Origin of the sequence: Klebsiella sp. (assembly GCF_027492335.1) — a bacterium.
Lineage (GTDB): Bacteria > Pseudomonadota > Gammaproteobacteria > Enterobacterales > Enterobacteriaceae > Klebsiella > Klebsiella huaxiensis.
In genome coordinates this window covers 1-56,212 of sequence record NZ_JAPUEW010000027.1, presented here as the reverse complement: position 1 = coordinate 56,212, position 56,212 = coordinate 1, and the positions used below count along the sequence as shown (strand labels likewise).

At 52.3% G+C, this 56,212-nt stretch carries 58 protein-coding genes, 1 tRNA gene and 6 pseudogenes (1 of these 65 cut by a window edge); 30 read left to right on the top strand and 35 right to left on the bottom strand.

All coding sequences use genetic code 11. The annotated features are described in order from the left end of the window. The 7 genes from QVF11_RS08845 to QVF11_RS08815 form a co-directional block, all read right to left on the bottom strand. Positions 1-651, bottom strand: the 5' end (the start) of a protein-coding gene (locus tag QVF11_RS08845; protein WP_142514377.1) for a TRAP transporter large permease. 657 nt of this gene lie to the left of the window's left edge; the window shows 651 of its 1,308 coding nt (coding positions 1-651); the start codon lies at positions 649-651; the stop codon falls past the left edge of the window. 10 nt (positions 652-661) lie between these two features. Beyond that, positions 662-1,144 (bottom strand): TRAP transporter small permease, encoded by a 483-nt coding sequence (locus QVF11_RS08840; protein WP_112213720.1) that lies wholly within the window; start codon positions 1,142-1,144, stop codon positions 662-664. A 40-nt stretch (positions 1,145-1,184) separates the two neighbouring features. Beyond that, positions 1,185-2,168, bottom strand: coding sequence for a TRAP transporter substrate-binding protein (locus tag QVF11_RS08835; RefSeq protein WP_112213721.1), 984 nt, complete (start codon positions 2,166-2,168; stop codon positions 1,185-1,187). A gap of 70 nt (positions 2,169-2,238) precedes the next feature. Beyond that, positions 2,239-3,249, bottom strand: coding sequence for an Ldh family oxidoreductase (locus QVF11_RS08830; RefSeq protein ID WP_112213722.1), 1,011 nt, complete (start codon positions 3,247-3,249; stop codon positions 2,239-2,241). Positions 3,250-3,259: 10 nt separating this feature from the next. Further along, a complete protein-coding gene (locus QVF11_RS08825) occupies positions 3,260-4,276 on the bottom strand; it encodes a zinc-binding alcohol dehydrogenase family protein (RefSeq protein WP_287856389.1) in 1,017 nt (338 codons plus the stop codon). Then, complete coding sequence (locus QVF11_RS08820; RefSeq protein ID WP_112213724.1) at positions 4,276-5,745, bottom strand: mannitol dehydrogenase family protein; 1,470 nt, start codon at positions 5,743-5,745, stop codon at positions 4,276-4,278. Before QVF11_RS08820 ends, QVF11_RS08825 begins: the two co-directional genes overlap by 1 nt. Positions 5,746-6,104: 359 nt before the next feature. Beyond that, complete coding sequence (locus tag QVF11_RS08815) at positions 6,105-6,854, bottom strand: FCD domain-containing protein (RefSeq protein WP_112213725.1); 750 nt, start codon at positions 6,852-6,854, stop codon at positions 6,105-6,107. Positions 6,855-7,166: 312 nt separating this feature from the next. Between QVF11_RS08815 and QVF11_RS08810 the strand changes: the two genes are divergently transcribed. After that, positions 7,167-9,329: a YgiQ family radical SAM protein gene (locus tag QVF11_RS08810; protein WP_287856386.1), complete on the top strand. Its 2,163-nt coding sequence runs from the start codon at positions 7,167-7,169 to the stop codon at positions 9,327-9,329. 55 nt (positions 9,330-9,384) lie between these two features. Here the strand turns inward: QVF11_RS08810 and QVF11_RS08805 are convergent, their stop codons facing one another. From QVF11_RS08805 to QVF11_RS08785, 5 genes and pseudogenes are all read right to left on the bottom strand, one after another. Further along, complete coding sequence (locus QVF11_RS08805; RefSeq protein ID WP_287856384.1) at positions 9,385-9,690, bottom strand: LPP leucine zipper domain-containing protein; 306 nt, start codon at positions 9,688-9,690, stop codon at positions 9,385-9,387. Continuing rightward, positions 9,641-10,103, bottom strand: a pseudogene (locus QVF11_RS08800) (HIT family protein). Before QVF11_RS08800 ends, QVF11_RS08805 begins: the two are co-directional and overlap by 50 nt. Before the next feature lie 102 nt (positions 10,104-10,205). Then, complete coding sequence (gene dkgA / locus QVF11_RS08795; protein ID WP_287856382.1) at positions 10,206-11,033, bottom strand: 2,5-didehydrogluconate reductase DkgA; 828 nt, start codon at positions 11,031-11,033, stop codon at positions 10,206-10,208. Positions 11,034-11,165: 132 nt separating this feature from the next. Beyond that, positions 11,166-12,329, bottom strand: a complete 1,164-nt coding sequence (yqhD, locus tag QVF11_RS08790) for an alcohol dehydrogenase (protein WP_112213730.1) — start codon at positions 12,327-12,329, stop codon at positions 11,166-11,168. Next, complete coding sequence (locus QVF11_RS08785; protein ID WP_287856380.1) at positions 12,322-12,447, bottom strand: hypothetical protein; 126 nt, start codon at positions 12,445-12,447, stop codon at positions 12,322-12,324. Before QVF11_RS08785 ends, yqhD begins: the two co-directional genes overlap by 8 nt. Before the next feature lie 77 nt (positions 12,448-12,524). Here QVF11_RS08785 and QVF11_RS08780 point away from each other — a divergent pair, with 77 nt between their 5' ends. Then, positions 12,525-13,424 carry an AraC family transcriptional regulator gene (locus tag QVF11_RS08780; protein WP_287856378.1) on the top strand — a complete coding sequence of 300 codons (900 nt, stop codon included), beginning with the start codon at positions 12,525-12,527 and terminating at the stop codon, positions 13,422-13,424. 43 nt (positions 13,425-13,467) lie between these two features. On the opposite strand, the gene yghB is transcribed toward QVF11_RS08780, so the two are convergent. Continuing rightward, on the bottom strand, positions 13,468-14,127 hold the full coding sequence (gene yghB, locus QVF11_RS08775; RefSeq protein ID WP_112213732.1) for a DedA family general envelope maintenance protein YghB: 660 nt from the start codon (positions 14,125-14,127) through the stop codon (positions 13,468-13,470). A 132-nt stretch (positions 14,128-14,259) separates the two neighbouring features. After that, positions 14,260-15,447, bottom strand: coding sequence for a cystathionine beta-lyase (gene metC / locus QVF11_RS08770; protein ID WP_142514382.1), 1,188 nt, complete (start codon positions 15,445-15,447; stop codon positions 14,260-14,262). A gap of 251 nt (positions 15,448-15,698) precedes the next feature. Here metC and exbB point away from each other — a divergent pair, with 251 nt between their 5' ends. The 5 genes from exbB to QVF11_RS08745 all read left to right on the top strand — a co-directional run bounded on the left by exbB (position 15,699) and on the right by QVF11_RS08745 (position 18,934). Next, positions 15,699-16,430 (top strand): tol-pal system-associated acyl-CoA thioesterase, encoded by a 732-nt coding sequence (gene exbB / locus QVF11_RS08765; protein WP_112213735.1) that lies wholly within the window; start codon positions 15,699-15,701, stop codon positions 16,428-16,430. 6 nt (positions 16,431-16,436) lie between these two features. After that, on the top strand, positions 16,437-16,862 hold the full coding sequence (gene exbD, locus QVF11_RS08760) for a TonB system transport protein ExbD (RefSeq protein WP_112213736.1): 426 nt from the start codon (positions 16,437-16,439) through the stop codon (positions 16,860-16,862). Positions 16,863-17,010: 148 nt separating this feature from the next. After that, complete coding sequence (locus QVF11_RS08755; protein WP_004105804.1) at positions 17,011-17,505, top strand: TIGR00645 family protein; 495 nt, start codon at positions 17,011-17,013, stop codon at positions 17,503-17,505. Positions 17,506-17,679: 174 nt separating this feature from the next. Then, positions 17,680-18,567: a YghX family hydrolase gene (yghX, locus tag QVF11_RS08750; protein ID WP_287856371.1), complete on the top strand. Its 888-nt coding sequence runs from the start codon at positions 17,680-17,682 to the stop codon at positions 18,565-18,567. A gap of 79 nt (positions 18,568-18,646) precedes the next feature. Beyond that, the gene (locus QVF11_RS08745) at positions 18,647-18,934 is read left to right on the top strand and encodes a DUF2623 domain-containing protein (protein ID WP_110273054.1); all 288 of its coding nucleotides are present in this window, start codon (positions 18,647-18,649) and stop codon (positions 18,932-18,934) included. A 35-nt stretch (positions 18,935-18,969) separates the two neighbouring features. Here the strand turns inward: QVF11_RS08745 and yghU are convergent, their stop codons facing one another. After that, complete coding sequence (gene yghU, locus QVF11_RS08740; RefSeq protein ID WP_112213738.1) at positions 18,970-19,836, bottom strand: glutathione-dependent disulfide-bond oxidoreductase; 867 nt, start codon at positions 19,834-19,836, stop codon at positions 18,970-18,972. Between the two features lie 72 nt (positions 19,837-19,908). Continuing rightward, complete coding sequence (locus QVF11_RS08735) at positions 19,909-20,469, bottom strand: DsbA family protein (protein WP_112213739.1); 561 nt, start codon at positions 20,467-20,469, stop codon at positions 19,909-19,911. 13 nt (positions 20,470-20,482) lie between these two features. Between QVF11_RS08735 and QVF11_RS28625 the strand changes: the two genes are divergently transcribed. The 4 genes from QVF11_RS28625 (at position 20,483) to QVF11_RS08720 (ending at position 24,654) form a co-directional block, all read left to right on the top strand. Continuing rightward, positions 20,483-20,599 carry a hypothetical protein gene (locus tag QVF11_RS28625; RefSeq protein WP_312845678.1) on the top strand — a complete coding sequence of 39 codons (117 nt, stop codon included), beginning with the start codon at positions 20,483-20,485 and terminating at the stop codon, positions 20,597-20,599. Between the two features lie 76 nt (positions 20,600-20,675). Then, positions 20,676-22,547, top strand: coding sequence for a bifunctional glutathionylspermidine amidase/synthase (gene gss, locus QVF11_RS08730; protein WP_110273057.1), 1,872 nt, complete (start codon positions 20,676-20,678; stop codon positions 22,545-22,547). Between the two features lie 146 nt (positions 22,548-22,693). Next, complete coding sequence (locus QVF11_RS08725) at positions 22,694-23,875, top strand: aminotransferase-like domain-containing protein (RefSeq protein WP_110273058.1); 1,182 nt, start codon at positions 22,694-22,696, stop codon at positions 23,873-23,875. Between the two features lie 77 nt (positions 23,876-23,952). Further along, positions 23,953-24,654 carry an alpha/beta fold hydrolase gene (locus QVF11_RS08720; RefSeq protein WP_287856366.1) on the top strand — a complete coding sequence of 234 codons (702 nt, stop codon included), beginning with the start codon at positions 23,953-23,955 and terminating at the stop codon, positions 24,652-24,654. 202 nt (positions 24,655-24,856) lie between these two features. Here the strand turns inward: QVF11_RS08720 and QVF11_RS08715 are convergent, their stop codons facing one another. From QVF11_RS08715 to QVF11_RS08705, 3 genes are all read right to left on the bottom strand, one after another. Beyond that, entirely contained in the window at positions 24,857-25,045 is a 189-nt protein-coding gene (locus QVF11_RS08715; RefSeq protein WP_110273060.1) for a hypothetical protein, read from the bottom strand. A gap of 272 nt (positions 25,046-25,317) precedes the next feature. Beyond that, complete coding sequence (locus QVF11_RS08710) at positions 25,318-27,141, bottom strand: tyrosine-protein phosphatase (protein WP_287856364.1); 1,824 nt, start codon at positions 27,139-27,141, stop codon at positions 25,318-25,320. A 352-nt stretch (positions 27,142-27,493) separates the two neighbouring features. Beyond that, positions 27,494-28,096: a short chain dehydrogenase gene (locus QVF11_RS08705; RefSeq protein ID WP_287856362.1), complete on the bottom strand. Its 603-nt coding sequence runs from the start codon at positions 28,094-28,096 to the stop codon at positions 27,494-27,496. 246 nt (positions 28,097-28,342) lie between these two features. Between QVF11_RS08705 and QVF11_RS08700 the strand changes: the two genes are divergently transcribed. Then, positions 28,343-29,224, top strand: a complete 882-nt coding sequence (locus QVF11_RS08700) for a LysR family transcriptional regulator (protein WP_287856360.1) — start codon at positions 28,343-28,345, stop codon at positions 29,222-29,224. A gap of 33 nt (positions 29,225-29,257) precedes the next feature. On the opposite strand, the gene QVF11_RS08695 is transcribed toward QVF11_RS08700, so the two are convergent. Further along, positions 29,258-30,403: a trans-sulfuration enzyme family protein gene (locus tag QVF11_RS08695; protein WP_287856358.1), complete on the bottom strand. Its 1,146-nt coding sequence runs from the start codon at positions 30,401-30,403 to the stop codon at positions 29,258-29,260. Between the two features lie 10 nt (positions 30,404-30,413). Continuing rightward, a complete protein-coding gene (locus QVF11_RS08690) occupies positions 30,414-31,784 on the bottom strand; it encodes a pyridoxal-phosphate dependent enzyme (protein ID WP_287856356.1) in 1,371 nt (456 codons plus the stop codon). Between the two features lie 448 nt (positions 31,785-32,232). Between QVF11_RS08690 and QVF11_RS08685 the strand changes: the two genes are divergently transcribed. The 13 genes and pseudogenes from QVF11_RS08685 to QVF11_RS08625 all read left to right on the top strand — a co-directional run bounded on the left by QVF11_RS08685 (position 32,233) and on the right by QVF11_RS08625 (position 39,663). Then, positions 32,233-32,889 carry an amino acid ABC transporter permease gene (locus QVF11_RS08685; RefSeq protein ID WP_376767763.1) on the top strand — a complete coding sequence of 219 codons (657 nt, stop codon included), beginning with the start codon at positions 32,233-32,235 and terminating at the stop codon, positions 32,887-32,889. Further along, positions 32,867-33,217 (top strand): annotated as a pseudogene (locus QVF11_RS08680) (ATP-binding cassette domain-containing protein); the annotation flags it as partial. The gene QVF11_RS08685 and the pseudogene QVF11_RS08680, both read left to right, overlap by 23 nt. Further along, positions 33,213-34,940 (top strand): annotated as a pseudogene (traD, locus tag QVF11_RS08675) (type IV conjugative transfer system coupling protein TraD); the annotation flags it as partial. The pseudogenes QVF11_RS08680 and traD, both read left to right, overlap by 5 nt. A 10-nt stretch (positions 34,941-34,950) precedes the next feature. Then, a complete protein-coding gene (locus QVF11_RS08670) occupies positions 34,951-35,223 on the top strand; it encodes a hypothetical protein (RefSeq protein WP_287856352.1) in 273 nt (90 codons plus the stop codon). A gap of 9 nt (positions 35,224-35,232) precedes the next feature. Further along, positions 35,233-35,997: a TIGR03747 family integrating conjugative element membrane protein gene (locus QVF11_RS08665; protein WP_287856350.1), complete on the top strand. Its 765-nt coding sequence runs from the start codon at positions 35,233-35,235 to the stop codon at positions 35,995-35,997. A gap of 55 nt (positions 35,998-36,052) precedes the next feature. Next, positions 36,053-36,622 (top strand): hypothetical protein, encoded by a 570-nt coding sequence (locus QVF11_RS08660; RefSeq protein ID WP_287856348.1) that lies wholly within the window; start codon positions 36,053-36,055, stop codon positions 36,620-36,622. A 51-nt stretch (positions 36,623-36,673) separates the two neighbouring features. After that, a complete protein-coding gene (locus QVF11_RS08655; protein ID WP_287856346.1) occupies positions 36,674-36,949 on the top strand; it encodes a hypothetical protein in 276 nt (91 codons plus the stop codon). Between the two features lie 62 nt (positions 36,950-37,011). Further along, positions 37,012-37,341 carry a hypothetical protein gene (locus tag QVF11_RS08650; RefSeq protein WP_287856344.1) on the top strand — a complete coding sequence of 110 codons (330 nt, stop codon included), beginning with the start codon at positions 37,012-37,014 and terminating at the stop codon, positions 37,339-37,341. A 241-nt stretch (positions 37,342-37,582) separates the two neighbouring features. Then, positions 37,583-37,894, top strand: a complete 312-nt coding sequence (locus tag QVF11_RS08645; RefSeq protein ID WP_287856342.1) for an integrative conjugative element protein, RAQPRD family — start codon at positions 37,583-37,585, stop codon at positions 37,892-37,894. Continuing rightward, positions 37,891-38,127: a TIGR03758 family integrating conjugative element protein gene (locus QVF11_RS08640; RefSeq protein ID WP_287856340.1), complete on the top strand. Its 237-nt coding sequence runs from the start codon at positions 37,891-37,893 to the stop codon at positions 38,125-38,127. Before QVF11_RS08645 ends, QVF11_RS08640 begins: the two co-directional genes overlap by 4 nt. 28 nt (positions 38,128-38,155) lie before the next feature. Next, positions 38,156-38,350: pseudogene (locus QVF11_RS08635) on the top strand (TIGR03745 family integrating conjugative element membrane protein); the annotation flags it as partial. Between the two features lie 17 nt (positions 38,351-38,367). Then, positions 38,368-38,601, top strand: a pseudogene (locus tag QVF11_RS08630) (hypothetical protein); the annotation flags it as partial. A 99-nt stretch (positions 38,602-38,700) separates the two neighbouring features. After that, positions 38,701-39,663, top strand: coding sequence for a tyrosine-type recombinase/integrase (locus QVF11_RS08625; protein ID WP_287856338.1), 963 nt, complete (start codon positions 38,701-38,703; stop codon positions 39,661-39,663). A 221-nt stretch (positions 39,664-39,884) separates the two neighbouring features. Here the strand turns inward: QVF11_RS08625 and QVF11_RS08620 are convergent. Further along, a tRNA-Phe gene (locus QVF11_RS08620) sits at positions 39,885-39,960 on the bottom strand. 105 nt (positions 39,961-40,065) lie between these two features. Beyond that, positions 40,066-40,782 (bottom strand): DUF554 domain-containing protein, encoded by a 717-nt coding sequence (locus QVF11_RS08615; RefSeq protein ID WP_112217166.1) that lies wholly within the window; start codon positions 40,780-40,782, stop codon positions 40,066-40,068. A gap of 432 nt (positions 40,783-41,214) precedes the next feature. Between QVF11_RS08615 and QVF11_RS08610 the strand changes: the two genes are divergently transcribed. Continuing rightward, positions 41,215-43,353 (top strand): ornithine decarboxylase, encoded by a 2,139-nt coding sequence (locus QVF11_RS08610; RefSeq protein WP_287856336.1) that lies wholly within the window; start codon positions 41,215-41,217, stop codon positions 43,351-43,353. 111 nt (positions 43,354-43,464) lie between these two features. On the opposite strand, the gene QVF11_RS08605 is transcribed toward QVF11_RS08610, so the two are convergent. The 4 genes from QVF11_RS08605 to mutY form a co-directional block, all read right to left on the bottom strand. Next, positions 43,465-44,718: a nucleoside permease gene (locus tag QVF11_RS08605; protein WP_142514404.1), complete on the bottom strand. Its 1,254-nt coding sequence runs from the start codon at positions 44,716-44,718 to the stop codon at positions 43,465-43,467. Positions 44,719-44,910: 192 nt separating this feature from the next. Continuing rightward, complete coding sequence (gene mltC, locus QVF11_RS08600) at positions 44,911-45,996, bottom strand: membrane-bound lytic murein transglycosylase MltC (protein WP_167492723.1); 1,086 nt, start codon at positions 45,994-45,996, stop codon at positions 44,911-44,913. 57 nt (positions 45,997-46,053) lie between these two features. After that, on the bottom strand, positions 46,054-46,329 hold the full coding sequence (locus tag QVF11_RS08595) for an oxidative damage protection protein (RefSeq protein ID WP_004105744.1): 276 nt from the start codon (positions 46,327-46,329) through the stop codon (positions 46,054-46,056). A gap of 27 nt (positions 46,330-46,356) precedes the next feature. Next, positions 46,357-47,415 carry an A/G-specific adenine glycosylase gene (gene mutY / locus QVF11_RS08590; RefSeq protein WP_142514405.1) on the bottom strand — a complete coding sequence of 353 codons (1,059 nt, stop codon included), beginning with the start codon at positions 47,413-47,415 and terminating at the stop codon, positions 46,357-46,359. Between the two features lie 136 nt (positions 47,416-47,551). Between mutY and trmB the strand changes: the two genes are divergently transcribed. Genes trmB through QVF11_RS08575 form a run of 3 tightly spaced genes read left to right on the top strand, consistent with a single transcriptional unit; the run spans position 47,552 to position 49,367 of the window. After that, positions 47,552-48,271: a tRNA (guanosine(46)-N7)-methyltransferase TrmB gene (gene trmB / locus QVF11_RS08585; RefSeq protein ID WP_287856329.1), complete on the top strand. Its 720-nt coding sequence runs from the start codon at positions 47,552-47,554 to the stop codon at positions 48,269-48,271. Then, positions 48,271-48,597 (top strand): YggL family protein, encoded by a 327-nt coding sequence (locus QVF11_RS08580; protein WP_110273073.1) that lies wholly within the window; start codon positions 48,271-48,273, stop codon positions 48,595-48,597. Before trmB ends, QVF11_RS08580 begins: the two co-directional genes overlap by 1 nt. Before the next feature lie 50 nt (positions 48,598-48,647). Further along, the gene (locus QVF11_RS08575; RefSeq protein ID WP_112217171.1) at positions 48,648-49,367 is read left to right on the top strand and encodes a YggN family protein; all 720 of its coding nucleotides are present in this window, start codon (positions 48,648-48,650) and stop codon (positions 49,365-49,367) included. A gap of 47 nt (positions 49,368-49,414) precedes the next feature. Here the strand turns inward: QVF11_RS08575 and QVF11_RS08570 are convergent, their stop codons facing one another. From QVF11_RS08570 to QVF11_RS08535, 8 genes are all read right to left on the bottom strand, one after another. Continuing rightward, positions 49,415-50,716 carry a TRAP transporter large permease gene (locus QVF11_RS08570; RefSeq protein ID WP_142514406.1) on the bottom strand — a complete coding sequence of 434 codons (1,302 nt, stop codon included), beginning with the start codon at positions 50,714-50,716 and terminating at the stop codon, positions 49,415-49,417. Continuing rightward, positions 50,716-51,219: a TRAP transporter small permease gene (locus QVF11_RS08565; RefSeq protein ID WP_287856429.1), complete on the bottom strand. Its 504-nt coding sequence runs from the start codon at positions 51,217-51,219 to the stop codon at positions 50,716-50,718. The genes QVF11_RS08570 and QVF11_RS08565 overlap by 1 nt, the downstream gene beginning before the upstream one ends. A 47-nt stretch (positions 51,220-51,266) precedes the next feature. After that, entirely contained in the window at positions 51,267-52,253 is a 987-nt protein-coding gene (locus QVF11_RS08560; RefSeq protein WP_287856325.1) for a TRAP transporter substrate-binding protein, read from the bottom strand. 306 nt (positions 52,254-52,559) lie between these two features. Next, the gene (gene hemW / locus QVF11_RS08555) at positions 52,560-53,696 is read right to left on the bottom strand and encodes a radical SAM family heme chaperone HemW (protein WP_112217175.1); all 1,137 of its coding nucleotides are present in this window, start codon (positions 53,694-53,696) and stop codon (positions 52,560-52,562) included. After that, positions 53,689-54,282, bottom strand: coding sequence for an XTP/dITP diphosphatase (locus tag QVF11_RS08550; protein ID WP_112217176.1), 594 nt, complete (start codon positions 54,280-54,282; stop codon positions 53,689-53,691). Before QVF11_RS08550 ends, hemW begins: the two co-directional genes overlap by 8 nt. A 12-nt stretch (positions 54,283-54,294) precedes the next feature. Continuing rightward, positions 54,295-54,585 carry a DUF167 family protein YggU gene (gene yggU, locus QVF11_RS08545; protein ID WP_112217177.1) on the bottom strand — a complete coding sequence of 97 codons (291 nt, stop codon included), beginning with the start codon at positions 54,583-54,585 and terminating at the stop codon, positions 54,295-54,297. Beyond that, positions 54,582-55,148, bottom strand: coding sequence for a YggT family protein (locus tag QVF11_RS08540; RefSeq protein ID WP_112217178.1), 567 nt, complete (start codon positions 55,146-55,148; stop codon positions 54,582-54,584). Before QVF11_RS08540 ends, yggU begins: the two co-directional genes overlap by 4 nt. A 17-nt stretch (positions 55,149-55,165) precedes the next feature. Beyond that, positions 55,166-55,870 (bottom strand): YggS family pyridoxal phosphate-dependent enzyme, encoded by a 705-nt coding sequence (locus QVF11_RS08535; protein WP_112217179.1) that lies wholly within the window; start codon positions 55,868-55,870, stop codon positions 55,166-55,168. Between the two features lie 16 nt (positions 55,871-55,886). On the opposite strand from QVF11_RS08535, the pseudogene QVF11_RS08530 reads away from it, so the two are divergent. Continuing rightward, positions 55,887-56,212, top strand: a pseudogene (locus tag QVF11_RS08530) (twitching motility protein PilT); the annotation flags it as partial.

Genomic DNA, 56,212 nt, shown 5'->3' with positions numbered 1-56,212 from the left:
CTGGTGTCGGTTAATCCTTTCGGCAACAGGATAATGATGGCGACGCGCGTGTAGTGCAGCCACCGCCATCAATGCCAGTGCGGTAAGAATGCCAGGAATATAACCTGCCAGAAATAAAGCAGCAACTGAGGTGCCGCCGCTCGCCAGAGAGTAAACAATGAGTACGTTACTAGGTGGGATCATCAGGCCTATTGGGGCTGAGGCGACATTAACCGCTGCAGAGAAAGCCGGGTCATAGCCTTCTTTTTCCTGTAGAGGCGACATGATACCCCCTACCGCCGCAGCTGAGGCGACTGCCGAACCGGATATAGCACCGAATAATGTATTAGCCAGGATATTACAATGGGCCAGCGAGCCGGGAAGACGACCAACAAGAGCCTGTGCCAGGTTAACCAGCCGTCTGGCTATTCCCCCGGTATTCATAATATTCCCAGCTAATACAAAGAATGGAATTGCCAATAACGTAAAACCATCAAGGCCCACGGTCATTTTCTGTGAAATGACGGAAATTGCAGCATCAGGAGGTAAAGAAATAATGATTGAAAACAATGAAGAAAGGCCAATGGCAAATGTAATAGGCACTCCAATGGCCAACATTGCGACAAAACTACCAAATAAAACAATTATGGGGTAAATATATTCGAAGTCCATGCTTCCCTCATCAATGAGAATGCCGGTTATGATAATTTTCTACGATATTTGAAATAGTATAATAGAGCAGGATTACGCCGCTGATCGGCATGACCCAATACACCTTATCCATAGGCCATTTTAATACTGGCGATATCTGATTGACGTGAGATGCCTTTTCTACAACGATATTTCCACCGTAAATCATGAACGTAATGGCAAAAATCGCGATAACCATCTGGATGAAGCTATCAAGCCGTCGTGCAGTTGCTGGTGATACTTTCTGAGCCAATAAATCAATTGATAAATGCTTTTTAATACCCGCGGTATACACACCTCCAAGTAATATTATCCACATAAAAAGGATTTGAGTGATTTCATCGATCACCGTACTTGGCGAGTTAAATATAAATCGCGCGACGACTTGCCATGAGACACAGGCAACCATGATGGCTAAAATAGTACAGCAGCATCCAGCAAGTATTCTATTAAGGGAATTAGTTAGCGTTTGCATATAACATCCTGTAAAGGGCAGAAATAATCTGCCCATAGATTTACATATTTTCTACCTGATCCAGATCTTTGGCTGATTGTGCATCTTTAGCACGGAATTCATCGAAGAGTGGCTTAACGCGCTGTTTAAATTCTGACTTATCGACATCGACCACCGTGGCGTTCATTGCTTTTATTTTCTCGTAAGCTTCTTTTTCTGCTGCCGGCCAAATAACATCTTTCATTTGCAGCATCGACTCATCTGCCGCTTTGTATAAGGCTTCACGATTTTTATCACTCAATGTGCTGAGTACCTGGGTACTCACGACTAAAACATCAGGTACCATGGTGTGCTCATCCCGTGAATAAACTTTCGCGACTTCAGCGTGGCGCATATCGGCATATACGACGGTGCTATTTTCGCCACCATCAACCACACCTTGCTGGAGCGCGGTGTATAATTCACCCTGTGCCATTGGTGTCGCAACACCACCCAATGCCTTAACCATTGCAATCGCGCTTGGACTGGATTGAACGCGGATTTTCATGCCAGCCAGGTCAGCTGGTTTGGTGATGGGCTTGTTGGCGTAAAGGCTTCTGGCACCGCCATCATAATAGGTCAGGCCGATAAAACCTTTATTTTCAGACGATTTTAAAATTCTTTTCCCCAGATCGCTTTGCAGCACCCGATAGTAATGATCGCGATCTTTGAATAAAAAAGGAAGACTAAACAGACTATACTCAGAAGCAAAAGATTCCAGTGATGCAGCGTTGACTTTTACCATTTGCAGGGCGCCCGAGTTCATCAACTCAAGGGATTCTCTCTCATTACCGAGAGTTGCATTTGGGTAGATACGGATAACTAAATCACCATCGGAGTATTCTTTTGTTTTTTCTGCTAAATAGCTCATGGCCTTATGCACAGCATGACTTTTGTCCTGATTGTGGCTGAGTTTAAGCGTGGTTTTGGCCAATGCAGAGTTCGAGATTAATATACAGCTGACGAGTAGCATTACGGATTTTTTTAACAGGCCAGAGGTTTTCATATGATATCCTTATTAATATTTTTAATAAAAGCGATGGGGCACCATCGCTTTCTGCCGATATTTTCTCTTTTTAATTTCCAGACAAATATTGATAAATGCCGGACGCAACCGGGATCCCATTCTGCTGGCATTTTTCTTTATACATCATCTGCGGATCGTTAGGGGCTAAAACTTTTTCAACGCCAGGGACCGGTTTGACCCTGCGCAGTTCAGTAACCATCTGCGCCATTTTTTTAGCAAACTCATTATTGCCTAATGTTGCTGGGTCAATGACGATGATTAAACTGGCGAGTTTGCGCATTTTTTCATAATCACCGTACATTCGTACAATATGATTACCAAAGCTTGCGCCCATTAATATCCCGGTCAATGCATCTATCGCTAGTGCAATGCCTGAACCTTTATGTCCGCCAAAGGGGAGTAAATTTTCAATTTTATGCGGGTCGGTTGTAACGTTGCCGTCTTTATCAATGGCCAGGCCTTCAGCAATAGGCTTGCCCGTTTCTTTGGCATGTAAAATTTTACCAAAAGCCGTTGCGCTGGTGGCCATATCGACGATCATCGGATAGCTATTCTCGACCGGAAACCCGAATGCGATAGGGTTTGTGCCGATAAAGCGTTCCGCACCGCCATGAGGCGCGACGCAGGTATCCGTTTGAGTCATGATGATGGCAATCATTCCCTGCCTGGCCACTCTCTCGGCGAAGTAGGATAAGGCGCCACAATGAGAGGTATTTTTGACGCCGACAAAACCCAGCCCGTGATTTTTCGCAAGCTGAATGGCATGATCGGTTGCGCCAATCAACGCGGAATGCCCCATACCGTCGTCTGAATTGAGAATAGCCACTGAGGGGGAAATTTGCTCAATGCTAAACTGCGCTTTTTTATTTAAACCACCTGCTTTTAACCGGGTGCAGTAATGCTCAACGCGCATGACGCCATGAGAATGCACACCTGTTATATCCGCATGCACCAATACATCTGTTACCTGCTGTGCGGTTGATTCATCAAGCCCGGCGGAAAATAGCTTAGCGTATACCAAAGATTTTAAATTCTCTTCTTTTACATATACTGTAGACATGTTAACCCCATTAAAAATTGATAACGCCTTTAACCATTTCTTTGTTTTCGACTACGTTTTTCTGGTAGTCATTACCTATGGTGAAAAAATCAAACTCGGTATTTTTCATCATGTCTTCATTGATTAATCCGGCACTCATTAATTGAATGACACATTCAAAATCTTCGCGTGTAGCGTTACGACTGCTGATTAGCGTGGTTTCTTTTTTATGGAAAGTGGGGTCATCCATAATAAGCTCGCCGATATATAGTCCAATAAATACGACCTTGCCACCGTGGCGAATGAGATTAATATCGTTGCTCATCGAGGATTTGTTACCCGTGGCGTCAAGTACCGTACAGGCAAGTTCACCGTTAAACAGGCGACGTAGTTCACTAATAAAATCCTCTGCCGTTGGGTCTAATGATTCGATGCCAATATTCTGGCTGACCAGCTGTCGGCGCTTGGCATCAATATCGGCAACGACGACCTTTGCGCCTTTGGCTTTAGCAATCGCTGAGGTGGCTAAACCAATGGGGCCAGCGCCGATGACCAGGATATTTTGTGCGGGCTGTATCTCTGCGCGACGAACGGCATGAGCCCCAATCGCGAAGCATTCCACCAGCGCGCCTGCGCTATCGCTTAACTGTTCGGGAAGTTCTACCAGGTTTTTCTCATGAACGGCCAGGTATTCGCTGAAACCGCCATCCTGGTGTACGCCATAAAGCGATACGTGTTCGCAGCAGTTGGTTTTTCCTTCTTTACATGCTGCGCATTGGTTGCACGGGATGCAGGGGATAACGGAATAGCGTTGACCGCTCTTTATGGTGGAGCACTCTTTTCCTGTCGAAATGGCTTCGCCGCAGATCTCATGCCCAAGTACTCTGGGATAGGAGAAAAAAGGCTGGCGTCCGGCGAAGGCATGAATATCGGTGCCGCATATCCCGACAGCTTTAATCTTTAATAACACTTCGTCGTTTTCTGGTACTGGTACTGGTCGTTCAATATATTCGATGCTACCAGGATTATGGCAAATTAAGGTTTTCATTAAGATTTTCCAGATAATAAATGTGCAATTGTTTCTTCGATACCCAATGAATCAATACGCGTAAAGGTGTTTTTAATTTCTTCGACAAAATCCGTATCGTTATTTAACTTGCCAAATATAGATTCGATTTGCAGCAAGGATAGCGCCTGCTGCCATGCCGAGTGCTGGCCGGATATGGCTTCTATAAACTGCGGTAATAGCGGGTCGCTAATATTCTGGTTGTCGTCAATGTTTTTTATTACATAGTGCAGCCAACCAGCAATTAATATTGAAAGCGCATGTGAATTTTTATTTTGTTGATGCAAAATTTTCCACGGCGTAAGGGCTCGCTGAGGAAGCTTTTGTGAGCCATCCATCGCTATTTGCGCTGTACGATGCTTCACATTGCGGTTGCTAAACCGTTCAATAAGCAAATCGGCATAGTTATCAAGAGAAATATTTAGCTGTGGATTTAATGTTTGCGCCTGCTCATCAATCATAAGCAGGCGGGTGGCGGCACGAAATTGCGGATCCTCCATGCATTGATAGATAAATTCGTAGCCCGCCAGGCTACCGTTGTAGGCCAGAAATGAGTGGCTGCCATTTAGCATCCGGAGTTTCATTTCTTCATAGGGTTGAACATCTGCAACAAACATTGCGCCCGCTTTATCCCAGTCAGGACGACCGCGAACAAAGTTGTCTTCAATGACCCATTGACGGAAATCCTCACAAACAATTCCGCAAGGGTCTGCATAGCCTGTTTTTTCTTGCAGCATGGCGAATTGTTGTTCGGTCATTGCCGGCACAATGCGATCTACCATGGTTCCTGGAAACGTCACCTTTTCTTCAATCCACTTTCCCAATTCGGCACTGAGGCGAGTGGCAAAGCCCGTTATCGCATTGCGGGTGAGATGCCCGTTGTCAGGAATGTTGTCGCAGGAGAGTACGCTGAAAGGAGGTAAACCGAGATCTTTACGCCGCTGCAGGGCGCAGACGATCAGTGCAATCGCTGATGTTGGCTGCTGTGGGTTCTCAAGATCCTTGATGATCAAGGGATTGGAGAAATCTAATGCCCGTGTCTGCGGATCGATGCAGTAACCTTTTTCCGTAATCGTCAGGGAGACGATTTTAACCTGCGGTTCAAGGAGTTTTTCTATTGCCGCTTCAATTCCGCTCGCCGGGGTATGGATCCCGCCAATCACAGAACGGACCAGGCGCGAAGTGTTTGCGGATGATGAGGTTTCCAGCACGCTAAACAGGCCTTCCTGATGGTTTAGTGTGTTGACCAAATCAGCAGTGCCAAAAAGATTTATTTCAAATATTCCCCACGCTTTTTCTGAAACCTGGTTGGTGAGATCGCTATAAATGGCCTGGTGACCCCGATGAAATGCCCCGAAGCCAATATGGATGATATCGGCCTGAAGATCTTCGCGTGGGTAGCTTGTCGCGGCATCGTACCGAGCTGTTGTTATATTTTCCTTTCCTGACATCGTGGTATCACTCTTGTGGTTGTCATTAAATTGCGTAGACCAATTTATGACAATCACTAGACCAAAAAAAGTGATTGAAGTCGCATAAATAGACAAGGGTAAGAATTAAGGGAAATATTAATATCACGAATTGTTGTAATTGAATGATTTTTATGAATTTATAACTAAGGGATTATTTTTGCAGTGACGAGAAGAGTATGAAATTTTTGATGTGTATGGCAGGTGGCTATACCAATATCTTCTAGATAATAGACCAATGATGAAGGTTGTAGACCAGGTTAGCTGGGGGAAAAAAGAGAGAAGTGCAGAGCAACAGGGAATGATCGGTGCAATGGTGATGCTCTGCAGGTAAGGTGATGCTAGGTGGCAAAGAAGAAATCATCAAAATCGCTAATAGAAGAGTCTTGCTTAAAGATTTTTATTAACTCGTTTTTACTGTTTTCCAGATGCTTCCAGGAAGCTTGCCTGGCCAGCTCAGCATCCTTTTGCTGAAGGGCAAGGAAAATGGCTCGATGATCCTCCAGCCACTGCATGCGCAGATGCTTTTCATGCAGGTACTTATAGTTAAGTTTTTTCCAGCGCGGGTTTTCGGTTCTTACCGCCCGCCACAGCTCTGCCGCTTGTTTAATTAACACTCTGTTCTGCGTCGATTCGGCAATAATGCTGTGGAACTGGTGATCTAAATCCTCAAACGTATCGCTTTCACCAGCGATTGCTTTTTCTTGTAACGCAATGATTTTCTTTAATTCAAGTAGTTCGTTGAAGCGAATTTGTGTGGCGGCAAAACCGGTAATGTTGCTCTCTATCACCTGGCGAGCCTGCAAAAGTTCGAAGGGGCCGATTTCAGAATAGGGCATCAATGATTTCTGATTTAACGCGTTTGAGTTATCAACAAAAAAGATCCCGGACCCCTGTTTGACTTCCAGCACGCCTTTAAGCTCCAGCATGATAATCGCATCACGGATGGTGGTGCGGCTGGTGTTGAATCGCTCGCTAAGCTCACGTTCAGAAGGCAAGCGTTCGCCGGATTTAAATACGCCGGAATAGAGTAATTCTTCGATCTGTAGACCAATATCGTAATAGCGGCGTTTTGTAATAACTTGTTCCATACTAAGCCTTATATGTAGTGCTCCTGGAGGACCAACCGCGCAGTCTGCGGCGGATATCCGACCGGGGGTACTCCTGTTCCCGTATGAGGTATGCCTGGTGTCTGGCATGAATAGTAGCGGCACTTGTTGGGAAACTGCCAGCTTTAAACCAACAACAATGACAAAATTTTATGTTTGACCTGGAGCGGAGATAAGCAATAGAAGCGAGAGACTTTTGTCCATCAATCTTCGACGCCCCTTCATTCTCCCATCGTTACGGCTTATAATCGCCGCCCTTTTGATTATTTTTTTATCATTTTCCCCGGAAGCAATATGAGCGCAATATCCCTGATCCAACCGGATCGTGACCTTTTCTCCTGGCCGCAGTACTGGGCTGCCTGTTTTGGCCCCGCGCCGTTTCTGCCGATGTCGCGAGAAGAGATGGACCAACTTGGCTGGGATAGCTGCGATATCATTCTCGTGACTGGTGACGCCTATGTCGATCATCCGAGCTTTGGGATGGCGATTTGTGGACGCATGCTGGAAGCGCAGGGCTTTAGGGTGGGGATTATTTCCCAGCCGGAGTGGAACAATAAAGATGACTTTATGCGTCTGGGTAAACCGAATCTGTTCTTCGGCGTAACCGCTGGCAACATGGACTCAATGATCAACCGCTATACCGCCGACCGTAAGCTGCGCCATGATGACGCCTATACGGCGGGCAACGTTGCTGGTAAGCGACCCGATCGCGCGACGCTGGTCTATACCCAACGCTGTAAAGAAGCCTGGAAGGATGTGCCGGTGATCCTCGGCGGGATTGAAGCCAGCCTGCGCCGCACTGCGCATTACGACTATTGGTCTGACACCGTGCGTCGTTCGGTTCTGGTGGATTCGAAAGCCGATATGCTGATGTTCGGCAACGGCGAGCGTCCGCTGGTGGAAGTGGCGCACCGCCTGGCGGCGGGCGAGCCTATCGGGCATATCCGCGATGTGCGTAATACCGCCATCATGGTAAAAGAAGCGCTGCCGGGCTGGAGTGGGGTGGATTCCACGCGCCTGGATACGCCGGGCAAAATCGACCCGATTCCGCATCCTTACGGTGAAGACCTGCCGTGCGCCGATAACAAAACCGTCGCGCCGCCAAAACAGGAAGCGAAGCGCGTTACCGTCCAGCCACCGCGTCCAAAGCCGTGGGAGAAAACCTACGTCCTTCTGCCGTCCTTCGAGAAAGTCAAAGGCGACAAAGTTCTCTACGCGCATGCCTCACGTATTCTGCATCATGAGACCAACCCAGGCTGCGCCCGCGCGCTGATGCAGAAACACGGCGAGCGCTATATCTGGATTAACCCGCCCGCCATTCCGCTCTCAACCGAAGAGATGGATAGTGTTTTTGCTCTGCCGTATAAGCGTATTCCGCATCCGGCATACGGCGATGCGCGCATCCCGGCCTACGAGATGATCCGCTTCTCGATTAACATTATGCGCGGCTGCTTTGGCGGCTGTTCATTCTGCTCCATTACCGAGCACGAAGGGCGCATTATTCAGAGCCGTTCCGAAGATTCGATCATTAATGAAATCGAAGCTATTCGCGACACAGTTCCTGGTTTTACTGGCATTATCTCTGATCTTGGTGGCCCGACGGCCAACATGTATATGCTGCGCTGCAAGTCACCGCGCGCGGAGCAGACCTGTCGCCGCCTGTCCTGTGTGTATCCCGATATTTGCCCACATATGGATACCAACCACGAGCCGACAATTAACCTTTATCGTCGCGCCCGCGATCTTAAGGGTATCAAAAAGATCCTTATCGCTTCCGGCGTGCGTTATGACATCGCCGTTGAAGACCCGCGTTATATCAAAGAGCTGGCGACCCACCACGTTGGTGGCTATCTGAAGATTGCTCCGGAACACACTGAAGAAGGGCCTCTGTCGAAGATGATGAAGCCGGGTATGGGTAGCTACGACCGCTTCAAAGAGCTGTTTGATACCTATTCGAAGCAGGCGGGCAAAGAGCAGTATCTGATTCCGTACTTTATCTCTGCGCACCCTGGTACGCGTGATGAAGATATGGTGAACCTGGCGCTGTGGCTGAAGCAGCATCGTTTCCGTCTGGATCAGGTGCAGAACTTCTATCCGTCGCCGCTGGCGAACTCGACCACCATGTATTACACCGGCAAGAACCCGCTGGGTAAGATTGGCTATAAGAGTGAAGACGTGGTGGTGCCGAAAGGCGACAAACAGCGTCGTCTGCATAAGGCATTGCTGCGCTATCACGATCCGGCTAACTGGCCGCTGATCCGTCAGGCGCTGGAAGCCATGGGCAAGAAGCACCTGATTGGCAGCCGCCGCGATTGCCTGGTGCCTGCGCCGACGCTGGACGAGATGCGTGAAGCACGTCGCCAGAATCGCAATACCCGCCCGGCGCTGACCAAGCATACGCCGGTGGCGCATCAGCGTCAGACGCCTGCAAGTCATAAAAAGCGCGTGAAGGGATAATCTCCATACTCAGTAGTGCAAATGTACTGCTGGGTTTTTCCGGATTAATCGATGGCTAGCGTGGCGGGTGGGATAAAATCCCATCCGGCCAGCGCACTGCATCATTGAGACGTACAGCCACCTTTTCCACTTCAACCTTCGCGGCTGAAATTTCAGGGTGTAGGGCATTGATATCCTGTTGTAGCTGAGCGATTTTGCCGTTCAACGTTTGAATATCAGCGGTAAGCTGATCGAGTTTTTCAGTATTGGTGCACCCTGTCAGCAGAGTCATCGGCAGTATAAAAAACAACTTCCTGTTCATGCCGTTGATTCTATTCTGCTGTCTGGCGAATTTTGGTCGCCAGCGCTGACAGCTTTTCATCGTCCGCTCGTTCATGATCGTGGGAAGAGAGATAGCCTTCATATTGCTCAAAGAACTTGGTTTGACGCGACTCTATCGGCTGCCACTGAGTCATATCGCCAGTGCCATGCATTGGGCTGAGCTTACTGTGAATATGATCAACGCCAAATCCTTCAAAAAACATCCCGGTACGGCCCACGTCATCGAAGGTTTTATCCAGCAGCTTTGCTACTTTCTGAGTTGCCAGTACTAAATCGGCCAGCGCCTGCGGCGGCATATCGAAAGCGTAGCTGGGGTAATGTTTCTTCGGAATGACTACTGTAAAACCGTCGGTGTTGGGGAAAATAGAGAGAAAGGCGAGGTGGTGTTCATCTTCCCAGACTTTATGGCAGGGGGGCTTTACCCTCGGCAATTTGACAGAAAACACAATTCATCAGCACGACTCCATTTGTTTTGCAATGAGCATTGAATGTACGTGCTTTTCACCGTGGAACAAAGAACTGATGCTCCGCCAGGGTATGGCGGAGCAGGATTGATTACCCACCGAACTGATCCGGGTCTGGACCCAGACGTTTGTTCTGATCCAGTTTAGTGATTTCACTCAATTCATCTTTATCCAGACGGAAATCCCAGACGTTGAAGTTCTCGGCGATGCGCGACGGCGTCACCGATTTTGGAATCACCACCAGGCCGCTATCGAGGTGCCAGCGAATGACAATCTGCGCCGGTGTTTTGCCGTATTTATCTGCCAACTGGTGGATAATTTTCTGATTGAATACGCCTTCTCCGCCTTGAGCTAGCGGGCTCCAGGACTCGGTCTGGATTTTGTGCGTCGCATTCCAGGCGTGAAGCTGGCGCTGTTGCAACAAAGGGTGAAGTTCAATCTGGTTAATTACCGGTGCGACGCCGGTTTCATCAATCAGCTTTTGCAGATGATGAACCTGGAAATTACAGACGCCGATGCTTTTTGCCAGCCCCTGCTGCTGCAGTTCAATTAGGCTTTTCCAGGCGTCGACGAAGTGGTTGGTTGCCGGAACCGGCCAGTGAATTAAATATAAATCGACGTAGTCGAGTTTGAGTTTTTTAAGGCTTTCCTGCAGCGCTTGATGGGGCTGCTTTTGATCGTCATTCCACAGCTTGGTGGTGACGAACAGCTCATCTCTGTCGACGCCTGCGCTGCTTAACGCATTGCCTACGCCGGTTTCATTCTGGTACACGGCGGCGGTGTCAAACGAGCGATAACCGACTTCCAGCGCCTTATGAATGGCGGAGACGACTTCCTCGTTGCCTGCTTTCCACACGCCGAGTCCCAGCTGCGGCATCAGGTTGCCGTCGTGTAGTTTTATAACGGTTGGATGTGTCATGCCTTCCTCCTGTTAATGAACTCAGCGGAATAAATTCCGCTGAGGGGTAGCATTAAGTCTGGACGAAATAGCTAAAAACGGTAGTTAAACTCCTCTCCTTTGCGTGAGTTTACGCGCTGGAGAGGACGTTGATTAGCGTGCAGCCTCGTAAATACGGCGACTGACGTCCAGAGTAATATCCTGGTTTTCACCCAGTTGAGTCATACCGTGTTCTTCGAGTTTCGCCAGCAGCGCCGGGATGGAGCTGCCATCCAGACCGTAGTCGGAAAGGTGAGTCGGTACACCCATCTGTTCGAAGAAATTACGCGTTGCAGCGATGGCTGCATCGATACGCTGCTCTTCAGAACCTTCGGTGATATTCCAGACGCGAGCGGCGTACTGCAGCAGTTTGGCGCGTTTAGCATCGCGTTTTTCATTCCACAGGGCTGGCAGAACGATAGCCAGCGTTTGGGCGTGATCGAGCCCGTGCATCGCGGTCAGTTCGTGGCCCAGCATATGGGTCGCCCAGTCCTGCGGCACGCCAGCGCCGATCAGGCCGTTCAGTGCCTGGGTAGCGGCCCACATTATGTTGGCGCGTACGTCGTAGTTTTCCGGCTCTTTCAACGCTTTCGGACCATCTTCTACCAGCGTCAGCAGAATGCCTTCGGCGAAACGGTCCTGAATTTTACCATCAACCGGGTAAGTCACGTACTGCTCAACGGTATGGACAAATGCGTCAACCACGCCGTTGGCAACCTGGCGCGGCGGTAGAGTGTAGGTGTAAACCGGGTCAAGGATGGCGAATACCGGCTGAACGTGAGAAGACATAAATGCGCGTTTGTCACCAGTGGTTTTACGTGAAATCACCGCGCCTTTATTGGATTCGGAACCGGTCGCTGGCAGCGTCAGCACAGAGCCCATCGGGATGGCGCTGGCAACTTTGCTGCCGTAGGTTTCGAGGATTTCCCACGGATCGATGCTGGTATCATAGTGCGCTGCCGCAGCGATGAATTTGGTCCCGTCGAGAACGGAACCGCCGCCGACCGCCAGCAGGAAAGTGATCTTTTCATCACGCGCGATTTTCACCGCGTTCATCAGCGTTTCGTAGGATGGGTTTGGCTCGATACCGCCAAATTCCAGGACGTCAATGCCGCTTAGCGCGCTCAGAACCTGATCAAGCACGCCGGTTTTCTTCACGCTACCGCCGCCGTAGGTGACAAGCACGCGTGCATCCGCCGGGATTTGATCGCGCAGGTTTTCAATCGCGCCTTTGCCGAACAGAATGCGGGTTGGGGTATGTAGGTCGAAATTATTCATGGCTGGTGCCCTCAAATAGATAAACCGCCAGCAGAGACGATACCTCTGCCAGATGACGGATATTGTGGTCCCGTCGCCCGCTCCCCTCAATGCACATTCCTGCCGTTGTCTTGCCCATTTCTCCTTGGGGCTGGAGAAATGCTCCACAAGTGCGCACAATGCGGAAGTAGAAAATCGTTCGGAGAAGCACGAAAAATGAACCGCGCTGAGATATGTCAGCTATTAACGAGTAAGGTTAATCAGCTGAAATATAAAGAAGAAATGCTCATCGAGCTACTGCCAGATATTAGTTTGCTGTACGGCACGCAGCCGGGTGCGCGCACGCCGGTTATGTATCAACCGGGGATCGTATTTCTCTTTTCCGGGCATAAAATTGGCTACATTAATGAGCGCACTTTCCGCTATGACACCAACGAATATCTGCTGTTAACGGTACCGCTACCGTTCGAATGCGAAACCTTCGCTACCCCGGAGGTCCCGCTGGCGGGGATTCGACTTAATGTCGATATTCTTCAACTACAGGAGCTGCTGATGGATATCGGTGAAGATGAGCAGTTTCAGCCGTCAATGGCATCAAGCGGGATCAACTCGGCGGTGCTGTCCGAAGAGATTCTGTGCGCGGCGGAGCGCCTGCTGGACGTGATGGAGCGCCCGCTGGACGCGCGAATTCTGGGCAAACAGATTATCCGTGAAATCCTCTACCACGTGCTGACAGGCCCCTGTGGCGGAGCGCTGCTGGCGCTGGTCAGCCGGCAGACTCACTTTAGTCTGATTAGCCGCGTGCTGAAGCGTATTGAAAGCCAGTACACCGAAAACCTGAGTGTTGATCAGCTGGCGGCGGAAGCCAATATGAGCGTCTCGGCGTTCCACCATAACTTCAAATCGGTCACCAGCACCTCTCCGCTACAGTACCTGAAAACCTACCGCCTGCATAAAGCGCGCATGTTAATGATCCACGACGGCATGAAAGCCAGCGCAGCGGCGATGCGGGTAGGATATGAAAGCGCATCGCAATTCAGCCGCGAGTTTAAGCGTTACTTCGGTATTACGCCGGGGGAAGATGCGGCGCGAATCAGGACGATTCAGGGGATGTAATGAGGAGCTACAGGGCGGCAAAAAGGCCGCCCTGTATTGGGCATCAGGCGCTGCAGTATTTCTTTTTGATAACGACGATAACCGTTCCGAGCAGACCGGCAATCAGCAGCACAATAGGCAGGATCATCAGGCAGGTCATTACCTGATCTTCATGACGCTTAACGAAAGGAATCATGCTCAGCGCGTAGCCCAGACCGGTAACCACGCCAACCCACAGCAGCGCGCTCAGCCAGTTAAAGAACTGGAAGCGGCGGCTTGGTAGCCCGGAAATCCCCGCCATGGTGGGCAGCAGGGTGCGAACAAACGCCAGGAAACGCCCGGCAAGCAGCGCCAGCAGACCGTGCTTATCGAACATACAGGTCGCTCGCTGATGGTACTTGTGCGGCAGATGCCCAAGCCAGCGTTTAACCGTTACGGTATTACCCAACCAGCGCCCCTGAATATAGCTTAACCAGCAGCCGAGGCTGGCTGCCGTTGTCAAAATGGCAAGAGTTGGCACAAAGCCCATTACGCCTTTGGCAATCAGCGCACCTGCGAGCAGCAACAGGCTATCGCCCGGTAAGAATGAGGCGGGTAGCAGACCGTTTTCCAGAAACAGGGTTGCGAACATGACCAGATATACAACGCCCACAACGTGGGGGTTTGCCAATGCGGCAAAATCATGCTGCCACAGCGCGGCGACAATTTCTTGAATGACAACCATGGACTTTCCTAAGTGGTACCGTATTTTTTGTCTAGTGTACTCCTGAAGAGACCCGAGCACCTTGATCCCGGGCGCAACTAAAGCGGCCGCTTCTCTTAAAAACGTCCGCTATTGTTGCCACTCACTGTCACTTTACACGATACGCGCGAAGCCCGCCGCTAAATCATCCAGCAGATCGGTAACATTTTCTAACCCGATGTGCACACGGATCAGGGTACCGCTGAAATCGACTTCAGCATCCGGACGAATTTCGGCAATTTGCTCCGGCTGATTGGCTAAAATCAGCGATTCAAAGCCACCCCAGGAGTAGGCCATGCTGAACAAGCTGAAGTGGTCCAGATAGGCGGACAGCTCGGCGTCGGTCAGGCGCTTATTGAGGACAAAAGAGAACAGTCCGCTGCTACCGGTGAAATCGCGTTTCCAGAACTCATGGCCTTTACTGCCGGGCAGAGCTGGGTGATTGACGCGCGCCACCTGCGGGTGCTGAGCCAGCCATTCGGCAATCTGCAGGCTACTTTCATGATGCTGACGTAGACGTACGGCCAGGGTACGCAGACCGCGGCTGGTCATATAGGCGGTATCGGCATCCACCATTTGTCCCATCAGATAGGCATTTTCGCGAAGCTGCGCCCAACAGCGCTCATTGGCCACCGCGGTGCCGACCATTCCGTCGGAATGACCAATCAGGTATTTGGTTGCAGCCTGAATGGAGATATCGATGCCGAAGTCCAGCGCTTTAAACAGCACGCCCGCCGCCCAGGTGTTGTCGATCATAATAATCGCTTCGGGCGCGACGCTGCGTACCGCCGCGACGATAGCCGGAACATCATGGACTTCCATGGTGATGGAGCCTGGAGATTCCAGAAATACCACGCGGGTGTTGGGCTGCACCAGACAAGCAATATCTCCGCCGATCAATGGGTCGAACCAGCTGGTGGTGACGCCGAGTTTGGCGAGGATTTTAGTACAAAAATCCTGGGTCGGTTCGTACGCGGTGTTGGTCATCAGAACATGGTCGCCTTGCTCGACAAATGCCAGAATGGTATTGGCGACCGCCGCTGCGCCGCAGGGGAAGAGGGCGCAGCCGGCGCCGCCTTCCAGTTCGCACATGGCTTCCTGCAGAGAAAAGTGGGTCAGGGTACCGCGGCGGCCGTAGAACAGCTCGCCTTTGGCTCGGTTGCGGGTGGCGTGTTTTTTCGCTTCGACGGTGTCGAAAACCAGCGATGACGCGCGCTGAATCACGCTGTTTACCGAGCCTTGCGTGTATTTTTTGCTGCGGCCAGCGTGAACCAGCGCAGTATCAAGATGTTTATCAGCCATGTTCAGATAACCTATTTTTATACGTCTGGACGTCTAAACTAACATGAATACCCGTTTATGTACCGGGTCGTGGCGGATACAGGTAAAAATTTTATCAATGACGGGGTCAGCAACTTTTTTACTGCGTAAGCGCAAGGAAAATAAACGTGATTTGCTGCACAGTGTAAATACTAATGAGAACCACTATCAATTCGATGACGTTTTGATATTATTGTGCGCAGATTTTGTGATTTACGTCCTGGAGATACAGTGTGGGTAATAATTTGATGCAGGCGGATCTCTCCGTTTGGGGTATGTATCATCACGCCGATATTGTCGTTAAGGTGGTGATGATCGGCCTGATTCTGGCGTCGGTCGTGACATGGGCTATCTTTTTTGGCAAAGGTGCTGAGATCCTGTCCAGCAAGCGCCGCCTCAAGCGCGAGCAGCAGCTGGTTGCCGAAGCACGCTCTCTCGACCAGGCCAGCGATATTGCTAACGCTTTCCATGCTAAAAGCTTGACCTCGCAGCTGATCAACGAAGCGCAGAACGAGCTGGAGCTTTCCGCAGGCGTGGAAGATAACGAAGGCATTAAAGAACGTACCGGCTTCCGCCTTGAGCGTCGCGTAGCGCAGGTCGGTCGCTATATGGGACGTGGTAATGGCTATCTGGCGACTATCGGCGCAATCTCCCCGTTCGTCGGCCTGTTTGGCACCGTCTGGGGCATCATGAACAGCTTTATCGGTATTGCCCAGACGCAAACCACTAACCTGGCGGTTGTTGCTCCAGGCATCGCAGAAGCGCTGCTGGCGACGGCAATCGGCCTCTTCGCCGCGATTCCAGCTGTTGTCATCTACAACATTTTCGCCCGTATGATTGCCAGCTACAAAGCTTCCCTTGGCGATGTTGCAGCCCAGATATTGCTGCTGCAAAGCCGTGACCTCGACCTGAGCGCCAGCGGCGTTAAGTCGGTCCGTACCGCACAGAAATTACGCGTAGGTTGATGCTTTATGGCAATGCATTTTAACGAAAACCTCGATGATAACGGCGAAATGCATGACATCAACGTGACGCCGTTTATCGACGTCATGCTGGTGCTGCTGATCATCTTTATGGTGGCGGCTCCGCTCGCTACCGTAGACGTGAAGGTTAATCTCCCGGCGTCTTCCAGCCAGCCGCAGCCGCGTCCTGAAAAGCCTATTTATCTGTCGGTGAAAGCGGATAAAACCATGTTCCTCGGTAATGACCCGATCACTGAAGAGAGCATGATTACGTCGCTGGATGTTCTGACTGAAGGCAAGAAAGATACGACGGTCTTCTTCCGCGCGGATAAGACCGTGGATTACGAGACGATGATGAAAGTTATGGATACTTTGCATCAGGCGGGCTATCTGAAGATTGGTCTGGTGGGCGAAGAAACCGTAAAAGCGAAGTAACCCCCCTCTCTCCAACGCATCTCTCCAGGCTGGCCTTGTGCCAGCCTTTTTTACGCCCATCTGATAGTTGCTCTGTTGGTAAGCTGTTGCTATAACGTTGCTTTGTTGCGATATAATACCGTTCGTTTTTGTTAACTTACGGGATCTTATGGAACGCTTTCTGGAAAACGCTATGTATGCCTCGCGCTGGCTGCTGGCACCGGTTTATTTTGGCCTTTCGCTTGGGCTGATTGCGCTGACGATCAAATTTTTTCAGGAGATCTTCCACATACTGCCGCACATATTCAGCGTCAGTGAGTCGGATATGATTCTGACCCTGCTGTCGCTGGTGGATATGACTCTGGTGGGCGGTCTGCTGGTGATGGTAATGTTCTCCGGCTATGAAAATTTTGTCTCGCAACTAGATATCAACGAGGGCAAGGAGAAGCTCAGCTGGTTGGGTAAAATGGACGCGACCTCGCTGAAAAATAAGGTTGCAGCCTCCATTGTGGCTATCTCTTCCATTCACCTGCTGCGGGTGTTTATGGATGCGAAAAACGTCCCCGATAATAAGCTAATGTGGTACGTCATTATCCACCTGACGTTCGTGCTGTCGGCCTTTGTAATGGGCTATCTCGATCGTCTGACGAAAGTTAAACACTGAAGCTGACGGCATACCCGTTTTAGGCATTGTGCTTGCATTTCTGCCGGGTGGCGGCTTGCGCCTGACCCGGCCTACAAAATCTGTCGTTCCTTCTCTCTGTTTCTACTCTCCTCTACTGGCACATGGCAGAGCTTCTGCTTTGCTTAAAGGGCACTTAATAACGGAGGAAGGGTGATGACGCGACTGACGGCCAAAGATTTTCCCCAGCAGTTGCTGGAGTACTATGACTACTACGCCCATGGCAAAATCAGCAAACGCGAGTTTCTGCAGCTGGCGGGAAAATATGCCGTCGGCGGGATGACCGCGTTAGCGTTGTTTAATCTGCTGAAGCCAAACTACGCTCTGGCGGAGCAGGTGGCGTTTACCGACCCGGATATCCGTCCAGAATATATTCACTATCCCTCTCCTGATGGCCACGGCGAAGTACGGGCCTATCTGGTGATGCCGACGAAAATAGCTGACAAAGCGCCCGCAGTGGTAGTGGTGCATGAGAACCGAGGTCTGAATCCCTACATTGAAGATGTTGCCCGACGAGTGGCTAAAGCGGGCTATATTGCGCTGGCGCCGGATGGTCTGAGCTCCGTCGGCGGCTATCCCGGCAATGATGATGAAGGACGGGAGTTACAGCAGAAGGTCGATCCGGTGAAGCTGATGAACGATTTTTTCGCAGCGGTAGCGTTTATGGAGAAGCATCCTCAGGCAAAGGGAAAGGTCGGCATGACCGGTTTTTGCTACGGCGGCGGCGTCAGTAATGCGGCGGCGGTGGCGATCCCCGAGCTGGCCTGTGCGGTTCCCTTTTACGGTCGCCAGCCGCCGCTAAATGAGGTCGATAAAATTAAGGCCCCGCTGCTGCTGCACTATGCCGGTCTGGATAGCGGCATCAATGAAGGCTGGCCCGCCTATGAAAAGGCGCTAAAGGAACACAATAAGGTCTATGAGGCCTATATTTATCAGGGCGTTAACCACGGCTTTCATAATGACTCTACTCCGCGCTATGACCGGGCTGCCGCCGAGCTGGCCTGGCAGCGCACGCTGGCATGGTTCGAGAAGTATCTGCGCTAGCGAAATCGGCTGAAATAGCACTACCGCTCGCTCAAAAAATCGCTATATAATTTTATATATAACGATTGAGGGGAGTGCGATGGAAAACCATTTTGGTAAAGGCTTAATGGCGGGGCTTCAGGCATCCCATGCTGACACCGCCACGCATGCGGCAAATTTTTGCTCCGACTATAAACGCGGGTTTGTGCTCGGTTATTCACACCGCATGTTTGAAAAAACCGGCGACCGTCAGCTTAGCGCCTGGGAAGCGGGGATCCTTACCCGTCGCTATGGCCTGGACAGAGACATGGTGATGGACTTCTTCAAAGAGGGAAGTTCGTGCACGTCAATGCGCTACTTTATGGCGGGCTATCGGCTGGAAAGCTAAAAACCGGAGGCTGAAGCCCCCGGTGGGCAGGGGCGTTACGCCTGGCGTTTATCTTCAGTTTGCGTCTCGAAATCGCTGGCAGCATGGCGTTCGTGAAGCTGCTCATTGAGCGGGCCGAAGGTGCGGTTAACCATGCGTCCGCGCTGAACGGCGGGGCGATTGCCCACATCCTGCGCCCAGCGCAGTACGTTTTTATAGCTACCGGCATCAAGGAACTCGGCGGCGTTGTAAACATTCCCCAACACCACGTTGCCGTACCATGGCCAGATGGCCATATCGGCAATAGTGTACTCTTCCCCTGCAACAAAACGACCGCGGGCAAGCTGCTTGTCCAGCACATCAAGCTGGCGTTTAGCTTCCATCGTAAAGCGATCGATCGCGTATTCGATTTTTACCGGCGCATAGTTGAAGAAGTGGCCAAAGCCGCCCCCGAGGAACGGAGCCGCGCCCTGCAGCCAGAATAGCCAGTTAAGGGTTTCGGTGCGGCCTGCCGGATCTTTTGGCAGGAAGAAACCGAACTTCTCCGCCAGATAGAGCAGGATGCTGCCGGATTCAAAAACCCGGGTCGGCGGCGTGGTGGAGTGGTCGCTGAGCGCAGGGATTTTCGAGTTTGGGTTAACCTCGACAAAGCCGCTGGAGAACTGATCGCCTTCGCCGATGCGAATCAGCCAGGCGTCATACTCCGCGCCGCTGACGCCCAGCGCCAGCAGCTCTTCCAACATAATGGTCACCTTCTGACCGTTGGGCGTTCCCAGCGAATAGAGCTGAAGCGGATGCGCCCCCACCGGCAGCTCCTGGTCATGGGTTGCGCCGGAGACGGGACGGTTGATATTGGCGAATGCGCCGCCGTTGTTTTGCTTCCATTCCCACACTTTAGGTGGTTGGTAGTTATTCTCTGACATGCTGGCCTGCCTTTTTCATGAAGTGTTGAAATAGTGTAGCTGGCGCTGCAGCGCCGGAGCGTGAGAGCCTTACTAAGCCAGAATTCGCGCGGCCCATGCGCTGATATCATCGCCGCTGCCGAGATCCGCCTGCACCAGGCCGTTAACCATAAAGGTCGGCGACACGTGAATGCCGTTCTGGCGGGCGTATTTGCTATGCCATTTGATCTCGTTTTGCAGTTCCGGATGGGCAAAGGCGGCAGCCAGCGAGACGTGGCTATAGCGTTCGATTCGCTCAATAATTTGCTGCGGCGTGACGTTCATGTTTGGCCCGCTACAGTGGTCGGTAAACTCGAACTCCTCGCGGTGGTCAGCGACGGCTTTCAGCACCTTGTGCGCCTGCTCGCGACCGTGCGGCAGAGTGGATGCGGCGAGAATGCAGCGCACGATGACGCCGGAGAACAGATGCCACGGCTGAGACTGAAGACGAATTTTGATGGTGACGTTATCCGCGCCAACTTCATCCAGCAGGTCATCAAGTTTATTGAAGGCGCGCACCGAGTAAGGGCAGGTCGGTTCGAGGAAAACCTCAAAGGTGCGTGGGCCATGCCCCCAGACCAGCGGTTGGGCAGTCAGATGCGAAGGTGTGCTCATTGTCGACTCCTGATTGTTTTTTATCTCAAATAACGATATCACTTTTGCCTGGCGGCGCAGGCTTATTTTCCTTAAGGGCACGATTAGCGAATCGAATGAGTGGTATCATCATTTCACCTCTGTCTGGTAAGTGCCTGCGGCAGGATAAGAAGAGGGAGTTTTGTTTCGCCAACTGCCCGGGCTGCATTAATTTGAGGTCAGGCTAAATGAGCAAAGGTTCGACAAACAGTGACGCCCCGTTTGGTACACTTTTAGGCTACGCGCCGGGCGGCGTAGCGATTTATTCTTCTAATTACAGTAGCTTAAATCCGCAAGATTATCCGGATGACGCCACGTTCCGCAGTTATATCGGTAATGAGTATATGGGGCACAAATGGCAGTGCGTAGAGTTTGCGCGCCGCTTTCTGTTCCTCACCTACGGCTTTGTGTTCACCGATGTCGGCATGGCCTACGAAATCTTCTCTCTGCGTTTTCTGCGCGAAGTGGTCAACGACAATATTCTACCACTGCAGGCTTTTGCTAACGGCTCCCGCCGTCCGCCGATTGCCGGTTCTCTACTGATTTGGCAGAAGGGCGGCGAGTTTAAACACACCGGACACGTGGCGGTAATTACTCAACTGGTCGGGAATAAAGTCCGGATCGCCGAGCAAAACGTGATTCACGCGCCGCTGCCGCAGGGCCAGCAGTGGACCCGCGAGCTGACGCTGGAAGTGAAAAACGGCATCTACACGATTAAAGACACCTTTGCCGATACCGAAATCCTTGGCTGGATGATCCAAACCGCTGATACCGAGCACAGCCTGCCGCAGCCGGTTCTGCCGGGGGACGCGATGGCTATCAAAGGCGCGCGGTTGCCGAATAAAGGCCAGTTCCGCGGCAATTGGCTCAACGAGAAAGATTCGCTGCAAAAAGCCTACGTTGAAGCCAACGGCCACGTCATCAATAAAGACCCTTACCAGTATTTCACCATTAGCGAAAGCGCCGAGCAGGAGCTTATCAAGGCGACCAACGAGCTGCACCTGATGTACCTGCACGCCACTGATAAGGTGATGAAGGATGACAGCCTGTTGGCGCTATTCGATATTCCGAAAATCCTCTGGCCGCGCCTGCGCCTCTCGTGGCAACGCCGTCGGCATCATATGATCACTGGTCGTATGGATTTTTGTATGGATGAGCGCGGGCTGAAGGTCTATGAATACAACGCCGACTCCGCCTCCTGCCATACCGAAGGTGGCCTGATCCTCGAACAGTGGTTGAAACAGGGCTACTACGGCACCGGACACAACCCGGCGGAAAACCTGCTGGATGAGCTGGCCGGGGCGTGGAAGCACAGCCGGGCGCGCCCTTTCGTGCACATCATGCAGGACAAGGATTTGGAGGAGAACTATCACGCGCAGTTTATCCAGCGTTCGCTGACGCAGGCCGGTTTCGACAGCAAAATTCTGTACGGCCTTGATGAGCTGCACTGGGATGCCGCCGGGCAGCTTATTGATGCCGACGGTCGGCTGGTCAACTGCGTCTGGAAAACCTGGGCATGGGAAACTGCCATTGAGCAGGTGCGTGAAGTCAGCGCCGACGAGTATGCCGCCGTGCCGATTCGCACCGGGCACCCCAATAATGAAGTGCGTCTGATTGACGTTCTGCTGCGTCCTGAAGTCTTAGTGTTTGAACCGCTGTGGACGGTCATCCCCGGCAACAAGGCAATTCTGCCAGTGCTGTGGTCGCTGTTCCCGAACCATCGTTACCTGCTGGATACCGATTTTGTGGTCAACGAGCAGCTAGCGGAAACTGGCTATGCGGTTAAGCCAATCTCAGGGCGCTGTGGTAACAACATTGACTTGATTGGCCCGCAGGACGAAGTGCTGGATAAAACCAGCGGCCAGTTTTTCGACCGCAAGAATATTTACCAGCAACTGTGGTGCCTGCCGAAGGTGGATGGAAAATACATCCAGGTTTGCACCTTTACGGTCGGCGGTAACTATGGCGGTACCTGCCTGCGCGGCGATGATTCGCTGGTGGTGAAAAAAGAGAGCGATATTGAGCCGTTAATCGTGTTAAAAGACACAGACAGTCGTTAAATTTTATCCCGGATTGCGGCGCTGACCGCCTTATCCGGGCTACCAGGGTATGAATACTAAGCCCCCGGTGAGCGTAGCGCGGCTGGGGCATTATTGGTAAAAAATAGATAAAACATCACAACAACAAGACAGAAAAGGAAAATAGTATGCACGATCGGCGACTCGCCGCCCGCGCGGGTGAACTTAAACCCTCCGCCGTCCGCGAACTCCTCAAACACAGTAAACTGCCCGGCGTTATCTCTTTGGGCGGCGGCATTCCGGCCCCGGAGCTTTTCGATACCGAAGGCCTGAACCTGGCGGTACAGCAGGTGATGAATGGTCGCTTTAACGATGCGTTCCAGTACGGTTTGACTGAAGGCTACCCGCCGCTGCGTCAGGCAGTGAGCGAGCTGTGTCATGCGCGTGGCGTTGCCTGTCCGGCAAGCCATGTCTATATCACCTCCGGCTCACAACAGTCGCTGGATATGGTCGCTCGCACGTTACTCGATCCAGGCGATGCTGTCGTCGTTGAGCGCCCGACCTATCTGGCGGCGCTACAGGTCTTCCAGCTGGCGCAGGCCAATATTCTCAGCGTCGATACCGATGATGACGGCATGCTGGTTGAACAACTGGCTGACCTGCTGGAAACCACCCGCGTCAAAGCCGTTTACCTGGTGCCGACCTTCGGAAACCCCGGCGGGAAAACCCTGAGCGAAGCGCGCCGCCGCCGTGTGGTTGAACTGGCAAAGCAGCATGATTTCGTGATTATTGAAGACGATCCGTACGGTGAAATCAGCTTCACAGATGAAGTGTATCGCCCGCTGTATCAGTACGCGGTTGAGCTAGGCTGCGAAGATCAGGTGGTATATACCTCCACTTTCTCTAAGATCCTCGCGCCAGGTATGCGTATTGGCTGGATCGTGATGCCGGACTGGCTGGCCCAGCAGACGGTGATCGTCAAGCAAGCGGCGGATCTGCACACCAATATGCTGTCGCAGGTGATCACTACGGAATACCTGGGTATGAATCGTCTGGAAAATCAGATAGCCCTGATCCGCGAAGATTACCGCAAGAAGTGTGTGGCGCTGGCCGACGCGCTGGAATCACGTCTTGGAGAGCATCTTGAGTTCAGCCGACCAAAAGGCGGTATGTTCCTGTGGGCCCGCTTCCGCTATCCGTTCGATACCATGGAATGGATGAAGAAAACGCTGGAAAACGGCGTGGTCTATGTGCCTGGGGAAGCATTTTATAACGACAACCCGGATACCCGCACGCTGCGTCTGTCCTACTCTACGGTATCGGCAGACGGCCTGATGACCGCCGTTGAGCGTCTGGCGAAGTCACTGTAATCACCCAGCTTCGCGCCGCCTGGCGGCGCGGAGTTTCCTGCCTGATATTCCTCTTTTAAAAAACCGAGAGTAACTCAATGAATCGCGAAACATTACCCATTGTGTTGGTTCCTGGATTTATGCTGGATGAAACCCTGTGGGATGATTTTGTGGCTGCTTTTCCACAGGAGCGAACTTTTATTCGCGCCGGACTTAATCACGGCGACAGCATTAGTGTGATGGCGCGATACATCGTTGATGATCTACCCCCGCGTTTTATCCTCATTGGATTTTCGCTGGGTGGCTATGTCGCCCGCGCGATCGTCGAACAGTATCCGCAGGCGGTAGCCGGTCTGGTGCTGATAGCGACCTCGTTGCGTGAAGACAGCGCTGAGCAGCAAAAAATAAAACAGGCAGCCATTGCCGCGGTGTCGGCATCATCGTCGTTTAATGGAATCAGTCCTTCGGCGATTGCTGGAACCCTGCATCCGCAGCGGGCAGGAGATAAAACGCTGGTAGCAAAAATCAGGGCGATGGGTGCGAGACTCGGAGCGGAAGCTTTTCGCCATCAGGCTAGCCTTGTTCGTGGCCATCTCACCACGCAGCCCATTACCTGTCCAACGTTGGTGATTGCTGCCGCTCAGGATCCCTCTCGTTCATTGGATGAATTACAGGAATTACAGGCGAGTATTACAGGTGCTGAGCTTCAGATAATCGATGATTGTGGTCATATGCTGCCGCTGGAACAGCCTGCACAACTGGCGAAAGCGGTCAGTGAGTGGATCGAAGAGTGGGATTAACGATACTGTATTGAATCGCCCGCAGCAGATGACCACGGGCGAGAGAAACTCAGAGGAGGGATTCTGGCGGCTTATCGCCAGCCCTGGTTGTTAATCCTGGTCAGCAATGCGATCGTCAAGCCAGATCAGCATCAATGAGGAGAGAAAAGCAACAGCGACGGTACCAATAACTAACAACATAAGAAGAGCCTCAGGGGTTTTATTATTTTTGTGCTTTTACCGATGAGTGATTATTTCTGTCCGTGATGGTGACTTTAGTATCTTGTTGGGAGGTGGCGAGGGTGAAAAAATCATCAGCGTCAATGTCGAAATTTAGAACGATTTCCTTATATTTCCCACAGTTAATTAACTCTTTTGCTTCTTTCATACTACAGGCTGTAATTGTCGGCATCAGTTTCATCTCGTTTAAAAACTGAGAAGCAAAATAAGAGCTTGTCGATACCAGATCAACTACTTTTTATGGTAAGGGCAATCATAAGTCGGATTGATGATTGTAGCTGCCGATAGCCAATTGAAACATAATTTCTGTTTTACCTTTCCTGCCAGCGTTTCATTTTGCGGACGGCGTTCCAGCATGAGCCAATCTTCGGCGTCAAAAATTGACCTCTTTACAATTTTGTGGGGAATAGCAAGCCGCCAGAGACGACGGCTTGCTGTGGTTTTTTAAAAGGCGTACGCCACGCTTAAATTGCCGCTATAGCCGTGGCTGTCGCCGCCGCTGGCGACTTCGGCCTGGCCGCCCAGGTTCAGGCTCAGCGCGCCGCGCGTCACGCCAATGTTGGCACCTGCATTGAACATATCGCGGCTATTGAAGGCCGAGTTTTGTACCACCTCATATTGATAAACTTGCCCACGAGTGCGCACCGAGGGGCCGCTGAAACTGTGTTCATAGCCGACATTCACCGCAGGGGTAAAGGTCCAGTTGCCGCTGTTGTGTGGATTAAAGGCGAGGTTAATATTGGCAACGCCGCTGGCGTTATTTTCGCTGACGCGATCGACGTCGAGCGCCAGCTCGCTGCCGCTCTCGCGGAAGGCGTCCATTCGCAGATGGGTTAATCGGGTGCCGACTGAATACTCGACGCTGGCGAAATCGAGCGGGGTCACGTAGCCCAGGCGTAGCGTGCCGCCGAACAGTTGTCCGTGGGTATCGCCAGTGGCGGTACCCAATCCGCCGCTCATCTTACGGGTGCTGCTGTAGTCAATCCAACCGGCGTTAAGATCGGCTGCGGCAAAGAGACTGTGATTAAGATCCTCGAATGCATAGCGGCCACCGAAACCTAACAGTGTGGTATTAGCATCCGCGTCGGCGTTGGCGCTGCCCAGTGAACCCCAGCTATATCCCAGCGTGCCGTAGCCGCTAAACTGCGAGTTCACCCTCTGGGTATAGCCCAGCAGCGTACCAGTGGTGTGCTCATTGCTGCTGGCGGCGCGGGCGGAACCGTCGGTACCCAGATAACCGTTAAGTCCGGTTAACCACAGTTTTCCTTCGCCATCGCGCAGCTGGCGGCTGTCGATATTCGGTGTCAGCGCACGATCCAGACGTGAGCCGCTACGCAGCAGATAGCTGGCGGCATCCGCATGAATTTGTCCGCCAACCTGAGACTCCACTCCGCCAAGCGTTCCGGCATCAATGGCCGATTGCAGATAGTTGTTATAGTCGGTGTAACGGCCGGAAAGCTCACTGTTTTGTAGCGCGTTAAGCAGCGCTGCGCCCTGTGCCGCATTCCCCCGTAGCTCGCTCTGTCCCGGAAGCTGGCCATAATGGACCATTTTTCCGCGCAGCACGTAGAGAGTCTCCTGCGATAGCCCCAGCCCTTGCTTCAGATAGTTATCAACTGAACCATATTCACGGGTAATTTCGTCCAGCCCGGCCTGCAGATAGCTGGCATCAACGCCCAGCAGCGGCTCGTAAATTGCTGCCATGGCTGGCGGCATCATCGCCAGGGTTGCTTCAACACGCTGACGGGTATAATCGTTGGTGGCGAGGTAGTTTTCCATAATGGTTGCCTCGTCGACGCCGGCAATACTTAGCAGCATGGCGGCAGTCCAGCCGGTACGGTCTTTGCCTGCGGTGCAGTGGAACAGGGCGGCGCCGTCGGCGTTGGCCAGATCGTTAAACAGAGTGCTGAACTGCGCGCGCATCCCGGCATCGCTGACGAAGGAGACGTTGGTCTGCTGCATCATCGCTTTGGCTTCAGCGGCGCTGCTAAACGTTATCGAGGTAATGTTACTGCCTGAAGCGGCGTTGCCGATGATATCAATATTGGTATAGGTTGCCCCGTCGGGCATCACGTCCGGGCTGCTGGCGATTTCGCTGGCGGTACGTAAATCATAAACATCGCTGATGCCAAGCGTGCTGAGAGTAGCCTGGTCTGCGACGGATAACGCCAGCGCATTTGAACGATAAAAAACGCCTGTACGCATAGTACCGTCGTGGCTGGTGGTATAAATCGACGTGGTACCAGCAATATCACGAAAATTATCCATCGTGGCGAGCCTGGGAGTATTTATTGGTGCGGCGGATAAGACGCCGGAGACGGCAGCTGCGACCAGAGAGACAGTAACGGGAATATAGCGAATCAAAATAAGCCTCGATATTTATGGTTTGTAATTCGTTGTTTATTAAGGCTTGAGAATATAGGGTGAGATTGTGACGGAATTATTTCAAGATGGTTTTTTATGAGATAAACGAGGCGAAATTATATTAGGTTTATTTATGGAATATATTGTTTCTCTCACGTTAAGTCATATTAATCATTCGCCATATTAATCTTTAACATCCCGCTCGCGGCAGCAGGATGTTATTTTATTTTTTGCTCAGGCAGTCATTTTGCTCAGTTCAGTAGCCGACCTTATAGATTCGTCCGTTCTGAATGCCTTCCACGCTGCGGCGGTAGGCCTGAGCCACGCTGGCGGCAGGGACGCTCTCAAAACCGGGGAAGAAACCGTCGTAGGCTGCCGCCGATTCGGTCAATACGGTGGGGCTAATCAGGTTAATACGCATACCGCGCGGCAGTTCGCAGGCGGCGGCGCGAACGAACCCTTCCAGCCCGGCGTTCACGGTGGTGGCATTGACTCCCTGCGCGATGGGCTCGTGAGCGACTATCCCGCTAATCAGCGTAATGGAACCGCCGTCGTTGAGGTAATGCTGTCCGGTCAGCGCCAGACGAACCTGCCCCAATAACTTATCCTGCAAGCCCTGGTTGAAATCGTTATCGGTCATGGTTTCCAGAGGACCAAAGAACAGGTTGCCGGTGGCGGAAACAATCGCATCTATCCGGCCAATGTTTTCAAACAAACTCTGCACGCTCTCTTGCGAGGTGATATCAACCTGATAGTCGCCCTGAGTGCGGCCGACGCGAATAACTTCATGGCGCTGACTTAATTCTTGCGCAACGGCGCGGCCAACGGTACCGCTGGCACCAATAATGATGATTTTCATAGCAGACTCCTTAGAACCTATCTCATTAGGCTATTTTATTTGCTGGTTTGGCCCTGGGCAGTGCTCAAAATCCTCACGTACTACGTGTACGCTCCGGTTTTTCCGCGCTGTCCGTGTCCAAACCACCGGCAACAATTACGCCTACTGGGATAGGCTCTTTACTGTGGTGAGCCTCTATTCTTTAATAAAACAGATATCGGATAAACTGACGAAAAGTTAGATGATTGCTAACCAGGAGTTTGTAATATGGATAAGCTGCGGGCGATGGAGATCTTTATTGCGGTGGTGGAGTGCGGAAGCTTTACCGGCGCCGCATCGCACCTTGAGATGTCGGCGGTCATGGTGGGTAAATACATCGCGCTGACTGAGCGCCAGCTAAATACCCGTCTGCTGGAGCGCAACACTCGTCGTCAGAGCCTGACCGATGCCGGGCGAGTCTATTTTGAAGAGGCGAAACGCGTACTTGAGCAGGTTTCGATTGCCGAAAGCTCGGTGGAGAGGCTGCGGGTAGCACCAGCGGGCACGCTGCGGGTGAGCGCGCCGACGTCGTTTGGTGCCTGCGTTATCGCCCCGCTGACAGCCACCTTTCTACAAGCCTGGCCCGACGTGCGTGTAGAGTTGGATCTGACTAATCGCATGGTCGATCTGGTGGATGAGGGCGTCGATCTGGCGATCCGCATCGGTGAGATCCATAACGACGATCTGGTGGCAAAATATCTCGCGCCTTACCGGATGACGATCTGCGCCGCGCCCGACTATTTAGCCCGTCACGGTACGCCGAATACGCCTGCCGATCTGGCCTCTCATCTCTGTTTGTCGCATACGGTGTGGACCGCGCGCAACGAGTGGAAATTACCGGGAGCTGAGGAGGGGATCCGCTGGAAGCGCGACGCAATTCTGCGCTGCAATGATGGTTATGCCCTGCGAATGGCGGCGATTGCCGGAGCCGGGTTGCTGCTCCAGCCGGAAGTGTTGCTGGCCGACGCGCTGGAGTGCGGCAAGCTGGTTCGTGTGATGGAGGATTATACGCCGCAGCCAAGACCGATTCATTTACTCTGGCGGCAAGACTTGCGCCCGCTGCCGAAGCTAACGCGTTTTGTTGAGCATCTTCTGCAGGGGCAGCAGTAGAACAGCGGCCCGCCTTTGCGGCGGGCAATCTGTTTAATCGCGTAGCGCATAACGCCAGTCGGCGATCAGATCCTGCGGATCTTCAATTCCTACCGACAGACGAATCAGCTGCGGAGTAATGCCGTTGGCTAAGCGCTGCTCCAGCGGAATTGATGCATGCGTCATGCTGAACGGCTGGCTCACCAGGCTTTCCACGCCGCCGAGGCTCTCCGCGAGGGTAAACAGCTTCAGCTTGCGGATGATCCGTTCGGCATAGCCGTCGTCGCCTTTGACCACCACGGAGATCATCCCGCCGGGAAGCGCCATCTGCTTGCGCGCCAGTTGATGATGCGGATGCGAGGCCAGCCATGGGAACCACACCTTTTCGACCTGCGGCTGCTGCTCCAGCCACTCGGCGAGCAATAGCGCGTTGCTACTGTGGCGCTCCATACGCAGGGCCAGGGTACGAATACCCCGCAGCGTCAGGAAACTGCTGAACGGGTCAAGCACGCCGCCCACCGCGTTTTGCAGATAGCCCAGCTTTTCCGCCAGCGCGGAGTTATCACCGACGACCGCCAGCCCGGCGACCACATCAGAGTGGCCGTTAAGATATTTGGTCGCCGAGTGCACCACGATATCGAAGCCCAGCTCCAGCGGACGATGGATAACCGGTGAAGCAAAGGTGTTGTCGGTGACGCTGATAATATTGTGCCGCCGCGCAATGGCGGCAATGGCGCTGAGGTCGGCAAGCTTAAGCAGCGGATTAGTCGGCGTTTCGACCCAAATCATCCGCGTGTCGGGCTGAATGGCCGCTTCAATGCCCGCCAGATCGTCCGGCTTCACCCAGCTCACCCGCAGACCGGCACTACGGCGACGAACGTTTTCGATAAGACGATAAGTCCCGCCATAAACATCGTCAACGGCGACCAGGTGGCTGTCCTTATCGAGCAGTTCAAGTACGGTAGAGATTGCTGCGAGTCCGGATGCAAAGGCGAAGCCTCGCGTACCGCTTTCCAGGTCAGCAATGGCCGTCTCCAGCGCGTGGCGGGTCGGGTTACCGCTGCGCGAATATTCGTAACCGGTATGCTGGCCCGGCGCGGGCTGGGCAAAGGTGGAGGTGGCGTAGATGGGCGGCATCACCGCGCCGTGTTCATCGGTAAAGGAGCCGCTATGTACGCTCAGGGTATGCAAATTGGTCATTGTTAAATCCTTAATGTTCGAGTCGGTTACGCCAGGTGGTCAGCACATCGCTGCGGGTAATAAGGCCAAGAAAACGATCGTTGTCGGCGATAACGGCCACCAGGCCGCGATCGAAAATGGCTTTCAGCGCGCTTTCCGGCGCGTGTTTATCCAGGGTTTCCACGTTGCGGGTCATCGCTTCCCTGACCGGCAGGGAAAAGCGCTGGCTGTCGCCCTGAACATGGCTAATCAGATCCCATTCGTCGACGATGCCGACCACACGGCCGTTTTCCAGCACCGGCAACTGCGAGATATCGTAAAGGCGCATACGGGCGAGGATCGCGGCCAGCGTGTCGTCCGGCGCGGCGGTGACGGTGGCCCCTTCATCGTGGCGCAGGGCGATAAAGTCACTGAGATCGCCGCGCGAAGGGCGGCTTAAAAAGCCCTGCTGGCGCATCCAGTCATCGTTAAACATTTTTGATAGATATTTGTTGCCGCTGTCGCAGGCGAAGGTCACCACACGTTTGGCGGAAGTTTGCGCCTGACAGTAACGCAGGGCGGCATTAAGCAAAGTGCCGGTTGAAGAACCCGCCAGAATGCCTTCAACCTGCAACAGCTCGCGGGCGGTGGCGAACGCCTCGCTATCGGTGACGCGGTAAGCATTTTTGACTCCTTCAAGGTGGGCCAGCGGCGGAATAAAGTCTTCGCCGATCCCCTCAACCAGCCAGGATCCCGTTTCGCCGTAGCGCCCGGTTTCGACCTGGTCCGCCAGAATGGAACCCGTCGGATCCGCCAGGATAAATTCTGTTTTAGGCGAATGTTCAGCAAACCAGGCCTGTAGCCCGCCGAGAGTCCCGCCGGAGCCGACGCCAACGACGATAGCGTCAATATTGCCCTCCAGTTGCTGAAAGATTTCCGGGGCGGTGGTAGTGGTATGGGCCAGCGGATTGGCCTCGTTATTAAACTGGTCGATATAAAAAGCCCCGGGTGTTTCGCCAGCAAGGCGGCGGGCGTAGTCCTGATAGTAGGCTGGGTGGCCTTTGTTGACGTCTGAGCGGGTAAGCAATACTTGCGCCCCCAGAGCACGCAGGTGGAATATTTTCTCGCGGCTCATTTTGTCCGGCACCACCAGAATCAGGCGGTAATTTTTCTGCGCCGCAATCAGCGCCAGCCCCAGGCCGGTATTCCCGGCGGTGGCTTCAATAATCGTGCCGCCGGGTTTTAATTTCCCCAGTCGTTCGGCTTCATTGATCATCGACAGCGCCACGCGATCTTTAATTGACCCGCCGGGGTTTTGATTTTCCAGTTTTAAAAACAGGCTACAGGGGCCGCTATCCAATTTATGCAACTGGAGCAGGGGGGTGTGACCAATAAGGTCGCTAACAGAATGAAAAACTGACATAACATTTTACCCATTCGTATCGAGATGATTTGAATGGTAGGGCTGCAAAATTGGCATTTTAAAGAATTTTTGTCTGCTGCTAAGAGCAAAAAAGAATATAAGATGCTTTTTAGCCGTCCGGAGGGAAAGGCTGTTAGCCGCCTGGGCATGTCGATTTCCAGAATAGGGCTTTTTTGACGTTTTTTTCACCGAATTATGGTTTTTACCCGCTGCTTTATGTTTATTTCAGCAAAGTATAGCCGAAAATAATCGATGGTTTTTCTTGTTATTGTAAATAACGAATCTGGTTATGGATTGCCAGTATTGATATATGCCGATGGGGTTATACGCATGATAAGCTCCATTTATAAGCTGAACCCCATTAAGCGTTTGGCAATAAAGAAAGATGACAGATAAAAGGTGAGCTGTGCCGGAATTTATTTCACTCGCAATAAGCTCGTTTTGGCCGATGCTTTACGCCGGGCTGGTTTTTACTATCCCCATAACATTGATTTCATTTTCCCTCGGCCTGCTGCTGGGGTTTATCGTCGCGTTAATACGTTTATACGGGCCTGCGCCGCTAAAAAGCCTGGTACGATTCTATGTATGGATTATTCGCGGCACGCCGCTGCTGGTGCAGTTGTTTCTGATATTTTACGCACTGCCGAGCGTGGGGATTACCCTGGATGCGTTTCCGGCGGCGGTTATCGGCTTTACGCTGAACGTTGGGGCATTTACGTCTGAAGTCATTCGCGCAACCTTGCTTTCCGTTGCCAAAGGGCAGTGGGAAGCCGCCCATTCTATTGGTATGAGCTGGGCGCAGTCGCTGCGCTATATCATCCTGCCACAGGCCGCCAGGGTAGCTGTGCCGCCGTTGTCGAATACCTTCATCTCCCTCGTGAAAGATACCTCGCTGGCTTCCGTGATCACCGTACCGGAGCTTTTCCTGGCCGCACAGCGTATTGCTGCGGTGACTTACCAACCGTTAATTCTATATACCGAAGCGGCCATTCTCTATTTATTAATCAGTTCCGTTTTATCTTATCTGCAATCCCGACTGGAAATAAGGTTAGAGAGAAATACGGTAGTAAAGGATGAGTATCATGATAACGCTGTCCGCACTTGAGAAAAGTTTCGCTAACCAGAAAGTATTGCACGATATTTCGTTGACGATCCCTGAGGGTAGCGTCACGGCGCTAATTGGCCCATCGGGAAGTGGCAAGAGTACATTATTACGCTGCATTAACTTACTGGAAATTCCGCAGGCTGGAAAATTAACTATTGGTAATGAGGATATATCCTTTTCGCCCGACTCAGCGCCAAAAAGAAAAGATATCCGCCGTATTTGCCAGCAAACCGGGATGGTTTTTCAAAACTTCCAGTTATTTCCACATTTGTCGGTGCTGGAAAATATTATGCAGGGGCTGATTGTGGTGCAGAGATGGCCCGTTGAATCCCCCGGCGTTATACCAGGCAGCTCGTCGTTTTGAACAGCACTATGAACATCGTTTTCCCGCATTGTGCAAACTGCTGGCCCGTGATTCGGCGTTGAATCCCGTTCGGCCATTGCCACCGGTCGGCGGTCATCCGGCATTGCATGGCATCGAGCCGGATGAGGTCAATGTCTCGATGAGTCTGGGTGAGCGCGTCGGGCATATGTTGGTTCTCGGCACCACGCGCGTCGGCAAAACTCGCCTCGCCGAGCTGCTGATCACTCAGGATATTCGTCGCGGTAACGTCACCATTGTTTTCGACCCGAAAGGTGATGCCGATCTGCTGAAGCGAATGTATGCCGAATCACATCGCGCAGGCCGCGCCGGTGAATTTCATGTTTTCCATCTGGGATGGCCGGATATCAGCACCCGTTACAACGCGGTCGGACGCTTTGGTCGTATTTCGGAAGTCGCTTCTCGTGTGGCCGGACAGCTCAGTAGTGAAGGTAACAGTGCCGCGTTTAAAGAGTTCGCTTGGCGTTTCGTCAATATTATTGCACGGGCGCTGGTTGCGCTGGGGCAACGCCCGGATTTTGGCCTGATCCAGCGTTACGTGAACAATATCGGCGATCTGTTTGAGACCTATGCGGAGACCTGGATGGTAAAGCACACTCCGGCGCTGTGGCAACAGGTGGAGAATCTGGCGCAAATTCTGGATGAGCGCGATATCCCCCGGCATATGGAAGGTCGTTCGCTACGGGTGGTGGCGATTGAACAGGTGCTGAACAGCGACGAGGGGAAGAAAGTTTATGATCCGGTGCTCGATGGCCTGCGTTCGTCGGTACGCTACGACCAGAAGTATTACGACAAGATTGTCGCCAGTTTGCTGCCGTTACTGGAGAAACTGACCTCCGGTAAGACGGCGCAACTGATCTCACCTAACTACACCGATATGTCCGATCCCCGTCCTATCTTTGACTGGCAGCAGGTGATCCGTAAAAAGGGCGTGGTGTATATCGGCCTTGATGCGTTGTCCGATCCGGAAGTCGCGGCAGCGGTGGGTAACTCGATGTTTGCCGATCTGGTCTCTGTAGCGGGGCATATCTACAAGTTTGGTGTGAATGACGGCCTGCCCGGAGAGGAAGGTAAGAAAACACCCATTAGCCTGCACTGTGATGAATTTAACGAGCTGATGGGGGATGAGTTTATTCCGCTGATTAACAAAGGCGGCGGGGCGGGTATCGAAGTGACGGCCTATACCCAGACGCTGCCGGATATCGAAGCGCGGCTGGGCAATGCGGCGAAAGCGGCGCAGGTGGTGGGGAACTTTAACAGCCTGGTGATGCTGCGGGTACGGCATACAGAAACAGCGGAGCTGATGACTAAACAATTGCCTGAAGTGGAGGTCTATACCAAAACACTGGTTTCCGGCGTCACCGATATCTCGAACCCGGAAATGGGCAGTGATTTTACCTCGAATACCCAGGACAGAGTGAGTACGGTGCGTACCCCGCTGATTACTGCTGCAAACGTGATCAATCTGCCGAAAGGACAGGCGTTTGCTTTGCTGGAAGGTGGCAGGTTGTGGAAGATTCGGATGCCGCTGCCATCTGCTGGTGCGGATGCCCTGATGCCGGATAGTATTGGGCAAATTGCAGACTATATGCAGCGAAATTACCGGACCAGCGATGCCTGGTGGTCGGGTAGTGTGTTACCGGGGGATTACGATGCTGCCACTTTTTGAAAAGGAAATCATGATGAAAAAACGTTATCGGGTTGAGGCTGTTCTGGCTGCTTCAAGGGGAAATAAGCTGGAAGTCCCGCGTGATGTAATGGATGTCCTGGGCGAGCAGATTTGTTCGTCACTGGAGATCCCGGAAATTGTTGAGCGGTTAAATGAGCTGGGGTATCAGGCGTGGTATGAACCGTTGTCGCATGCTTCAAAGGAAATAGCCAGCCTCTGGATAACGATTGGCAAGGATGAAATGCTGCTGAACTGCCAGATGGAACCGCTGGCGGTGCATTAAGGAGACGTTATGTCGCAGATGAACACGTCTTCAGTCCCGGCGCAGCCGTCTACCCCGCCAAAGCCACATGGTTTTTTCACGGCGCTGTTGTGGGACACGCCGTGGCGTATTATCGGGATGTTGCTGGTATCGCTGTTGTTCAGCCTGATTGTGGAATATATCGGTATCGCGTTCTTCTGGCCGGATCAGGGGGCGGAACATAGTCGTGCCGTTATGCAGACGGAAAGTGGTTATTTTGCTGAAGGATTTACTCAAAGTTTGCTGCTGTCATCGCCGGTGGTGACGGTACAGAGCTGGATCGCGCTGGGTTATCAGTGGTTGTTTGTGAACAGCGGCTTTACTGGCTGGTTGCAGTCGATTCAGACGCCGACTGCCGGAAGCGGTAATGGCGTTACGGATGAGCTTAATGCCTGGAGTGTCTGGGCGGTACAGGTCGCATATGAATACCTGATGGCGACAATGTATGTGTCACTGGTCTTTCTGATGCGCGTCACCATTCTGGTGCTGTCAGTGCCGTTATTTATCCTGGTTGCCATTGTGGGGATCGCGGATGGGATGGTGCGACGCGATCTCCGTCGCTACGGTGCGGCGTATGAGTCGAGTTTTCTTTATCATCATGCCAAACGCGTGGTGAAGCCAGCGGCATATATACCGTGCGTGTTGTATTTGTCAGCACCATTCGCAATATATCCGAATTTGTTATTGTTACCGGCAGCATTATTGATGGGGCTGGCTATTTCAGTGACGATGGGAAGTTTTAAGAAGTATTTATAGGGTATAAAAATTGATTTATTTATAATGGCTTATTCTTGATGCGATGGAGTCGCGAATGCCTGAACCGACGATACGAGAATCTGGTGAAGTGGCAGTCGAGCAAACTAACGAATTATTCCGGTTGGCCGATAAACCTCTGCTTGCTTGCCTATTGAATGAACTGGATCTGGAATGGTGTATTGCCGCAGTGCGGAACATGCCTGAAGAAAGACAACTCCCCTGGGAGCAAATTGGCGCGATGCTTCGGGACGATAACGCCTTCAACTTTTGTTTTAAGTTGCTGGATGCCCGACATCGGCCCGCAGGAGCATGTATCTGTGAATATTGCCCAGGTGATGACATACTGAATGTTGAGATGTTGCAGAATTTTCAGATCCAGCCATCCATTCTTGATGGCAACATGCTGAAGTTTGCACTTTATGCCATTGCTTTGTTTCTTCTGGAAACTGAAGGCTCTGGTGTACGTTTAATGTTTCCCATTAATCAGGTTGTTGCTGCTTATTACGTTGACGAGCATGGTTTCCAGGATATTACTGACGATGGATCAAGAGATATCCTCTATCGCTCGGCGGCAGACCTGGTTGACTGGTTCAGACGTGACGCTGCTTTAGTTGATGGTGAGTGATTTATGAGCGATACTATAAGACAACATACGCGACGAACTAAGGAGTTAGGTATGGTGACGAGAAAGAGAAAATTAGTCGCGCCTGAATCCCCTTTTTTCCAGGTGCCAGAAACGACTCAGGTTCATGAGGACGGGAGCACTGAGAGCGTGGTTCGTGGCCGTAATGGCAAAAAAGTGACGTTCACTACCCCAAAAGGCCAGAAAATTAGCGCTTCAAAAGGCGAAGTTTTCAACGTGCTGTTGAATTCAGCAAAATCAACGCGCCAGCCACGACTGATCTCTGAAGGTATCTGCGACCTGACCAGATACGAACTTCTTTCCAAATAGTTTAAAGGCCGCGCTCGCGGCCTTTTTTAATTTTATTGATTATCTAATGGACGGATGTGAATGTGAAAAAGGCAATTCTTGTATTGATGGCATTGGCTTCATTTAGCGCAATCTCTGCAACAACTATGTCGATACCGACGGATTCGAAAGCTAAATATACAATTTTGGATCGAGAGTTGAATGGAAATATGGCAACCATTACAACTAAACGAGAGGGTCCATCAGGGGTATCGTACTCTAAGCGCTTGTATGATTGTTCTGCCTGGACTGTTAAATATCTTGGTGATGGAGATACCATCGAGCAGATGAATTCATCTGCTCCTGATGTAAATATGGCTTCCATTGTTGATAACTCAATTGCTTACTATATAGGCCAAAAAGCCTGTAAATAATTACAACCCGGATTAAAAGGCAGAATAGTAAGCCTGCGCATCTTTCTGGCTTTTAATCCGGGTCCTGCCGGGAGCGCAAGCCTGCTTGCGCCGGGGTGGCAAAGAACCCCGATGGCGCATTCTGCGCCACGCCTTACCCCTTCCATAATTTTCAAAATTCCACTTCTGTTTTCTTACTGCCCCCCAGGACGCTTTTCGCCACTCTCCTTCCCTACATGCAATCGCATTGAAGGAGGTTTATATGCGCATGACACAGCCCCGGGCATGGTGCCTGTTGGGTTTTTTGCTGGTTTCGGGCGTTCAGGCTGCTGAGTCTGACGAGCTGGCGCTGGTAATGAAGCAACTGGATCAGGTGCAGGCGGCGCTGGAGCGTGCCCGCGTCGTCGCCGTTCAGGATGGGCAACACGGGCGCTTCTATTTTGATTACTTAGAGGCAACGCAGGACATCAAGGCGATTCGCCAGGGGATCGGTATCTACCTGGAACCTTCCCGCGCTCAGCCAGTGCCTTCGGCATCTCTCTCAGGCCAGTACCGGATGGAGCGTCGCCCGTGAACGATGCTCAGATCAACGCATTTAAGGCGGCAAGCGGCAACGCCGATCCCGCAGTGCTGAACAAATTGTTTATTGGTTCGCTGATTGCCCTGCTGATTTTGTGGGTGGGATGGGGCTTTGTGCATGTTTATCGGGGGTACAAAGCAGGCCACGTTAAAGAGCAGTCTCTGGTGCGTTTTGCCATTCGCTCAATCCTTTTAATCATTATCGCTATCTATCTCTTCGCCAGCTAAGCCTGGCTTCTCATATAAGGAAATAACCATGTTTTGCTCTGCATTATCTTCTCTGCGTTTTTCTTTTCGTCTCTGGTGTGCGCGGGTTCTGGCCGTTGCTCTGACCGGAATTTCTGCGGCCCGGGCTGCTTTGCCTACGGTGGAAGGACCAAAAAGTAGCTCTGATAAATCTTTCTATGGACAAATATCCGGATATCTCAATGACGGTATTGTGCTGGGCGGGTTCCCGTTCGTTCTTCTGGTTTCGAACCTGAATGCACAGTGCTTTGCCAGTATTGCCTGGCTCTGATTCAAACTTTATTGGGGCAGGGCTTCGCCTCCGAAACAGATAAATATCTTAGCTGGCTGTTATACGACCTGATTGACCACTTCGTAGCAGAAATGAAAGCTCCGCGCTGGATACGTACCGCTGATGGCGTGAAGTTTATTGATGAGGTAGCAGTATTATCTGCAAAGGAAACTGAGGAAGGATAGTCTTATAAATCGGGTAATCATCTTATGCTTGCCTGTAAGGTATTTCCAGGCGATAACAACTTGATGGGATTGCATTAGTTGTTGTATAAGGATATTCTTATGACTGGTATTTCATTCGTGCTTCTTATTGAGCACTACTTTTTCAGTAAAGCGCTACGACCAGCGACGGAGTGGAGCTACAAAAAAGTAGTACGTTCGTTTGAGAGGTTTACGTCCAATAATCCAGCGGTAATTGATCACATTACTGTGCTGAAATGGCGTCATGCGGTCCTGAATGACCAGAACCGTGCAACCCGAACGTGGAATAACAAAGTTGCCCACATGCGGGCGTTATTCAATTACGGCATCAGGCAGGGATTGTTGCCGCAGGTTGAAAATCCATTTAACGGCGCGGTTGTCCGTCCGGGGAAGAAAAAGAAGAAGACACTGACGCAGGCGCAAATGGATGCGATGTACCGACTAATGGGCCAGCATCTGGAAACAGAAGGAAGGCAGGGGAACAGCAGTATGTTTAACGGTCGCAGAAACGCACTACGCCCGGTGTGGTTCTGGCTGACGGTGATGAATGTTTTTCGTTATACCGCCATCCGACAAAATCAGCTTCTGCATATCCGGTTGGGCGATATCAATCTTGAGGAACAGTGGATTGATCTAAATATCGAGGGGGCGAAAAACCATCGCGAGCATCGGGTTCCGATTGTCTCGTCGTTGTATCCATCGATAGAGGAGTTGGTGAGAAAAGCCAATGAGGCTGGGATGGAGTCGGGTGATCAAGTATTCAATGTAGGTTGGTTTGACCTGATGAGAAAGAGTAAGTATCCGGAGGTAATGAACGAGTATCCGCTGAGGGCGTTCTTCCGGCGCTTGTCCCGGGAGTGTAAGTTTACGATCACACCGCATCGCTTTCGTCACACTGTAGCAACCCATATGATGAAATCCCCGGAACGTAACCTATATGTAGTCAAGAAACTGCTGGGGCACGTTAGCATCACATCGACGCTGGAATACATTGATGAAAATGTTGATAGCCTGCGGGATATACTGGAAAACGAATTGATGTAGGAAGGATGATCTCAAAAACAGTGTCGAATACTTACAATATTTGACACTGAGTAGTTTTCTTGTAAATATCAGACGCGAAAAAACAGACTTGCTCTAACAAGTCTGTTTCTCAAGAGCCTTTCTTCAACAACAAGTAACAGCGTTACATCGTGTTTTTACTGGCTCGCCTTCGTGTCCGTCAGGATTGCATCTTGCAAATTTGACCAACCGGCTTTGAATAGTGGTGCCCGGACTCGGAATCGAACCAAGGACACGGGGATTTTCAATCCCCTGCTCTACCGACTGAGCTATCCGGGCAACGGGGCGCATTAAACCTGATTCGCCGCACCTCGTCAACGAAATTTATCTGTTTCGCAGCAGACTGAACAATCTATCACCACATTGAATCAAAAGCACGCATCTTCAGGCGAAAAACGTCACCCAGGCTACGGAAATCGGCATTGCCAGCACCAGGGCAGGTAGCATGTTCACTACGGCGAACATTTTAATCCCACAGATACGCAGACCGGTTGCGACCAGCAGCATGCCGCCTACGGCGCTGAAATCCGCCATCATCATCGGCGTGGTCAGCGGCATAATCAGCGATGCACCGGCTACCAGGGTGAGCTGAATTGCCAGCATCGGCACGCAAATGGCCGAAACGGCCAGCCCCAGGGTGCAGGCAAAAATGGTGGCAGTAAAGAAGTCGAGAAACGCTTTGGCGATAAGAATACTGTTGTCGCCCGTCATCCCTTCGCGCATTGCGCCGAAAATCCCAGTTCCGCTGGCGCAGAACAGCACGATAATCGCGACGTAGCTTTGAATATAGGACTCGTGCGCTGAGGCCTTTTTCTGTCCTTTTTTTGGCGAGAGTAGCTGCTGGAGCTTGCTGACCAGCGTATTGATACCTTTTTCCATATTGCACACTTCGCCGAGTAGCGCGCCTACCAGCGTTGAAAGCACCATTACCGGCAGGTTGGCGCATTTGATCACCAACAGAATACCTATGCCTAATGATGCGAGACCAAAAATAGAGGTCATCGATGTACGGATCCGTTCCGGTAATCGCTGACTTAAGAGTGAGCCGAGCACGCCGCCCAAAAGGACCGCGCTGGCGTTAATAAATGGCCCTGTAACCAAAGCAAAACTCCTGTTAATTATCCCTAATGACCGCATTATTATGACGTGAAACTGGCTAAAAGGCTTGTGTATACGTGAGGTGACTGCATACGTATTTCATCTTGCGCACCCTATATAAAGGTGACATGATTGCGCGAATTTTCTCCTCTCCAGACATGAGGCCGCCGGGATGACAACATTGCCACGACATCACCGTTGCGTACAGATGCGCAGACAGCCTCGTCTTGCTACCCTTACTCTGTACCCTCTGCCCACCATGCGGTGAGTGTAACGTATGCTCACTGCAGGACAACAGTAAGAGCGGACGCGGTCTGCTTTTACTGATGTCTGGCGGTCGGAGCTGGGATCCAGTCAGACCCTGACAGTTCGTTGGCCAGAGCGTACATGCCCTGGCTGAAGCCTTTTACTCTCCGGAAACGGGTATTCGCGCTCATGAAATCAATGCACATTGCCGCCAGCCACGAGCTGGTATCCCGCCTGTCAACCCACCGTCGCGTGGTGACCCTCGACAGTACTGATTTTACCGATGTGGCGGCAGTCGTCATTACCGCAGCGGACAGCCGCAGCGGCATCCTTTCGTTGTTGAAACGCACGGGCTTTAACCTGCCGGTCTTTCTTTTCAGTGAAGTTGACCATGAAAAACCGCAAGGCGTGATGGCGATTGTTAGCGGTAAAGAGCAGGAGTGGCTGGAGCTGGAAGCCGCCGCCTGCGGTTATGAAGAAAACCTGCTGCCGCCGTTCTTCGATACCCTGACCCAGTACGTGGAGATGGATAACAGCACCTTTGCCTGTCCCGGGCATCAACACGGCGCGTTCTTTAAGAAGCATCCGGCAGGACGGCAGTTTTTCGACTTCTTTGGTGAGAACGTCTTTCGCGCCGACATGTGCAACGCCGACGTTAAGCTCGGCGATCTGCTGATTCACGAAGGTTCAGCCAAACATGCGCAGAAGTTCGCCGCGAAGGTCTTTAACGCTGATAAAACCTATTTTGTCCTTAACGGCACCTCGGCGGCGAATAAGGTGGTGACCAATGCGCTGCTGACCCGTGGCGATCTGGTACTGTTCGACCGTAATAACCATAAATCAAACCATCATGGTGCGCTGGTTCAGGCGGGAGCGACGCCGGTTTATCTTGAGGCGTCGCGCAATCCGTTTGGTTTTATTGGCGGGATTGATGAGCACTGCTTTGATGATGGTTACTTGCGCGAGCTTATCCGCGAAGTGGCTCCGGAGAAGGCGGATGCCGCGCGTCCGTTCCGTCTGGCGATTATCCAGTTGGGCACTTACGACGGCACCATCTACAACGCTCGTCAGGTGGTGGATAAAATCGGCCATCTGTGCGACTACATCCTGTTTGACTCCGCATGGGTCGGCTACGAACAGTTTATCGACATGATGGCCGACACCTCGCCGCTGCTGCTGGAGCTTAACGAAAACGATCCGGGCATTTTTGTCACTCAGTCGGTGCATAAACAGCAGGCCGGTTTTTCGCAAACCTCGCAGATCCACAAAAAGGATAATCACCTGCGCGGGCAGGAACGTTTTTGCCCACATAAGCGGCTGAATAACGCCTTTATGCTGCATGCCTCCACCAGCCCATTTTATCCGCTGTTTGCCGCCCTGGACGTGAATGCCAAAATCCACGAAGGGGAGAGCGGACGCCGCCTGTGGGCAGAGTGCGTAGCGCTGGGCATCGAAGCACGTAAAGCGATTATCGCCAACTGCAAAATGATCCAGCCGTTTATTCCGCCGGTTGTAGCAGGGCGTCCGTGGCAGGATCATCCCACCGAAGCTATCGCCCGCGAGCGCCGTTTCTTCAGCTTTGAGCCGGGTGCGCGCTGGCACGGTTTTGAAGGCTATGCCAGCGATCAGTATTTCGTCGATCCATGCAAGCTGTTGCTGACCACGCCGGGTATTGACGCCGAAAGCGGTGAATATACCGATTTCGGCATTCCGGCGACCATTCTGGCGCACTATCTGCGTGAGAACGGCATCGTGCCGGAGAAGTGCGACCTGAACTCAATTCTGTTCCTGCTGACGCCCGCTGAAAGCGCGGAGAAGCTGGCGCAGCTGGTGGCGATGCTGGCGCAGTTTGAACAGCATATCGAATCCGATACGCCGCTGGCCGACGTGCTGCCGACCATCTTTAACAAATACCCGGTACGCTATCGGGATTACACTATTCGCGAACTGTGTCAGGAGATGCATGATCTGTACGTGAGTTTTGATGTGAAGGATTTGCAGAAAGAGATGTTCCGCAAGCAGAGCTTCCCGCGTGCGGTGATGAACCCGCAGGATGCCAACCGGGAGTTTATTCGCGGTAACGTGGAGCTGGTGCGTTTAAGCGAAGCCGAAGGGCGGATTGCTGCGGAAGGTGCGCTGCCGTATCCACCGGGCGTGCTGTGCGTGGTGCCTGGCGAAATCTGGGGCGGCGCGGTGTTGCGTTATTTCCTGGCGCTGGAAGAGGGCGTCAATATGCTGCCAGGTTTCTCACCGGAGCTGCAGGGGGTTTATAGCGAAACGGACCCTGATGGTATTAAGCGGTTGTACGGGTATGTGCTGAAAGCGTAAACCGGGACCAGGCATTGTGCGCGTATTTTTGCCGGATGGCGGCTGGCGCCTTATCCGGCCTACAAATTCTGCATGCCCGGTAAGGCGCCTGCCGCCACCGGGCAATGACTATCAGGCGTTCTGCTGTGCGACAGCAGGCTGTCTGACGTGTTTGTACTTAAACAGCGCAACGAAGGCAAAGGCCAGCACCAGCGAGTAGCCAGCGAAAATTAGCCATACGCTCTGCCAGTCGGTAATCCCTTCGACGGTGAAGTGCTCCACCACTTTGCCGCTCACCATCCCGCCAAGAATGCAGCCAAAACCGTTGGTCATCATCAGGAACATTCCCTGAGCGCTGGCGCGGATTTCTGGGCGAACCTCTTTTTCCACAAACACTGAACCAGAGATGTTGAAGAAATCGAAGGCGCAACCGTAAACGATCATCGACAGCACCAGCAGCACGGTGCCGAACGGGGTTGGGTCGCCGTAGGCGAACAGGCCGAAACGCAGCATCCACGCCACGATACTAATGAGCATCACGTTCTTGATGCCGTAGCGGCTGAGGAAGAACGGAATAGTCAGGATAAACAGGGTTTCCGAGATCTGCGAAATCGACATCATCACCGAGGCGTGCTGCACGATAAAGCTGCTGGCGAACAGCGGATCTTTATCAAAGCTATGCAGGAAGGTATTGCCGAACATATTGGTAATTTGCAGTTCGGCACCCAGCATCATTGAGAAAATGAAGAAGATTGCCATACGCTTGTTTTTAAACAGCGCGAAGGCATCAAGGCCCAGCATTGAAGTCCAGCTCTGGTTTTTCTGCTGATTAGCCACCGGAATATGCGGCAGAGTCAGGGTGAAAAGCACCAACAGTACGGAGAGTGCTGCGCCGATATAGAGCTGCATATGGCTCAATTCGAAGCCGGAGAAGCTGACACCCCACATCGCAAAGATAAAACCGATGGTTCCCCAGATACGAATCGGCGGGAAATCGGTCACGATATCCATGTCCGCAGACTGCAGGCGGTAGTATGAGATGGTGTTAATCAGGCCCAACGTCGGCATATAGGCCAGCGAGTTGAGCAGGATGACCAGGAACATTTCGCCCGGCGTGGTGACCTGGGCGGCAAGCCACAGGGTTAGCGCGCCGACCAGATGGCAAATCGCATAGACCCATTTAGCGCTGATCCACTTATCGGCCACGATACCGAGCAGCGTCGGCATAAACACCGCCGCGATACCGAGCGAACTATAAACCGCGCCAATGGCCGCACCGTCGAACTTGAGGGTGACGAACATATATGAGCCGAGCGTGGTCAGCCAGCTTCCCCAGAGACAGAACTGCAGGAACGACAGTATTTTGAGCTGCAGCTTAAGATTCATGTTTTGATCCTCACGGATATAGAATTGTTATGTGTTTTAAATAACATTTATGGCGTTATTTTGGTTGGATTCTATCATTTGTGCGATGGATGCTTTTGTTAACTGCCGCAGAAAATCGCAAAAGAGTTGCGCAGCAATATTGGGTATAGCAGAAGCAGAACGCCCTTGAAGAAACAAGGGCGTTGGTGAGGATTACTTGCGGCGGTAGCCTTTTTGCGCGGTGTTAACTTTGTACAGATAACGGCGCGACTCGGCGGATGGATGACGGCTGGTGATGGTCTGATAGACATCGCCCGGCGTCATGTTGTTGATGATATTTGCAGCCTGAATTTTATCGCTGGAGAACACCCGCAGTACGCTACCCGCACCACCGTTATAGGCGGTAATCACCGCATAGCGACGTGATGTTGGGTTCTGGATGCCCGACAGATAGACGTTGTTCAGCATCGCCAGGTAGGCGGTGCCGGTATCAATATTATTCGCCGGTTCGAACAGATAGCTACGGCTTGGCAGGCCAGATTTTCCCTGCGAGCGGAACACATCCTTCCCGGCGCTGTGCTGCACCACCTGCATCAGCCCCAGAGCATCGGCGTGGCTGACCGCGTAGGGGTTAAAGGAGGACTCGGTTTGCATAATCGCCAGGATCAGCGACTCATCGACGCCATATTTACGCGAGGCCTGACGCACCATGCCAATGTATTTATGCGCACGCTTGTCGAGGTGGTTCGGCACCAGGTTGATAGTGATGCTGTAGATCATGCGCGGGCCGTTGCTGCGGCTTTTCATACGCGTTTGCAGCAAGTAGTCGGCGAAGCGCGCGGCGCGCCACTCCCAGCGAATAGATTCACCGGTGTTATCGACGACCTGGCCGTACAGGAACGGCTCTTTCGAAATCTGGATGTCATCGACGTCGGAATAGAGGTCGATGGAGTTAGGGTCGTCGCCCATCAGCAGGGTTTTAATAATAGCCTGGCGCAAGCGCCCGGCAGGGTCGGTCCCGGCAATAGTCTCGACAGTAATCGTACCTTCATCAAAGTTGATGTGGCTGCGGGTCTGATACTGATCGGTATATTTAACGTAGTCTTTCGGCCCGGCGAGCAGGACTTCGTTATAACCCCAAATGTTCTCGATATTATGGGCGAACTGGCCCATCAGAATGTCAAAGCCGTTAGTGTCCTTCACCCACGCCTCGTTATACTCGGCGCCTTTTTTGGTAGAGCTGGAACACGAAACGAGCAAAGGCGCAATCAGCGCTAGCGCTAAGTATTTTTTCATCATTCCGGGAGTGCGTGTTGTGCGTGTTGTGTTTGTTGTGGTAAAGGGCCGGTCAGGCCCTTACTGTTTTTCTGGCGGCGTATAGCCTTCGATATGGACGTCTTTACCTTCAAACAGGAACTGGACCATCTCCTGCTCCAGCAGTTTGCGGTGCTCTGGGTTCATCATGCTGAGTTTTTTCTCGTTGATCAGCATCGTCTGTTTATGCTGCCACTGGGCCCAGGCTTCTTTGGAAATTTCGTTATAGATACGTTTGCCCAGCTCGCCAGGATACAGCTGGAAATCCTGGCCATCTGCTTCACGCTGCAGGAAAGTACAAAAAATCGTTCTGCTCATTCTTAATCCTCTTTAATCGCCTGAAAGTTAAACCGGTGCTCCGGCCTTCAGCTGTTGCAACAAGCGCTCCACGGGGGCCGCCAGGCCAACGGACGGCGGCTGCGCTAAGTTATACCAGAGTGCGCCCCCTTCATCCATGCATGCGCCGGATGAGTGCACTGTAAGCCACATCGGCACAATATCCAGATGGAAATGGCTGAAAGTGTGGCGGAACGCGGTTAATTGAGTCAGATTATCTGCCTTAATCTGGCGCTGCGCCAGCCACTCACGTAGCGCAGTTTCATCCTCAAACTGCGGGAAGCAGAATAATCCTCCCCACAGACCCACCGGCGGACGCTGGGAAAGAAACACCTCGTCGCCGTGCTGCATCAGCAGGAAGTAGCCGGTACGTTCGGGGATCGTCTGTTTTGGTTTTTTACCCGGATATTGCGCCCATGAATGATTTGCGTAGGCCACGCAGCCGTTATTCAGCGGACAAAGCTCGCATTTTGGCCTGGAGCGGGTACACACCATCGCGCCGAGGTCCATCATCGCCTGGTTAAACCGTTCCACCCCTTTGGCTGGCGTAACGTCTTCGCTAATATCCCACAGGCGTTTCTCAACCTCTTTTTTCCCCGGCCAACCGCTGACAGCATAGCAGCGCGCGAGCACGCGTTTCACGTTGCCGTCGAGAATCGGATAATGCTGACCGAGAGACAGAGATAAAATCGCGCCCGCGGTGGAGCGCCCCACGCCCGGCAGAGCGGCGACTTCATCGAACGTTTGCGGGAATTTCCCGCCGTGCAGGGTGGCGACCTGCTGTGCCGCTTTATGTAAATTGCGCGCGCGGGCGTAGTAGCCCAGCCCGGTCCATAGATGCAGAACTTCATCAAGGGGGGCGTTCGCCAGATCGGTAATCGTTGGGAAGCGCGCCATAAAACGTTCAAAATAGGGGATGACCGTCGCCACTTGCGTTTGTTGCAACATCACCTCGGAGAGCCATACTTTGTAGGGCGTCTTAGCGATTTGCCAGGGCAGGGTTTTGCGTCCGTATTTGTCGTACCAGTCCAGTACCTGGGCTGAAAATTGCGCGGCGAGAAAAGTCAAAGCGACGGCTCCGGGATAGTTATTATAAGGTGGCAGATTGCAGCACAAGGGCGAGAGGCTGTAAACCCTTGCATCCGCCGGGTAACTTTGGATAATGCCCGTTTTCCGAACACTCTCACAAGCAGACTTAACTTTTATGAAAAACGACGTCATATCTCCGGAATTCGATGAAAACGGTCGCCCGCTGCGCCGTATTCGTAGCTTCGTCCGTCGTCAGGGCCGCCTGACTAAAGGGCAGCAGCACGCGCTGGATAATATTTGGCCGGTGATGGGCGTTGAGTTCAACGATGCGCCGCTCGATTTCACCGTGCTGTTTGGCCGTGAAGCGCCGGTCACGCTGGAGATTGGTTTTGGCATGGGTGCTTCGCTGGTGGCGATGGCAAAAGAGAAACCGGAGCAGAATTTCCTCGGCATTGAAGTGCACTCTCCCGGCGTCGGCGCTTGCCTGGCTTCTGCTGAAGAAGAGGGTGTGCAAAATCTGCGCGTCATGTGTCACGATGCGGTCGAAGTGCTGCACACCATGATCCCGGATAACTCCCTTAATATGGTGCAGCTATTTTTCCCTGACCCATGGCATAAAGCACGGCATAATAAGCGCCGTATCGTTCAGCCGCCTTTTGCTGAGCTGGTGAAAAGCAAGCTGAAGCTGGGTGGCGTCTTCCATATGGCGACCGACTGGGGGCAATATGCGGAGCATATGCTGGAAGTGATGTCTTCCCTTGAAGGGTATCGCAACCGCTCTGAGAGCAACGACTATGTACCGCGCCCGGAATCGCGCCCGGTAACCAAATTTGAACAGCGTGGTCATCGTCTTGGCCACGGCGTATGGGACTTAATGTTCGAGAGGGTGAAATAATGGCAACGAATCGTAGTCGTCGTCTGCGTAAAAAAATGCATATCGACGAATTTCAGGAAGTCGGTTTTTCCGTCGCGTGGCGTTTTGCGGAAGGAACCAGCGAAGAGCAGATTGACCAGACCGTCAACGATCTGATTAATGAAGTGATTGAGCCGAATAAGCTGGCGTTTGACGGCAGTGGTTATCTCTCCTGGGAAGGCCTGATCTGCTTGCAGGAAATCGGCAAATGCACCGAAGAGCACCAGGCCATCGTGCGTAAATGGCTGGAAGAACGTGGGCTTACCGATGTGCGCACCAGCGAACTTTTTGATATCTGGTGGGACTAAGTTTGACAAGGGTCGGCAACTGCCGGCCCGTTTTGTCTTAAGGGAGTTAAATGATGCGCAAAACGCTGTTAGCAGTGGCGCTTTCCGTCACTGCTTTGTCTGCACATGCAGATTACCAGTGTAGCGTCACGCCGCGTGACGATGTCATCCTCAGCCCGCAGCAGGTGCAGGTGAAGGGCGAAAACGGCGATCTGGTGATTAAGCCGGACGGCAACCTGACTTACAACGGAAAAGCGTATTCCCTGAGCGCCGCCCAGCGTGAACAGGCCCAGGACTACCAGGCTGGCCTGCGCAGCAGCCTGCCCTGGATCGATGAAGGCGCACGTACGCGGGTAGAAAAAGGCCGCGCCGCGCTGGATAAAATTATTACCGAACAGGTGGGTGCCAGCAGCAGCATGCATAGCCGCCTGACTAAGCTTGATGCACAACTGAAAACGCAGATGGCCCGCATTATCGAGCATCGCAACGATGGGCTGACTTTCCACTATAAAGCCATCGATCAGGTGCGGGCCGACGGTCAGCAACTGGTTAATCAGGCGATGGGCGGGATCCTGCAGGACAGCATCAATGAGATGGGGGCGAAAGCGGTCCTCAAAGGCGGCGGTAACCCGCTGGAAGGGATCCTCGGCAGCCTCGGTGGCCTGCAAACGGCCATCCAGAATGAATGGAAAAATCAGGAAGCAGACTTCCAGACGTTTGGTAAAGATGTCTGTAGCCGCGTGGTTTCCCTTGAGGATAGCCGCAAAGCGCTGGTGGGCTCGTTAAAATAAGTCTTATCGCGCTACCTGCTCCCGCAGGTAGCGCGATCGTTAATCGATCACATCAGCCCCAGCATCTGCGGAATAAACAGCGAGATCTGCGGAATATAGACAATCATCATCAGTGCAATGAGCAGAGCGGCGTAGAACGGTAGCAGCGGTTTGATTAGCTGCTGAATCTTAACGCCGGAAATCGAACAACCGACGAACAGCGCGCTGCCCACCGGCGGCGTCAGCAGACCGATGCATAGGTTGGCAACCATCATGATGCCGAAATGCACCGGATCCATGCCTAGGTCTTGGGCGATCGGCAGAAAGATAGGAGTGAAGATCAGCACCGCAGGGGTCATATCCATAAAGATCCCGACGATCAGCAGCACGATATTAATCAGCAGCAGAATCACTACCGGGTTCTCGGAAATCCCCATCAGCGTATCGCTAATCATGTAAGGAATATCGGCGTTGGTCATTGCCCACGACATGCCAACAGAGAAGCCAATCAGCAGCAGCACGATAGAGGTCATCACCACCGACTCAAGGATCAGCTTTGGCAGATCGCGCCATTTCACTTCCCGATAAATCAACACCGACAGAATGAAGGTATAGACCACGGCAATCGCAGAGGCTTCGGTAGCGGTGAAGATGCCGCCGAGGATCCCACCCATGACGATGATGACCAGCAGCAGGCTGGGCAGCGCGTCGAAAAAGGCTTTTGCCGCCTGGGCGCAGGTTGGACGTTCAGAAACCGGGTAGCCGCGTCGTTTAGCAATAAAGGCGCAGACTATCATGATGGACAGGCCCATCAGGATACCCGGCAGGTAGCCGGCCATAAACAGCGAGGCTACCGAGACGCCGCCTGCGGTTAAAGAAAAGACAATCAGCACGTTTGATGGCGGAATTAGCAGGCCCGTGATACAGGAGGAGACGTTAACCGCCGTGGAGAACGCCGGATCGTAGCCTTTCTGCGTCTGGATAGGGTGTAAGGTTCCGCCTACCGCCGCGGCAGCGGCGACTGCGGAACCAGAAATGGAGCCGAACATCATGTTCGCCAGCACGTTAACGTGGCCCATCGAGCCCGGTACCCGGCCGACCATGACCTGCGCCAAGTTTATTAAGCGTATAGCAATCCCGCCGCTGTTCATCAGCGTACCGGCAAAAATAAAGAAAGGAATAGCCAACAGGGCGAAGTTATCCAGACCGTTCGCCAGGCGCTGAGAAACGGTAATCACTGCGATATCCCAGGGGAACATCAGCAGCATCGAACCCACGGTAGCGATACCAATGGAAAAAGAGATCGGTACGCCAATAAAAACCAGAATAAAGAAAGAGCCGAATAGCGTCAGTGCAATATAGCCTTCCATTAGTTTGCTCCTGCTTTAGAGTGCTTGATGTTTTTCAAACCGTTGCTGATAAAGCACAGCGCGTAAAACATCATAATGACGCCGGTAAGCGGTAGGATGAGGTACACATAGCCCATTGGGATCTGCATCGCTGCGGAGACCTGAGCGGTCGACAGAGTTTTTTCAATCAGCTTCATGCCACCGGTAACAATGACTGAGCCAGCAAAAATAAAGATCAGCAGGTTAATGATGACGCTGAGAAGCGCCTGTTTGTTTGGCTTCAGCGTCATTGCGAGTAAATCGATAGCCAGATGACGTTGAGCGCCGACCGTGTAAGCCGCACCCAACAGGCCAACCCAGATCATCAAAAAGCGCGCCAGTTCGTCGGTCAGAGTACTTGGCTGGTTTAACACGTAGCGGCTGAACACCTGCCAGACGACGCAGACAACCAGCGCCACCATCACGGCGACGGAGAATGCGGCGATCACGCGGTCCACCGCCAGTTTTATGCGGTTAAGTATCATCATTAATTTCCTGGTAAAAACGGGCCAGAAGCTGGCCCGCTAGAGATTTATTCAGCAGCGGCTTCGAATTTGGCCAGCAGAGCGGCCTGTTTAGGATCTTTTTTGAAGTCATCAAACAGCGGCTGTACGGCGGCGCGGAACGGTGCTTTATCGACTTTGATGATTTCGCCACCCATAGCTTTGGCCTGTGCGCGGGTGTCGGCGTCGATCTTCTCCCACAGCTTCTGCTGATAAACTTCGGACGCTTTAGCGGCCTTGATCAGGATTTGCTGCTGTTCTGGCGTGAGCTTGTTCCAGGTTTTGCTGGAGATAACGAGGAAGTCCGGGATTGAAGCATGTTCATCTTCAGAGAAGACCTTAGCGATTTCGATATGACGGGTCTGTACCCAGGAAGGAACGTTATTCTCTGCGCCATCTACCACGCCCTGCTGCATGGCGGTATAAACTTCACCAAAGGAGATCGGCGTTGGCGAACCACCCATTAATTCAATCATTTTAAGCGTGGTCGGGCTGGCCTGGACGCGGATCTTTAGCCCTTTTAAATCTTCCGGCTTAGTGATGGGTTTCTTGGCATAAAAGCTGCGGGTACCGGCAACATAAGCAGAAAGCGCAAAGAATCCTTTATCTTTAGTAGATTCCATTATTTCTTTGCCCACTTCACCAAAGACGACTTTATTGAAATGATTCTGATCGTTAAATAAGAACGGCAAATTATATATCGCGTAGACGTTATCGAATGACTCCAAATCGCTGGCGGAGCCTTTAGTCATATCGAGAGCGCCGTTTTGTAATAACTCCATGGTTTCACGCGCGTTGCCCATCTGGCTGCTGGGGTAAATACGAATCTTCATATTACCGCTGGAAAGTTGGTTAACCTCTTTCGACATCTCCTCAAATGCCTGGTGAACAACGTGGCTACGTTCGAGGTTATGTGCCAGTTTTAACGTAACTTTTTCAGCTGCGCTAGCACCTGAAGAGAGCAGGGCAAGCAGTGATACACACACCAGAGAACGAGAAAAAGAGAATTTTTTCATGAGTCGGCTCCATGCACTTGGGTTAATTGGTCAATATCTAAAGAGTAATCCCGTGTTTCTGTATGACATATTATCCTGGTTGTCCGACACCTTTAAGCTGTCTGACTCACATTTTTTCTCAATGACATAATGAAATGAGGGATTTTGTGCGCTGGGTTATGTTTATTTTTAATAAATTAAGATGGATTTATTTTTATTTTGAATGTGTCTAGTGAATTGCTCGGAAATACTCTTATGAATATTTCGAAAAAAACGAATTATGAATCATCCCGTTATTCTTTAATAACGGGATATGAATTGAGATGTTTATTCGCTAAGGAATAACTCGAGAAGGGAATTTAAAAACAGCTTACCGTGCTCGGTAATTTGCCAGTTATGCTCATCTTCCGTCAGATAACCCTGGGCAATCGCCGCCTCGATTTGCGGGCGGATCGTGCGTTCCTCAAGGCCTGTGTAGCGGCTGAATTCATCGCGTGGTGCCGCTTCCAGCAGGCGGAAACGGTTCATAAAGAACTCGAATGGTTTATCGGCGGTTTCCACATCATGCTGGCGTTCGAGGTAGCGGCCTTCCATATAGCCGCGCGGGTGACGAGTTTTTGCCGTTCGCAGAATACGCCCGTCCGGGAAGGTCACTTTGCCGTGCGCGCCGCAGCCAATCCCCAAATAGTCGCCAAAGCGCCAGTAGTTCAGGTTATGTTGGCACTGATAGCCCGGTTTAGCGTAGGCGGAGGTTTCATATTGCTGATAGCCCGCAGCGCTGAGCAAACGGTGCCCCTGCTCGTAAATATCCCACAGCGCGTCATCATCCGGTAGCACAGGAGGACGTGAACCGAACAGGGTGTTAGGTTCGATGGTCAACTGATACCAGGAGAGATGAGGCGGGTTGAGCGCAATCGCCTGACATAGATCGTCCAGCGCCTCTTCCAGAGATTGATCCGGCAGGCCGTGCATTAAATCGAGATTAAAACTGCGCAGCCCCAGTCCGCTTGCCAGGTTTGCCGCGCGCTTCGCCTCTTGTGGGCCATGAATGCGTCCAAGGCGCTGGAGCTTCTGTTCGCTAAAGCTCTGCACGCCGATAGAGATGCGGTTGATACCCGCACGCTGATACTCGACGAAACGATCCGCTTCCACGGTGCCAGGATTGGCTTCCATGGTAATCTCTGCATCTGCCGCCAGCGGCAGACACTCGCGCACGCCATCGAGCAGAGTTTGCATCGCCGGGCCTGAAAGCAGACTCGGCGTACCGCCACCGATGAAAATAGTCCCAATCTCACGTCCCTGTGCATAGGGGGCGTCGGCCCGCAAATCGTTCAGCAGATGTTGAACGTAGTCGTCGTGCGGTACCTCCCCCTTCAGCGCATGCGAGTTAAAATCGCAGTACGGGCATTTTTGCACGCACCATGGAATGTGAATATAGAGGCTCAGGGGTGGCAAATTAGCCATTACGTAATGCTTCCAGTAACAGTTTCAGCGCACGTCCACGATGGGAAATTGCGCTTTTTTCTTCGCGGCTCAGTTCCGCAGCGGTTTTACCTTCCGTCGGAACAAAGAAAATCGGGTCGTAACCAAAGCCACCGTTGCCTACGGCTTCGCGGGCGATTATGCCCGGCCAGCTACCGTGGCAGACCAACGGTGTCGGATCTTCTGCATGGCGCAGATAAACCAGTACGCAGTGAAATTGCGCCTGACGTTTATCGTCCGGAACGTCCTTCAGGGTTTCAAGCAGCTTTTCCAGATTGCGCTGGTCGGTAGCGCCTTCGCCGGAATAGCGGGCGGAATAGATACCCGGTGCGCCGCCTAACGCATCGACTGCCAGGCCGGAGTCATCGGCAATGGCCGGTAACCCAGTGATCTGCGCGGCATGACGCGCTTTTAGAATGGCGTTTTCAATAAACGTCAGGCCGGTTTCCTCGGCTGAATCCACACCCAGTTCGGTTTGAGCGACGATATCGAGGCCGAAATCAGCCAGCAGCGAGGCCAGCTCGCGCACTTTACCGGGGTTGCCGGTGGCGAGAACAACTTTTTGCATAATGAGTCCTGTTTATTCTGTCAGCGCAGCGACCCCGGTCGGGATCTGCTGCGGATGAATGATTTTTACCTGCTTGTGGCGGCCCAGTTCACCTTTCTCAATAAGGACCTGGCTTTTCGCTACGCGGAACTGTTTGGCGAGGAACTTAACCAGATGGGCGTTGGCCTGACCATCAACGGGCGGGGCGGTAATGGCGACTTTAAGTTCGTCGCCATGTAAACCAACGATGCTGTCGCGGCTGGCCTTGGGCTGAATATACAGCCGCAAGACTAACCCGTCAGTGCAGGCTTCGACGGCACTCATAGCGCCATCCATAGCCCCGGAAGCAGAACGTTGCCTGTTGCCTGTAAGAGCTCGGCAATGCCCATATTGATAACGTACAGCAACAGCACCAGCACCATCGGCGAGAAATCAATTCCGCCCATTGATGGCAGCATTCTGCGAATCGGACGCAGTAGCGGGTCAGCCAGCTGCATCAGGACGTATTCCACCGGGCTACGGCCCTGGCTAACCCAGCTCATAATCGCCATCAACAGCAGAACCCAGAAAATCAATGAGCCCATGGTTTTGATGAGGATCAGGAGCGCGGAGATCCAGATAATTGGCTGGAAAGTGACGACCATAAACAGGACGATGGCTTTCACAACGCAAAGAATAAAGGCGACTAGCAGAGAGGCGCTATCGAGCGGCCCCATTGCCGGGATAATGCGACGTAGCGGCCCAACGACAGGCTGCGTCGCTTTCACGATGAATTGCGAAAACGGGTTATAAAAGTCGCAGCGCGCACACTGCATCCAGACGCGTAATAACACGACCATTGTGTAGAGCTCAATGACCGTTGAGAGCAGGAAAGTCAACGTCTTCATGGCGTTCCTCAGATTCCTTATTTTTTGCTGTAGTCGCGCGCGCCGAAAATTGCGGTTCCGATGCGCACCATAGTGCTTCCCGCCGCGATGGCGGCTTCCATATCATCCGACATTCCCAGCGACAACGTATCGACCGTAGGATAGCGTGTTTTTAATCGCGCAAATGCTACCGCCATTTGTTGGGCGACGGCAAACTGCCTTACATATTCTGACTCTGGCGCGGGAATCGCCATCAAGCCGCGTAGCTGTAGGTTAGGCAGCTCGGCGATGTCTGCCGCCAGCGCGTCCAGGGCTTCAACCAGAATACCTGATTTGCTGTGCTCATCGCTGATATTGATTTGAATCAGTACGTTGAGCGGTGGCAAATGGGCTGGTCGTTGCTCGCTAAGGCGGGCGGCGATTTTGAGCCGATCGACGGTATGGCACCAGTCAAAATGCTCGGCCACCAGGCGGCTTTTGTTGGACTGCAGCGGACCAATAAAGTGCCACTGTAGACCGGTTGCGCCCACTTCCTGAAAGTGGCGAATTTTTTCAACCCCTTCCTGAACGTAGTTTTCGCCAAAAGCCACCTGGCCCGCAGCCACCGCTTCTTCGATAGCGCTCGCAGGTTTCGTTTTACTCACTGCAAGCAACGTGACTTCTTCTGGAGCACGGCCGCAGCGTGCGGCAGCGGCTGAGATTTTGTCCCGGACCTGTGCCAGGTTATGCGCTATATCGTTCATATACCGAGGATGAGTTATGGAACTGGAAGAAATAGTGGCCCTTAGTGTAAAGCATAATGTCTCCGATCTACACCTGTGCAATGCGTCAGCGCCACGCTGGCGTCGTCAGGGAAAGCTGGAACCTGCGCCTTTTACCTCGCCGGATATCGGTAAAATACTCAATGACTGGCTCAGCGAAGAGCAGTTAATGCAGTGGCAGAGCTGTGGGCAGGTGGATTTTGCCCTTGCGCCGGCTGGCGGGCCGCGCCTTCGTGCCAGCGCGTTTGCCCATACTCGTGGTCTGTCGCTGGCATTACGCCTGCTGGCAGAAACTTGTCCTTTACTGGAGGAACTAGGGGCTCC

Bases quoted from the DNA above. Each gene is read 5' to 3' on its own strand.
- QVF11_RS08840 (WP_112213720.1), bottom strand. From the start codon at position 1,144: ATGCAAACGCTAACTAATTCCCTTAATAGAATACTTGCTGGATGCTGC.
- QVF11_RS08835 (WP_112213721.1), bottom strand. From the start codon at position 2,168: ATGAAAACCTCTGGCCTGTTAAAAAAATCCGTAATGCTACTCGTCAGC.
- QVF11_RS08830 (WP_112213722.1), bottom strand. From the start codon at position 3,249: ATGTCTACAGTATATGTAAAAGAAGAGAATTTAAAATCTTTGGTATAC.
- QVF11_RS08825 (WP_287856389.1), bottom strand. From the start codon at position 4,276: ATGAAAACCTTAATTTGCCATAATCCTGGTAGCATCGAATATATTGAA.
- QVF11_RS08820 (WP_112213724.1), bottom strand. From the start codon at position 5,745: ATGTCAGGAAAGGAAAATATAACAACAGCTCGGTACGATGCCGCGACA.
- QVF11_RS08815 (WP_112213725.1), bottom strand. From the start codon at position 6,854: ATGGAACAAGTTATTACAAAACGCCGCTATTACGATATTGGTCTACAG.
- QVF11_RS08810 (WP_287856386.1), top strand. From the start codon at position 7,167: ATGAGCGCAATATCCCTGATCCAACCGGATCGTGACCTTTTCTCCTGG.
- QVF11_RS08805 (WP_287856384.1), bottom strand. From the start codon at position 9,690: ATGAAAAGCTGTCAGCGCTGGCGACCAAAATTCGCCAGACAGCAGAAT.
- dkgA (WP_287856382.1), bottom strand. From the start codon at position 11,033: ATGACACATCCAACCGTTATAAAACTACACGACGGCAACCTGATGCCG.
- yqhD (WP_112213730.1), bottom strand. From the start codon at position 12,329: ATGAATAATTTCGACCTACATACCCCAACCCGCATTCTGTTCGGCAAA.
- QVF11_RS08785 (WP_287856380.1), bottom strand. From the start codon at position 12,447: ATGGGCAAGACAACGGCAGGAATGTGCATTGAGGGGAGCGGGCGACGG.
- QVF11_RS08780 (WP_287856378.1), top strand. From the start codon at position 12,525: ATGAACCGCGCTGAGATATGTCAGCTATTAACGAGTAAGGTTAATCAG.
- yghB (WP_112213732.1), bottom strand. From the start codon at position 14,127: ATGGTTGTCATTCAAGAAATTGTCGCCGCGCTGTGGCAGCATGATTTT.
- metC (WP_142514382.1), bottom strand. From the start codon at position 15,447: ATGGCTGATAAACATCTTGATACTGCGCTGGTTCACGCTGGCCGCAGC.
- exbD (WP_112213736.1), top strand. From the start codon at position 16,437: ATGGCAATGCATTTTAACGAAAACCTCGATGATAACGGCGAAATGCAT.
- QVF11_RS08755 (WP_004105804.1), top strand. From the start codon at position 17,011: ATGGAACGCTTTCTGGAAAACGCTATGTATGCCTCGCGCTGGCTGCTG.
- yghX (WP_287856371.1), top strand. From the start codon at position 17,680: ATGACGCGACTGACGGCCAAAGATTTTCCCCAGCAGTTGCTGGAGTAC.
- QVF11_RS08745 (WP_110273054.1), top strand. From the start codon at position 18,647: ATGGAAAACCATTTTGGTAAAGGCTTAATGGCGGGGCTTCAGGCATCC.
- yghU (WP_112213738.1), bottom strand. From the start codon at position 19,836: ATGTCAGAGAATAACTACCAACCACCTAAAGTGTGGGAATGGAAGCAA.
- QVF11_RS08735 (WP_112213739.1), bottom strand. From the start codon at position 20,469: ATGAGCACACCTTCGCATCTGACTGCCCAACCGCTGGTCTGGGGGCAT.
- gss (WP_110273057.1), top strand. From the start codon at position 20,676: ATGAGCAAAGGTTCGACAAACAGTGACGCCCCGTTTGGTACACTTTTA.
- QVF11_RS08725 (WP_110273058.1), top strand. From the start codon at position 22,694: ATGCACGATCGGCGACTCGCCGCCCGCGCGGGTGAACTTAAACCCTCC.
- QVF11_RS08720 (WP_287856366.1), top strand. From the start codon at position 23,953: ATGAATCGCGAAACATTACCCATTGTGTTGGTTCCTGGATTTATGCTG.
- QVF11_RS08715 (WP_110273060.1), bottom strand. From the start codon at position 25,045: ATGCCGACAATTACAGCCTGTAGTATGAAAGAAGCAAAAGAGTTAATT.
- QVF11_RS08710 (WP_287856364.1), bottom strand. From the start codon at position 27,141: ATGGATAATTTTCGTGATATTGCTGGTACCACGTCGATTTATACCACC.
- QVF11_RS08705 (WP_287856362.1), bottom strand. From the start codon at position 28,096: ATGAAAATCATCATTATTGGTGCCAGCGGTACCGTTGGCCGCGCCGTT.
- QVF11_RS08700 (WP_287856360.1), top strand. From the start codon at position 28,343: ATGGATAAGCTGCGGGCGATGGAGATCTTTATTGCGGTGGTGGAGTGC.
- QVF11_RS08695 (WP_287856358.1), bottom strand. From the start codon at position 30,403: ATGACCAATTTGCATACCCTGAGCGTACATAGCGGCTCCTTTACCGAT.
- QVF11_RS08690 (WP_287856356.1), bottom strand. From the start codon at position 31,784: ATGTCAGTTTTTCATTCTGTTAGCGACCTTATTGGTCACACCCCCCTG.
- QVF11_RS08685 (WP_376767763.1), top strand. From the start codon at position 32,233: ATGCTTTACGCCGGGCTGGTTTTTACTATCCCCATAACATTGATTTCA.
- QVF11_RS08670 (WP_287856352.1), top strand. From the start codon at position 34,951: ATGATGAAAAAACGTTATCGGGTTGAGGCTGTTCTGGCTGCTTCAAGG.
- QVF11_RS08665 (WP_287856350.1), top strand. From the start codon at position 35,233: ATGTCGCAGATGAACACGTCTTCAGTCCCGGCGCAGCCGTCTACCCCG.
- QVF11_RS08660 (WP_287856348.1), top strand. From the start codon at position 36,053: ATGCCTGAACCGACGATACGAGAATCTGGTGAAGTGGCAGTCGAGCAA.
- QVF11_RS08655 (WP_287856346.1), top strand. From the start codon at position 36,674: ATGGTGACGAGAAAGAGAAAATTAGTCGCGCCTGAATCCCCTTTTTTC.
- QVF11_RS08645 (WP_287856342.1), top strand. From the start codon at position 37,583: ATGCGCATGACACAGCCCCGGGCATGGTGCCTGTTGGGTTTTTTGCTG.
- QVF11_RS08625 (WP_287856338.1), top strand. From the start codon at position 38,701: ATGACTGGTATTTCATTCGTGCTTCTTATTGAGCACTACTTTTTCAGT.
- QVF11_RS08610 (WP_287856336.1), top strand. From the start codon at position 41,215: ATGAAATCAATGCACATTGCCGCCAGCCACGAGCTGGTATCCCGCCTG.
- QVF11_RS08605 (WP_142514404.1), bottom strand. From the start codon at position 44,718: ATGAATCTTAAGCTGCAGCTCAAAATACTGTCGTTCCTGCAGTTCTGT.
- mltC (WP_167492723.1), bottom strand. From the start codon at position 45,996: ATGATGAAAAAATACTTAGCGCTAGCGCTGATTGCGCCTTTGCTCGTT.
- QVF11_RS08595 (WP_004105744.1), bottom strand. From the start codon at position 46,329: ATGAGCAGAACGATTTTTTGTACTTTCCTGCAGCGTGAAGCAGATGGC.
- trmB (WP_287856329.1), top strand. From the start codon at position 47,552: ATGAAAAACGACGTCATATCTCCGGAATTCGATGAAAACGGTCGCCCG.
- QVF11_RS08580 (WP_110273073.1), top strand. From the start codon at position 48,271: ATGGCAACGAATCGTAGTCGTCGTCTGCGTAAAAAAATGCATATCGAC.
- QVF11_RS08575 (WP_112217171.1), top strand. From the start codon at position 48,648: ATGATGCGCAAAACGCTGTTAGCAGTGGCGCTTTCCGTCACTGCTTTG.
- QVF11_RS08570 (WP_142514406.1), bottom strand. From the start codon at position 50,716: ATGGAAGGCTATATTGCACTGACGCTATTCGGCTCTTTCTTTATTCTG.
- QVF11_RS08565 (WP_287856429.1), bottom strand. From the start codon at position 51,219: ATGATACTTAACCGCATAAAACTGGCGGTGGACCGCGTGATCGCCGCA.
- QVF11_RS08560 (WP_287856325.1), bottom strand. From the start codon at position 52,253: ATGAAAAAATTCTCTTTTTCTCGTTCTCTGGTGTGTGTATCACTGCTT.
- hemW (WP_112217175.1), bottom strand. From the start codon at position 53,696: ATGGCTAATTTGCCACCCCTGAGCCTCTATATTCACATTCCATGGTGC.
- QVF11_RS08550 (WP_112217176.1), bottom strand. From the start codon at position 54,282: ATGCAAAAAGTTGTTCTCGCCACCGGCAACCCCGGTAAAGTGCGCGAG.
- yggU (WP_112217177.1), bottom strand. From the start codon at position 54,585: ATGAGTGCCGTCGAAGCCTGCACTGACGGGTTAGTCTTGCGGCTGTAT.
- QVF11_RS08540 (WP_112217178.1), bottom strand. From the start codon at position 55,148: ATGAAGACGTTGACTTTCCTGCTCTCAACGGTCATTGAGCTCTACACA.
- QVF11_RS08535 (WP_112217179.1), bottom strand. From the start codon at position 55,870: ATGAACGATATAGCGCATAACCTGGCACAGGTCCGGGACAAAATCTCA.